The organism is Streptomyces sp. NPDC005017, assembly GCF_042873115.1.
GTDB lineage: Bacteria > Actinomycetota > Actinomycetes > Streptomycetales > Streptomycetaceae > Streptomyces.
In genome coordinates this window covers 1-44853 of record NZ_JBIALD010000030.1, presented here as the reverse complement: position 1 = coordinate 44853, position 44853 = coordinate 1, and the positions used below count along the sequence as shown (strand labels likewise).

Below are 44853 nucleotides of genomic sequence, written 5' to 3'. Positions count from 1 at the left end.
CGAGGGCGGTGCGCAACTCGGCGGTGCGAGGTGCCTCCCCGGAGGGGGGACCCCCGGCGCCCACCCGTGCCGCCCCTGGCGGCACGCATGCCCGCGGCTACGGCAGCCGGCACGCATGCCCGCGGTTGGGGCGATTCCGGGCCCCCTTGACAGGGGCCCCGGGCGCGTCAAATCTGGGCGCAGAGGTGGTGGGAACCCGGGAGGCGATGATGCCGTCGGCGCGGGAGTCTTTACTGGATGCTGCCTACACGGCGCTGGCGCGGCGGGCGTGGTCCGCGGTGCGGATGGTGGACGTGGCGGCTTCGGCCGGAGTGTCCCGGCAGACCCTCTACAACGAGTTCGGCAGCAAGGACGGCCTCGCCCGCGCGCTGGTGCGGCGCGAGGCGGACGGCTATCTGGCCGGGGTCGAGCGGGCCCTCGCCGCGTTCCCCGACGCCCGCGAGAAACTGACCGCCGCCGCCGAGTGGACCACCGCCACCGCCCGCGACAACGCGCTCGTGAGAGCCCTGCTGACGGGCTGCTGGAACGAGCGGCTGCCCGCGCTCGCGCTCACCGCGGTGCGGTCCTCCTCGGTCACGCCCGCGCAGCGCCGCGCCGACGGGCCGCTGCCCTCGCCCGCCGACTTCGTGACCCTCGTACGGGACCGGGCCGTCGCCGCCGTCGCCGGCCCCGGCGCGTACCGCACCCGGCAGGACACCGCCGATCTGGCCCGCTCCTGCGAGGTGGCCGTACGGCTCGCCCTGTCCTGCGTTCTGGCGCCGCCCGCCGAGGGCGGTGTCGCCGACCTCGTCCGCGGGGTCCTGCCCGGCGCCGGGGTCAGTGCGCCGAGCCCGACAACTGGAGCCCGATGACCCCGCAGATGACGAGCACGATGGACACGATCTTCAGCGTGGAGACCACGTCACCGAGGAAGGCCATGCCGTAGATCGCCGTGCCCGCCGCGCCGATGCCGGTCCACACCGCGTACGCCGGACCCACGTCGAGCTTGCGCAGCGACAGCGTGAGCAGACCGAAACTGCCCAGCGCGAAGATCGCGAAGGCGATGGTGGGCCAGAGCCTGGTGAACCCGTGCGACAGCTTCAGGCAGACGGCGAAGCCGGTTTCGAGCAGCCCCGCCACGATGACCAGCAGCCACGCCATGTGCTGTTCCTCCCGTAACTCCTGGCTCCGCGACGCTCTGTGACCGCTCGTCAGGCTTTACTCGCTCTTGGGGTCCGGCTTTTGCGATTATGCCCTTACAGGACTCGCGTCGAGTCGAACAACGCGGGAGTCAGTCACCTTCCCTGCGCTCACGGGTCGCCAGCAGCCGGCGCAGCGAGTACAGCCGTGCCGGGTCGGCGTGACCCTCGGCCACCCACGCGTCCAGCGCGCAGTCCGGCTCGTCGTGGCTGCACGCGCGCGGACAGCCCTCGGTGCCCGGCTCCAGGTCCGGGAAGGCGTGGATGACCCGCGACGGGTCGATGTGCGCCAGCCCGAAGGACCGTACGCCCGGTGTGTCGATCACCCAGCCGTCCGCCCCGTACAGCGGCAGCGCCAGCGCCGAGGTGGTGGTGTGCCGGCCGCGGCCCGTCACCGCGTTCACCCGGCCGGTCAGCCGGCGGCGGTCCTCCGGGACCAGCGCGTTGACCAGGGTCGTCTTGCCGACGCCCGAGTGGCCGACGAACGCCGTGGCCTTGCCGGCCAGATGCTCGCGCACCCGGTCCGCCGCGCCGCCGCTCTCCAGCTCCTCGCGGCTGGTGACGACGTACGGGATGTCGAGATCGCCGTACAGCTCCAGCAACTCGTCCGGCGGGGCGAGGTCCGACTTGGTCATCACCAGCAGCGGGGTCAGCCCGCCGTCGTACGCGGCGACCAGGCAGCGGTCGATCAGCCTGGGCCGCGGCTCGGGGTCGGCGAGGGCGGTGACGATGGCGAGCTGGTCGGCGTTGGCCACGACCACCCGCTCGTACGGGTCGTCGTCGTCGGCGGTGCGGCGCAGCACCGAGTCGCGCTGCTCGATGCGGACGATTCGCGCGAGTGTGTCCTTCTTGCCCGACAGATCGCCCACGAGCGCGACGCGGTCGCCGACCACGGCGGCCTTGCGGCCCAGTTCACGGGCCTTCATGGCAATCACGGGCTGTTCGTCGACGAGGCAGGTGAGCCTGCCCCGGTCGACGGTGAGGACCATGCCCTCGGCGGCGTCCTCGTGTTTGGGCCGGATGTTCGTCCGCGGCCGGTTCCCCTTGCGGTTGGGGCGCTGGCGGATGTCGTCCTCGTCGGTGTGCTTGCCGTAGCGGCGCATGGTGGTTCCCCGCGTCCCTACGCCCCGAGCATCCCGGTCCACAGGTCGGGGAAGTCCGGCAGTGTCTTCGCCGTCGTCGCCACGTTCTCGATCTGTACGCCCTCGACCGCCAGGCCGATGATCGCGCCGGCCGTCGCCATGCGGTGGTCCTCGTAGGTGTGGAAGACACCGCCGTGCAGCCGGCGGGGCCGGATGTGCAGTCCGTCGGCGGTCTCGGTGACGTCGCCGCCGAGCTCGTTGATCTCCTTGGTGAGCGCGGCCAGCCGGTCCGTCTCGTGCAGCCGCAGGTGCGCCACGCCGCGCAGGGTGGAGGGGGAGTCCGCGAGGGCCGCGACCGCCGCGATGCCCGGGGTCAGCTCGCCGACCTCGCCGAGGTCCACGTCGATGCCGTGCACGGCACCCGAACCGGTGAACACCAGGCCGTAGTCGGTCAGCTCGCAGGAGCCGCCCATCTCGGTGAAGATCTCCCGCAGCCGGTCACCTGGCTGGGTGGTGCGGACCGGCCAGTCCGGGATCAGCACCTTGCCGCCGGTCACCAGGGCGGCCGCCAGGAACGGCTGGGCGTTGGACAGGTCGGGCTCGATCACCAGGTCGCGGCCGAGCAGCGCGCCCGAGGTGACCCGCCAGACGTTGGGCTCGCCGCCGGACTCGGGGGTGTCCACCTGCGCGCCGACCGAGCGCAGCATGTCCACCGTCATCCGGATGTGCGGCATCGACGGCAGCGTTGACCCGGTGTGCCGGACCTCCACGCCCTGGTTGAAGCGCGGGGCGGACAGCAGCAGGGCGCTGACGAACTGCGAGGACGAGGAGGCGTCGATCTCCACCCGGCCGCCGTCCAGGGCGCCGCTGCCGTGCACGGTGAGGGGCAGCGCGCCGCGCCCGTCGTCGTCGATCCGCGCGCCGAGGACGCGCAGGGCGTCGATGACGCCGTTCAGGGGGCGCTCGTAGGAGCGGGGGTCGCCGTCGAAGCGGACGGGGCCGTCGGCGAGCGCGGCGACCGGCGGCAGGAAGCGCATCACCGTGCCGGCGTTGCCGACGTCGACCGTGGCCGGGCCGCGCAGCGCGGCGGGGATGACCCGCCAGAACTCGCCGGTGCCGTCCGGGCCCACGCCCTCCTCGATGCCCACGCCCATCGTGCGCAGCGCGCCGGCCATCAGCAGGGTGTCGCGGGAGCGCAGCGGGCGGCGCAGCCAGCCGGGTTCGCTCGCGAGCGCGGCGAGCACGAGGGCGCGGTTGGTGACCGACTTGGACCCCGGCACGTGGACCGTCGCGTCGACGGCTCCGCTCGCGTGCGGGGCGGGCCAGAGTGCGGTGTGGGCGGGGTTCACGGTCATGGGCCCCACTTTAGTGGCTGACGGCGAGGCGAGATCTTGATCGAGAACAGCTCCGCGGCCCGCGCGGGACCGCCACCGTCAACCTCCGTACCGCGTCCGTGCGGGACCGCTGCCGTCGCGGCCCGGCGGGCCCCGGCGGGCAGCCCGCCGCGTCACAGCTCCAGCAGCCACCGTCCGCCGCCCACGAGGGAGCACAGCGACACCGCGTGGAAGAAGAACAGCCACACCCCCGCCGGCGCGTGCGTCAGCCGGGCGAGCTGGTCGGCGTCCGAGTCGCCCGCGCCTCCCCGGCGCCGCTTGGACTGGAGCTCGAACGCCGGCCGTACACCGCCCAGCAGCAGGAACCACACCACCGCGTACGCGAACGCCGCCTGCACCTGGGGCCCGGCCAGCCAGGACACCAGCAGGAAGGTGCCGCCGGTCAGCACGACGGTGAGCGCCCCGTACGCGTTGCGGATCATCACCAGCACGGCCAGCAGCAGCGCCGTGGCCAGCCACAGCAGCAGCGTGACGCGGCCCGCGGCGAGCAGGGCCGCGCCGCCGAGGCCCAGCAGCGGGGGAGCGGTGTAGCCGGCCGCCGCGGTGAGGATCATGCCGATGCCGTGCGGCTTGCCGCGACTGACGGTGAGGCCGCTGGTGTCGGAGTGCAGACGTATGCCGGTCAGGGTGCGGCCGGTGAGCAGCGCGACCAGGCCGTGGCCGCCCTCGTGGGCGATGGTGATCGCGTTGCGGGCGATGCGCCAGGGGCGGGGCGGGAGGACCACCGCGGCGGCGGCGACCAGGGTCGCGATCACCACCCACAGATCCGGGTCGGCCTGGGTGCCGACGAGTTCGTCCCACAGAGAGGCCGCTGTACTGCTGTCCATGTTCCCGGGTCGCTCCCTGTCCTGGTGCGGAGTCTGGCAGTGTGGCACGTATGTGCGGACGGTATGCAGCCAGTCGTAGGCCCGAGGATCTCGCGGGAGTCTTCGAGATCGAGAAGTGGGAGCCCGAGGAGACCCTGGAGCCCGACTACAACGTGGCGCCCACCAAGGAGGTCTACGCCGTCCTGGACCGTCCCCTGAAGGACGCGGACGACCGGCGCCCGGTTCGCCAGCTGCGCAAGCTGAGGTGGGGGCTCGTGCCGTCCTGGGCCAAGACGCCCGAGGGCGCGGCCCGGATGATCAACGCACGCGCGGAGACCGTGCACGAGAAGCCCGCCTACCGCCGCGCCTTCGCCGCCCGCCGCTGCATCCTGCCCGCCGACGGCTACTACGAGTGGGTCACCGGCAAGCAGGAGCGCGATCTGGAGGTGGAGGGGAAGAAGAAGCGTCCCCGCAAGCAGCCCTACTTCGTGCTGCCCGCCGACGGGTCGGTCTTCGCCATGGCCGGGCTGTACGAGTTCTGGCGGGACGGCACGCTGCCCGACGACCACCCCCGGGCCTGGTGGACGACCTGCTCCGTGATCACCACCGAGGCCGAGACGACCCCGCTGGCCGTCTCGCCCGCCGAGGGCCCGCACGTGCTCGCCGAGATCCACCCGCGCATGCCGCTGATGCTCACCCCGGACCGCTGGGACGCCTGGCTGGACCCCGCCCGTACCGACCCCGAGGGCCTGCGCGAGCTGCTCGTGCCCCCGCCGGCCGGCCTGATGCGCGCCTACCCGGTGACCACGGCCGTCAGCAACGTCCGCAACAACGGGCCGGAGCTGCTGAGGGAGCTGGAGGGCCCCGAAGAGGGCACACTCTTCTGACGTGACCACCTCTTCTGACGTGACCACCTCTTCTGACGTGACCACCTCTTCCGGCGTGACCACCGAGACCATCGGCACCGAGGCGGGGGACGCCCGGATCACCTGGCATCCGGCGCCGCGGCCCCGCCTCGTCCTCGCCGTCAGCCACGGTGCGGGCGGCGGCATCGAGGCCCGCGACCTCCAGGCCCTCGCGCGCACGCTCCCCTGGCACGGGGTGAGCGTCGCCCTCGTCGAACAGCCCTGGCGGGTCGCGGGCAGGAAGGTCGCCACCGCGCCGAAGACCCTGGACATCGGCTGGCGCGGCATCTGGCCCGCGGTGAGCGCGCCCGGCCTGCCCGTCGTCTCCGGCGGCCGGTCGGCCGGGGCCCGCGTCGCCTGCCGCACGGCCACCGAACTCGGCGCGCTGGCCGTCCTCGCGCTCAGCTTCCCGCTGCACCCGCCGGGCAGGCCCGAGAGGTCCCGCGCCGCCGAACTGCTCGGCACCGGGGTGCCCACGCTCGTCGTCCAGGGCGGCAACGACCCGTTCGGCAGACCGGAGGAGTTCCCCGAGGGCACTCACGAACTGGTCGGGGTGCCCCAGGGCGATCACGGACTGACGGTGCCGAAGCGGGCCCCTCTCACCCAGGCCGAGGCGCTGGCGATCGTCACGGACGCCGTCGTGGAGTGGACCGGGTCACTCGGCTGAACGACCGGGAATGCGGAGCGGCACCGCTTGGTTGAGGCGGACAGAAGTGCCGACGTCCCGGCATTCGAGACGCGTCGTGGGAGAGGAAGTCCGCCGCATGGGTTCGACGTATTGCCCGAGCCGCAGTACCCGCTCTGACCTGGACTGGACGGTACTGCACGCGGCCAGGAGCGCGCCGATTCGGGCGGCGGCGGACACGGGTCGTGTTCTATCCTCCGAAACGAGTGGGACCGGACTCGGTTCCGCCCGAAATCTTGAGGAGGTGGGTCCGGTCACTGGGACCGACGCAGGGACCGACAACGGCCAGGCGGAGCTGCCCGAGGGCCAGGGCACGAGCGCGGACACCGGCACGGAGTCCGCCGACGAGCGCAGCGCGCGCTTCGAACGGGACGCGCTCGCATTCCTCGACCAGATGTACTCGGCCGCGCTGCGCATGACGCGCAATCCGGCCGACGCGGAGGACCTGGTCCAGGAGACGTACGCCAAGGCGTACGCGTCGTTCCACCAGTTCCGCGAGGGCACCAACCTCAAGGCCTGGCTGTACCGCATCCTCACCAACACCTTCATCAACTCGTACCGCAAGAAGCAGCGTGAACCGCAGCGCAGCGCGGCCGAGGAGATCGAGGACTGGCAGCTCGCCCGCGCCGAGTCGCACATGTCGACCGGTCTGCGCTCCGCGGAGTCGCAGGCGCTCGACCATCTGCCCGACTCGGACGTGAAGGAAGCCCTCCAGGCGATCCCCGAGGAGTTCCGCATCGCCGTCTATCTCGCGGACGTCGAGGGCTTTGCGTACAAGGAGATCGCGGACATCATGGGGACACCCATCGGTACGGTGATGTCCCGGCTGCACCGGGGCCGCCGTCAACTGCGCGGCATGCTGGAGGACTACGCCCGCGAACGCGGACTGGTCCCGGCGGGCGCCGGAGAGTCGAACGAAGCGAAAGGCTCGGGCTCATGAGCTGCGGAGAGCCGCACGAGACGGACTGCAGTGAGGTACTCGACCATCTCTACGAGTTCCTCGACAGCGAGATGCCGGACGTCGATCGCGACAAGTTCAAGCAGCACTTCAGCGAGTGCTCGCCGTGCCTGGAGAAGTACGGGCTCGAAGAGGCCGTGAAGAAGCTGGTCAAGCGCTGCTGCGGGCATGACGACGTGCCCACCGACCTGCGTTCCAAGGTCCTGGGGCGGCTCGACCTGATCCGCGCCGGGCAGGCGGTGCCCGAGCACGACGTCACGGTCACCCCGCAGGAGTCCTGACCTCCCGGGCCGCACAGGAGTCCCGGCCCGGCCGGGGTTCGCCGCCCCCCTCATCCGTACGTGCTAATCCGAGAGGCTTCGGCCCCGGACGCGTCCCTCTCCGCCCGAGGCCCTTCCGACGGATCTCCGGGGAGGGCGGCCACCCCGCTCGGCGGCGTACCGCACATCGCGCGCGGCCACGGCCCCACCGCCGACCAGCCGGACCGCCGGGTGCTCACCGTCGCGTTCGCCGCGGTCTGCTTCCAACCCCTCTGTAACCAGGGCGTGTTCACCGACTGGAGCGGCCCGGCGTGTGTGCTGCCGCCGGCCGGGCTGCTCGTCCTGAACCCGCTGTGCGACGCGGCGGTCGCCGTGGTCGTCGAGCGGCAGGCCGGTCCCTGCCGGGAGCGGCCGAGGGCCGCGAGGATCGTCCGGGCGGTGAACGCGTACGAGGAGAAGGCCCGGGGTACGGGTCCCGGCGGGCCCCTGAAGGCCCTGGAGGAGCCGCGGCCCGGGACGGCCGGGGACTGTGCGCCGGACGTGGTGGAAGCGCTGGCCAGAGTGCTCGCCGGAGACCGTCTGACGCTGCCCGCGGCTGGGTAACCCATGGGTAATGAGCGCCCTTCCGGCAGCACGTGGTTGGATGCGAAGGAGAGAGAGTGTCCGGGGGCACTGGCCAGCCCACCAAACGGAACTGGCAGGCGGGAATCGTGAGGATCTTCGGCAAGGGACGGCACCGGCCCTCCGCCTCCTGGCGGCAGGCCACGGACCGCGCGTTCACGCTGATCGGCGACGGCCGTTACGAGGACGCGGGAGCGCTGCTGACGCGCGCCGCCGACCTGGAACCCTGGCTGTCGGAGTCCTGGTTCAACCTCGCACTGCTGCACAAGTTCCGGCACGACTGGGAGCAGGCCCGCACGGCCGGTCTGCGCGCGGTCGCCCTGCTCGACCGGGAGACCGGCGCACCCGACTGGTGGAACGTGGGCATCGCGGCCACCGCGCTCCAGGACTGGCCGCTGGCCCGCCGCGCCTGGCAGGCCTACGGGCTCCCGGTGCCCGGCGGCGCGGCCGCCTCGGGCGAACCCGTCGGCATGGACCTGGGCAGCGCGGCGGTGCGGCTGTCGCCCGAGGGCGAGGCCGAGGTCGTCTGGGGGCGCAGGCTCGACCCGGCCCGGCTGGAGGTGCTGTCGATCCCGCTGCCGTCCTCCGGGCGCCGCTGGGGCGAGGTCGTCCTGCACGACGGCGTGCCGCACGGCGAGCGGACCACCTCCGCCGGGCACGCCTACCCGGTCTTCGACGAGATCGAGCTGTGGGCGCCGTCGCCCGTGCCGACCTGGGTGGTGCTGCTGGAGGCGGCGACCGAGGCGGACCGGGACGCGCTGGAGCAGCTCGCCGCCGACGCGGGGTTCGCGGCGGAGGACTGGTCCTCGTCGGTGCGGCTGCTGTGCCGGATGTGCTCGGAGTCGCGGATGCCGGCGGACGAGGGCGACGGTGAGCACCTGGATCCCCACGACCACAGCGAGCCCGGTCATCCCGGGCCCCTGGGGCACCGGACCGACGGGTCGCTCTGGGTGCCGGAGCGGGAGTGCGGGGTGGCCGCACCGGCTTCGCTGGTGAGGGGCTTGCTGGACGGGTGGGTGGCTGATTCACCCGATTCGCGGGACTGGCGGGATCTCGAAGAGGTGTGCTGAGGCCGTTCCCGGGCGCGGGTCCGTCGTGGCCGGTCGCGCCCGCGCGGCGGAGCCGCACATCGACACCGTCCCGCGCCTTCCAGGGGCGCCGCCCCTTACCCTGTTAGAGCACTACACCCCTGATTTTGTTGAGGAAGGCATCGTCGGTCATGGCGCAGCAGGACACCGATCAGCAGCACGCGGGCGTGCTCCCCGTGGACGACGAGGGCTTCGTCATCGACTCCGAGGACACCGAGGAGCGCGAGGCGGCGTGGCGGGAGGCCGGGACCTCCCGGCCGATCACGGTCGTCGGTAACCCGGTGCTGCACAAGGAGTGCCAGGACGTCACCGACTTCGGTGAGGACCTCCAGCAGCTGGTCGCCGACATGTTCGCCAGTCAGCGCACCGCCGAGGGCGTGGGCCTGGCCGCGAACCAGATCGGCGTGGGCCTGAAGGTCTTCGTCTACGACTGCCCGGACGACGAGGGCGCGCGCCACGTCGGCGTCGTCTGCAACCCCAGGCTGGTCGAACTGCCCGCCGAGGTGCGCCGGTTGGACGACAGCAACGAGGGCTGCCTGTCGGTGCCGACGGCGTACATGCCGCTCGCCCGTCCGGACTACGCCGAGGTGACCGGGCAGGACGAGAAGGGCAACCCGATCAAGGTGCGCGGCACCGGCTACTTCGCCCGCTGCCTCCAGCACGAGACGGATCACCTGTACGGATACCTCTACATCGACCGTCTCTCCAAGCGGGACCGCAAGGACGCGCTGCGGCAGATGGCCGAGAACGAGCCCCGCTACCCCGTGGTCGCGAACGACTGACCATGGTCCGCATCTTGAACCAGCGGCGCCCGCACGGGAGTTGATCCCGGGCGGGCGCCGCTCGCATCTGTCCGTTCGCCAGTCCGTCACATGTTCGACCCCATAGCATCCGCAGCCTCTCCACAAGGGTCACACAGGAGGCGCTTCTCGGCATCTCGGGGTAGTGAATGGAGCAAATCCGTTCCCAGAACGGTCAGTTGTAGTGCTGAATGGGAAGCGCGGGGATACGCAACGGCGCACGCCCGGCACGGCGGGAGGGGTGTGCGCACTCTGGTCGGCTGAGAGGGGTCTGTTCGTGTCTTCATTCCCACACGGCACCACATCGACGACGGCGATCGCGGTCCCAACAGCACTCTCCCTGCCGGTGATCGAAGCGGAGTTTCCCCGGCAACTGCACGCCTATTGGCCCAGGCTCCAGGAGAAGACCAGGACCTGGCTGCTGGAAAAACGGCTGATGCCCGCCGACAAGGTGGAGGAATATGCCGACGGTCTTTGCTACACCGACCTCATGGCCGGCTACTACATCGGCGCGCCCGACGACGTCATGCAGGCGATAGCCGACTACAGCGCCTGGTTCTTCGTCTGGGACGACCGGCACGACCGTGACATCGTGCACGGCCGGGCCGTCGCCTGGGAGGAGCTGCGGGCGCGCCTGCACCTGGCCCTGGACTCCCCGGCGGCCCATCTGCACCACCCGGATCCCCTGGTCGCGGGGTTCGCGGACAGCGTCCGGCGGCTGTACTCCTTCCTCCCGGCGAGCTGGAACGCCCGCTTCGCCCGGCACTTCCACGCCGTCATCGAGGCGTACGACCGGGAATTCCACAACCGTGTCGAGGGGATCGTCCCGACGGTGGAGGAGTATCTCGCCCTGCGCCGCCTCACCTTCGCGCACTGGATCTGGACCGACCTGCTGGAGGCGAGCGCGGAACTCGAACTCCCGGACGAGGTGCGGAAAAACCCCGCATTCCGGCGGGCCGCACTCCTGAGCCAGGAATTCGCCGCGTGGTACAACGACCTCTGCTCGCTGCCGAAGGAAATAGCGGGCGACGAGGTCCACAATCTCGGAATCAGTCTCATCACCCATGAGGGGCTGACACTCGAACAAGCCGTCACGGAAGTCAGACGCCGCGTTCTGCGCTGCATCGAGGAATTCCTCGTCGCCGAACGGGAGGCGCTGGACTTCGCGGACCGCCTCGCCGACGGCACCGTCCGGGGAAAGGAACTCGGCACTGCCGTACGCGCATGCCTGGGAAATATGCGGAACTGGTTCAGTTCCGTGTACTGGTTCCACCACGAGTCCGGCCGTTACCGGGTCGACAGCTGGGACGACCGTGCGACACCCCCGTACGTCAACAACGAAGCGGCAGGTGAGAAATGACCGTCGAGTCCGTCAGGCCCCTCGGGGCCGAAGCGCCGGAACTGCGTGAGCCGCCCCTCGCCGGAGGCGGGATACCGCTGCTCGGCCACGGCTGGAAACTGGCCCGCGACCCGCTCACCTTCATGTCCCGGCTGCGCGAGCACGGCGACGTCGTGCGGCTGCGGCTCGGCCCCAAGACGGTCTACGCCGTCACCACGCCCGACCTCACCGGGGCCCTCGCCCTCAGCCCCGACTTCAAGATCGACGGCCCGCTCTGGGAGTCCCTGGAGGGACTGCTCGGCAAGGAGGGCGTGGCCACCGCCAACGGGCCCCGGCACCGCCGCCAGCGGCGCACCATCCAACCCGCCTTCCGGCTGGACGCCATCCCCGCCTACGGCCCGATCATGGAGGAGGAGGCGCACGCGCTGGCCGAGCGCTGGCAGCCGGGGCAGACCGTCGAGTGCACCTCGGAGTCCTTCCGGGTGGCCGTGCGCATCGCCGCGCGCTGTCTGCTGCGCGGCGACTACATGGACGAGCGCGCCGAACGGCTGTGCGCCGCCCTCGCCGTCGTCTTCCGGGGCATGTACCGGCGCATGGTTGTGCCGCTCGGGCCGCTGTACCGGCTGCCGTTGCCGGCCAACCGCGAATTCAACCGCGCACTGGCCGATCTGCATCTCCTCGTCGACGAGATCGTCGCCGAGCGCAGGGCGTCCGGTCAAAGGCCGGACGATTTGCTGACGGCACTGCTCGAAGCGAAGGACGAGAATGGCGACCCCATCGGGGAACAGGAGATCCACGACCAGGTCGTCGCGATACTCACCCCCGGCAGCGAAACCGTGGCGTCCACGATCATGTGGCTCCTTCATGTACTCGCCGAGCATCCCGAGCACGCGGACCGGGTGTGTGCGGAAGTTGAATCCGTGACCGGTGGGGGCCGGCCCGTCGCATTCGAGGACGTCCGCAAGCTCACCCACACCAACAATGTCGTCGTCGAGGCGATGCGTTTGCGACCCGCCGTGTGGATATTGACCCGGCGGGCGGTCACCGACACCGAACTCGGCGGCTATCGCATTCCGGCCGGGGCCGACATCGTCTACAGCCCGTACGCGATCCAGCGCGACGCGCGTTCGTACGCGCAGAACCTGGAGTTCGACCCCGACCGCTGGCTTCCCGAACGCGCCAAGGACGTACCGAAATACGCCATGAGCCCGTTCAGCGTGGGCAATCGGAAGTGCCCCAGCGACCACTTCTCGATGGCCCAGCTGACGCTGATCACGGCGGCGCTGGCCGGCAGGTACCGCTTCGAGCAGGTCGAGGGCTCCGACGACGCCACCCGCATCGGCATCACCCTGCGCCCCGGCCGGCTGCTGCTGCGGCCGGTGGCGCGCTGACGGCACCGCTCAGGCGGCCGCCTCGGGACCCCGGAACGTGCGCCGGTAGGCGTTCGGCGTGGTCCCCAGCGCCCGGACGAACTGATGGCGCAGGGCGGCCGCCGTGCCGAAGCCGGTGCGGCCGGCGATGGTGTCCACCGTCTCGTCCGTCACCTCCAGCAGCCGCTGCGCCAGCAGCACCCGCTGGCGCAGGATCCAGCGGTAGGGCGTCGTCCCGGTCTCCTGCTGGAAGCGGCGGGCGAAGGTGCGCGGGGACATCAGCGCGCGGGCGGCGAGCTGCTCGACGGTGACCTCCTCGTCGAGGTTGCGCTCCATCCAGGCGAGCACCTCGCCGACGGTGTCGCACGGCGCCGCGGGCAGCGGCCGGTCGACGTACTGCGCCTGGCCGCCGTCGCGGTGCGGGGGGACGACCATCCGGCGCGCGATGGCGTTGGCGACCTCGGTGCCCTCCTCCTTGCGCACGATGTGCAGACAGGCGTCGATGCCGGCCGCCGTGCCCGCCGAGGTGATCACCGGGTCCTCGTCCACGTACAGCACATCCGGCTCCACGACCGCGCTCGGATAGCGCCGGGCCAGCTCGTCGACATGCTTCCAGTGCGCGGCGCAGCGCCGCCCGTCGAGCAGTCCGGCCGCGCCCAGCACGAACACCCCGGAGCACACGCTCAGCACCCGGGCGCCCCGGTCCACCGCCCTGACCAGGGAGTCGAGCAGCGCGCTAGGCCACTGGCGGGCCATGAAGTCGTTGCCGGCGGGCACGGCGATCAGATCGGCCTCGTCGAGCCGGTCCAGGCCGTACGGCGTGGCGAGGGTGAAGCCCGGGACATGGGTGGTCAGGGTGGGCCCCTCGGCGGAGACGACCGCGAAGTCGTACACCGGCAGTCCCTGGTCGCTGCGGTCGAGGCCGAACACCTCGCACACGACGCCCAGTTCGAAGGGATGTACACCGTCGAGCAGGACGACGGCCACGTTCTTCAGCACGACTCACCTCGCAGACATGGCGGCATGCTGCCAGTGTGCCTCAGGTGTGGCAGTAATTCGAGGGAGTGCGGCAGTCCTGCCACTGTCAGGAGCGTCGCCCGAGTTCGACACTGGACGCATGAACGCACTCACGGAATACCTCGCAGTCGCGCTTCTCCTCCTCGTCCTCGCAGCTCCGGCGCTCGTGGGAGCGATCCACGAGCGCCGGATCGACCGCCAGCTGAAGGCGGCCGAGGCCCACAGGTCCTCCGAGGATCAGAAGTCCTCGTCCAGGTCGACGGTGCCCTCCACCGCCACCTGGTACGCCGAGGGACGCCTCTCGAAGAAGTTGGTCAGCTCCTGAACCCCCTGGAGCTCCATGAAGGAGAACGGGTTCTCCGAGCCGTACACCGGCGCGAAGCCCAGGCGGGTCAGCCGCTGGTCGGCCACGCACTCCAGGTACTGCCGCATCGACTCGGTGTTCATCCCCGGCAGACCGTCGCCGCACAGGTCGCGGGCGAACTGCAGCTCGGCCTCGACCGCCTCCGCGAGCATGTCGGTGACCTCCTGGCGGAGCCGGTCGTCGAACAGCTCCGGCTCCTCCTTGCGCACGGTGTCGACCACCTCGAACGCGAAGGACATGTGCATCGTCTCGTCACGGAACACCCAGTTGGTGCCCGTGGCGAGACCGTGCAGCAGACCCCGGCTGCGGAACCAGTAGACGTACGCGAACGCGCCGTAGAAGAACAGCCCCTCGATGCACGCGGCGAAGCAGATCAGGTTGAGCAGGAAGCGACGGCGGTCGGCCTGCGTCTCCAGCCGGTCCAGCTTCTCGACCTCGTTGATCCACCGGAAGCAGAACTCGGCCTTCTCGCGGATGGAGGGGATGTTCTCCACCGCCGCGAACGCGGCCGCGCGGTCCTCCGGGTCGGGCAGATAGGTGTCCAGCAGCGTCAGATAGAACTGGACGTGCACGGCCTCCTCGAACAGCTGCCGTGACAGATACAGGCGCGCCTCGGGCGAGTTGATGTGCTTGTACAGCGTCAGCACCAGGTTGTTCGCGACGATCGAGTCGCCCGTGGCGAAGAACGCCACCAGCCGGCCGATCAGATGCTGCTCCTCCTGCGTCAGCTTCGCGAGGTCGGCGACGTCCGAGTGGAGGTCGACCTCCTCCACGGTCCAGGTGTTCTTGATGGCGTCCCGGTAGCGCTCGTAGAAGTCCGGGTAGCGCATCGGGCGCAGGGTCAGCTCGAAACCCGGGTCGAGGAGACGGGTGTCGCGGTCGGAGCTCACTGGCAGGCCTCGCAGGACTCGGGGTTCTCAAGGGAGCAGGCCACGGCCTCGGCGGAGGCCTGCTGCGGGACGGGGACGGAGGCCTGCGCGGCACGGGCGATCCGCGTCGCCGGACGCGAGCGCAGGTAGTACGTCGTCTTCAGCCCGGACTTCCAGGCGTAGGCGTACATCGAGGAGAGCTTGCCGATCGTCGGCGTCTCCAGGAACAGGTTCAGCGACTGCGCCTGGTCCAGGTACGGGGTCCGCGCCGCCGCCATGTCGATCAGACCGCGCTGCGGGATCTCCCAGGCGGTGCGGTACAGCGCCCGGACCTCCTCGGGGATCCACGCGAAGCCCTGCACCGACCCGCTGGAGTCGCGCAGCGCCTCCCGGGTGCGGGCGTCCCACACGCCGAGGTCCTTGAGGTCCTGCACCAGGTAGGAGTTGACCTGGAGGAACTCGCCGGACAGGGTCTCGCGCTTGAACAGGTTGGAGACCTGCGGCTCGATGCACTCGTAGACGCCCGCGATCGAGGCGATGGTCGCGGTGGGCGCGATGGCGAGCAGCAGCGAGTTGCGCAGACCCGTCGAGGCGATCCGCTCGCGCAGCGCCGCCCAGCGCTCGGGCCAGGTGAACTCCACGCCGTAGTGGTCGGGGTGCAGCACGCCCCTGGCCGTGCGGGTCTTCTCCCAGGCCGGCAGCGGGCCGTTGCGCTCGGCGAGGTCCGCGGAGGCCTCGTAGGCCGCGAGCATGACGCGCTCGGCGATCCGCGTGGACAGCTGCCGCGCCTCGGCCGAGTCGAAGGGCAGGCGCAGCTTGAAGAAGACGTCCTGGAGGCCCATCGCGCCCAGGCCCACCGGACGCCACTTGGCGTTGGAGCGCCCCGCCTGCTCGGTCGGGTAGAAGTTGATGTCGACGACCCGGTCGAGGAAGGTGACGGCGGTGCGGACGGTGGCGTCCAGCCGCTCCCAGTCGATGTCCCCGTCGACGACGAACGCGCCGAGGTTGACCGAACCCAGGTTGCAGACCGCCGTCTCGCCGTCGTCCGTGACCTCCAGGATCTCCGTGCAGAGGTTGGAGGAGTGGACGACGTGTCCCGGCTCGGCCGTCTGGTTGGCGGTGCGGTTGGCGGCGTCCTTGAAGGTCATCCAGCCGTTGCCGGTCTGCGCGAGGGTGCGCATCATGCGGCCGTAGAGGTCGCGGGCCGGGATCGTCCTGCGCGCGAGCCCCTTCGCCTCCGCCTCGCGGTACGCGGCGTCGAACTCCTCGCCCCACAGGTCGACCAGCTCGGGCACGTCGGCGGGCGAGAACAGCGACCAGTCCTGGTCGGCGTTCACCCGGCGCATGAACTCGTCCGGCACCCAGTGCGCGAGGTTCAGGTTGTGCGTACGGCGGGCGTCCTCACCGGTGTTGTCGCGCAGCTCCAGGAACTCCTCGATGTCGGAGTGCCAGGTCTCCAGGTACACCGCCGCGGCGCCCTTACGACGGCCGCCCTGGTTCACGGCGGCGACCGAGGCGTCGAGCGTCTTCAGGAACGGCACGATGCCGTTGGAGTGGCCGTTGGTGCCCCGGATCAGCGAACCGCGGCTGCGGATACGGGAGTACGACAGCCCGATGCCGCCGGCGTGCTTGGAGAGCCGGGCCACCTGGTGGTAGCGGTCGTAGATGGAGTCCAGCTCGTCCAGGGGGGAGTCGAGCAGGTAGCACGACGACATCTGGGGGTGCCGGGTACCGGAGTTGAACAGGGTGGGGGAGGACGGCAGGTAGTCGAGGCGGCTCATCAGCCGGTAGAGGGCGGCGACCTCGTCGACGGACCGGTGCGTGTCGTCCTCGGCGAGTCCGGAGGCGACGCGCAGCAGGAAGTGCTGGGGCGTCTCGACGACCTTGCGGGTCAGGGGGTGCCGGAGCAGATAGCGGGAGTGCAGGGTGCGCAGGCCGAAGTAGCCGAAGCGGTCGTCTCCCGCCGGGTCGACGAGGGCGTCGAGCCGCTCGGCGTGGACGCGCACGAACTCCGCGGTGCGGTCGGCGATCAGGCCCTCGCGGTGCCCGGCCGCGACGGAGCCGGTGAACGACGTGACGCCCTGGGACGCGGCCTCGGCGCGGATGGAGAGGGTGAGCAGCCGGGCGGCCAGCCTGCTGTACGCCGGGTCCTCGGAGATGAGACCGGCGGCGGCCTCGGTGGCCAGTTCGCGCAACTCGGCCTCGTCCGCCCGCGCGGACCGGCCGCGCAGCGCCGCAGCGGCCACCCGGCCGGGGTCGGCGTCGGGGAGGTCGGCGGTCAGCTCGGTGAGGGTGCGGAGCAGCGCCGCACCGGGACCGTCCTCGTCCACGGGGACGGCTGCTGAAGCCGGGTCTGCTGGCGCGATGGTCACGGGGGGCTCTCCCTCGCTCGGCACGGAGGGGCCTGGTACGGAGCGGGGCGGCACACGAACGCGCACGGCGTCGCGTCCACCGGCCCACTCCACGAGGCCCGGACGTCAGGGCGTCCCGGCCGGACGGCCGGGCGCGCTGTCGGCAGGTCCTCGGACTAGCTCCCGTGCGCGGATGCGCACAAGTACACCGTTGCGGGACAGTTCCGGATTCGCACCGGATTCCCCTGCGGCGACAGCGAGCATGAGCATACATCTAGTGCCGGGTGCGAATGGCACCCCCATATGTTGTGGCGCCGAGTGACTGCGCCGGGTGACTTCATAGCGTCAACTCGTAGGTGAGCAGAGTGAAGTCGTGCCCGGGCAGCGGCTGCCAGTCGCGCCCCGGGGCGCGGACGAAGCCGAGGCGTTCGTAGATGCGGTGGGCCGCGCGCATGGCGTCCTGGGTGGACAGCACGACGCCGGTGCAGCCCTCCAGGGCGCGCGCCCGGTCGACACAGGCCCGCACGAGGGCCTCCCCGGCCCCGCGGCCCCGGGCGTCGTGGGCGACGGCGAGCATGCGGATCTCGGCCTCGCCGGGGCCCGCCAGGTCGGCCATGGGGCCCGCCGACGGCACGAAGGTGACACCGCCGAGCAGACGGCCGTCGTCCGTGGCCACGAGGACCTCCGCGGCGGCCGCCCGTCCGGCGACGTTCCTGAGCTCGCCGAGGTACCAGTCGTTCTCGCCGAAGGTGAGGAGGTCGTCCTGGAGATAGGCCTGGGCGGTGAGTTCACCGAGTTCGTCGTACTCGCCGGGCAGTGCGGGGCGGATCCGGATGTCCATGCCGAGAGTGTGCGGCACGGGGCCGCCGTCGTGTGCTCCGACGGCGGCCCCCCCGCGGCTCGGCTTCGGCCGGTGACCCGGGGCGTCGCCTTGGTGGGTGACCGGCCGGGCGGTCCTCGTCAGACTCCCGTCGCCGCCCGGAGGGCGGCCCCGCGGCGTCAGGTGCGTGCTCTGGGGATCCCCCCTCCGGGGGAGTGCCGGGTGCAAGCCCTCCTACCGGACGTACTCGGGCCTGTGCCCGGTGCGGCGAGTGGGGCACCTCCCACGAAGTGGGGGAGCGTGCGTGGCGTCGCGGGGCAGGCGGGAGTTGACGACAGTCCCTAGTGCACGACCGGCAGCTCCGTCTTCACGCCCGGGTCGCCCGCGTCCGCCGTGTAGTCCTCCGGGCGGGTCTCGTCGACGCCCTCCGGGGCCTTGGCGGCCCGCAGGGCGAAGGTGAGGACCACCGTCACCGCCACGTTGATCACGAAGGCCGTCAGGCCGATGTAGCCGATCTCGCCGATGCCGGGGATCTCCTTGGCGGAGCCGCCGAAGTGCTTCTGGGTCGGCGAGGCCACCCCGTACGCGGCGATCGTGCCGTAGAGCATGCCGACGGCCCAGCCGCCCAGCAGCGCCCAGCGGTGGAACCAGCGGGTGAACAGGCCGCCGACGAGGGCCGGGAAGGTCTGCAGGATCCAGATGCCGCCGAGCAGCTGGAAGTTGATGGCGACCGTCTTGTCCATCGTCAGGACGAAGACCAGCGCGCCGACCTTCACCATCAGCGACACCAGCTTGGAGACCCGTGTCTCCTCGGCGGGCGTGGCGTCCGGCTTGAGGAAGTCCTTGTAGATGTTGCGGGTGAACAGGTTCGCCGCCGCGATGGACATGATCGCGGCCGGCACCAGCGCGCCGATGCCGATCGCCGCGAAGGCCACGCCCGCGAACCAGTCCGGGAACATGTCCTCGAACAGCTGCGGGATGGCCAGCTGGCCGTTCTGCACCTTCACCCCGGCCGCGATGGCCATGAAGCCCAGCAGGGCCAGCAGGCCCAGCATCAGGGAGTACAGCGGCAGGATCGTGGTGTTGCGGCGGATCACGTCACGGCTGCGCGAGGACAGCGTCGCCGTGATCGAGTGCGGGTACATGAACAGCGCCAGCGCGGAGCCCAGCGCCAGCGTGGCGTACGTCCACTGGCCCGCCTCGGCGGGGATCAGCGCGCCGCGTGGCTTGTCCGTGGCGGGGTTGGTCTGGGCGTAGGCCTCGGATGCCTTGGTGAAGATCTCGTCAAAGCCGCCCAGCTTGATCGGGATGTAGATGATCGCGACCGCGATGACCAGGTAGATCAGCGTGTCCTTGACGAACGCGATCAGGGCGGGCGCCCGCAGGCCGGAGGAGTAGGTGTACGCCGCCAGCACGCCGAAGGCGATCAGCAGGGGCAGGTCCTTGACGAACCAGTTGGTGTCCTCGCCGCCGCCCACGCCCATCACGTCCAGCACGGCCTGGATGCCGACGAGCTGGAGCGCGATGTACGGCATGGTCGCGAGGATGCCGGTGACGGCGACCGCCAGCGACAGGCCCTTGGAGCCGAAGCGGCCGCGCACGAAGTCCGAGGTCGTCACATAGCCGTGGCGGTGCGAGACCGACCACAGACGGGGCAGGAACGTGAAGATCAGCGGGTACACCAGGATCGTGTACGGCACGGCGAAGAAGCCGGCCGCGCCCGCCGCGTAGATGGCCGCCGGCACCGCGACGAAGGTGTACGCGGTGTACAGGTCGCCGCCGAGCAGGAACCAGGTGACCCAGGTGCCGAACGACCTGCCGCCCAGGCCCCATTCGTCGAGGCTGTGCTCGTTCTCGGCCTTGCGCCAGCGCGCGGCCATGAAGCCCATGACCGTGACGGCCAGGAAGAAGAGGACGAAGACCGCGAGCGCGACGACGTTGACATCGTTCTCCATCAGCGCTCACCCCCCTTGCGGGCGGCACGCTCGCGCTGGTCGCGCTGCCACAGCCTGTACGCGACCATGGTCAGCGCCGTGGAGATGACGACCCAGGCCATCTGGTACCAGTAGAAGAACGGGACGCCGCCGAGCGACGGGTCCGTCCTGGCGTACGAACCGACCCACAGCATGGCCACGAACGGGGCGACGAGGCAGAGAGCGATGACGACGCGCATGGGCGTCACCACCGGCTCCCCGCCCGCTTCTGGGGCTTGCGACATCTGGCGACTCCGTCCCCTCAAAGATCACCTGTGTAGTGGGCAGGCAATCTAGGTCACGGTGTCACCGGCACGGAACCCCTCGTCGGCACATCGGCGGAGCGTTTGTCGCCTTTGCCGACGGGTGGGCGGCTTGGACCGCGGAATTACTCGCTCCGCGAGCCGCCCCACCGCGGAAACCGGTTACTCGACGGGCCGCTTCAGACGGGCGACGAACTTGTAGCGGTCGCCGCGGTACACCGAGCGCACCCACTCCACCGGGTTGCCCTCGCGGTCCAGGGAGTGCCGGGAGAGCATCAGCATCGGCAGGCCGACGTCGGTGCCGAGCAGGCCGGCCTCGCGCGGAGTGGCCAGCGAGGTCTCGATGGTCTCCTCGGCCTCGGCGAGATGGACGTCGTAGACCTCGGCCAGCGCGGTGTACAGGGACGTGTACTTCACCAGCGAGCGGCGCAGGGCCGGGAAGCGCTTGGCCGAAAGGTGCGTGGTCTCGATCGCCATGGGCTCGCCGTTGGCCATGCGCAGCCGCTCGATGCGCAGCACCCTGCCGCCCGCGGTGATGTCCAGCAGCTCGGCGAGGCGGTCGTCGGCGGTGATGTAGCCGATGTCCAGCAGCTGGGACGTCGGTTCCAGGCCCTGGGCGCGCATGTCCTCCGTGTAGGAGGTCAGCTGCAGCGCCTGGGAGACCTTCGGCTTGGCCACGAACGTGCCCTTGCCCTGGATCCGCTCCAGCCGGCCCTCGACCACCAGTTCCTGGAGGGCCTGGCGCACGGTGGTGCGGGAGGTGTCGAACTCGGCGGCCAGCGTGCGCTCGGGCGGGACGGGCGTGCCGGGCGGCAGCGTCTCCGTCATGTCCAGCAGGTGCTTCTTCAGGCGGTAGTACTTGGGCACGCGCGCGGTACGGACACTCGCTCCACCCTCGTTCTCCGCACTGCTGACGTCGGTGCTCATGCTCCGCCTTCCCGGCTCCGGGTGCCGATGCGACCGAATCCCATCGGCCGCGGCTCACATCGTGGCACGGCTTCGCGGGCGGGTGTCCTGTGTGGGTGTACTCCGCACGCTCCGTGATCTCCTCTGTATACCCCCGAGGCCTCCGTTGGTCTAGTCCAACGCGTTGTCAAGACGCAGTGGTTCAGTCGCAGTGGTCCGTCCGTTCTGTCGCTTGCGGAATGAAAGGTCCCTGCATATCTCGGTCCCATCACGGACGCCCACGGGCCGCTTGAACACCCTTGACAGCCCTATTGGTCTGGGCCAAGCTCCGGGTACTGGTCTACACCATTGGTCCAGGTCCCGGCCCCACGGACGGTTCGCACGGCGTTGACGCCATTCACCGCGGGGACGAGGGGGGTTTGTGGCATCCCTGAGGAGGGTGGCGTGAAGCGCAAGCTGGTAGCCGCGATCGGTATCGCGGGCATGATGTTCTCCATCGCGGCGTGCGGGGACAGTGACGACAAGGGCAGCGGCGGCGACAAGGGCGGCGACGTCAAGGAGCTGACCGTCTGGCTGACCGTCGACGCGCAGAACAACTGGCCCGAGCTGGTGAAGGCCGCCGACGACGCGGTCGCCAAGAAGCACCCCGGCATCAAGATCAAGCACGAGTACTACGGCTGGCCGGACAAGAACGCCAAGCTCGACGCCGTTCTCGCCACGGACAAGACCCCGGACGTTGTCGAGATGGGCAACACCGAGATGCTCGCCTACATGGTCAAGGGTGCCTTCGCCCCGGTCGACCCGGCGAAGTTCGAGCAGTCCGACGCCTGGCTCGACGGCCTGAAGGCCTCGGTGACCTACGAGGGCAAGACGTACGGCGTGCCGTACTACGCCGGTACCCGCGTGGGCAACTTCCGCAAGGACGTCTTCGGCCAGGTCGGTGTCAAGGCCGCCCCGAAGACCTACGCCGAGCTCACCGCCGCCCTGAACAAGGTCCAGAAGAAGCAGGGCGACAAGTTCAGCGCCTGGTACCAGCCCTCCCGTGACTGGTACGCGGCCATGTCCTTCGTCTACGACGCCGGCGGCGCCATCGCCAAGGAGGAGGGCGGCCAGTGGAAGGCCAGCCTCTCCTCGCCCGAGTCGATCAAGGGCCTGAACGAGTTCAAGAAGGTCCTGGACACCTACATGCACGGTGACAAGACCAAGGACGAGTCCGACCGCTACATCGTGTACGGCCAGGGCAAGTCCGGCATGATCTTCGCCCCGGCCTGGGAGGGTGGCAGCGCCGCCGCTCCCGAGAACGACAAGACCGGCAAGCTCAAGGACAACGTCGAGAACTTCGTGATGCCCGGCCCGTCCGGCAAGAACCTCCCGGTGTTCCTGGGCGGCTCCGACCTGGCCGTCCCGGTGAAGTCGGACGCGCAGGACGTCGCCGCCGAGTGGATCAACGCCCTCACCGGCGCCGCCGGGCAGAAGGGCCTGATGGGCAAGGGCAACCTGCCCAACAACAAGACCGACCTCGCCACCCTGAAGAACGACCCGGCGACGGTCGTCCCGGCCACCGCCGCCGAGTCCAACTGGTTCGTCCCGATGGCACCCGGCTGGGGTCAGGTCGAGAAGGCCCAGGTCCTTCAGACCATGCTCCAGAGCATCGGCACCGGCAAGAAGTCGGTCGAGGACGCCGCGAAGGAAGCGGACGCCGCGATCGACAAGGTCATCAACACCAAGTGACCTGAGGCGGGGCTCCGTTGCAGGCGGAGCCCCGCTTTTCTTTCCGTGAGACCTGAGGGACCCGCCAAGGAGCGCGCGATGAGTGCCGACACGACCACCCCTGCCAAGGTGCCGCCGCCGCGGCAGGCACCCCCGCCGGTCACCGCGGACCGGCCCCGCGCCAGACGGACGAACGGCCCGGCCGCCACCCCCTGGCTGCTGCTCGCGCCCTGTCTGCTGATCCTCGCCCTGGTCATGGGCTATCCGCTGGTCCGCCTGGTCACCCTGTCGTTCCAGGAGTTCGGCCAGCCGCAGCTGTGGGGCTTCCAGCCGGCCGAGTCGGTGGGCTTCGAGAACTTCAGCAAGGTGCTCGGCGACAGCGAGTTCTGGACCGTCGTGGTGCGCACGGTGCTCTTCGCCGTCGGCGCGGTGGTCTTCACGATGGTGATCGGCATGCTGATCGCCCTGCTGCTCCAGCGGGTCTCCGGCTGGGTGAAGACCCTGATCAACATCGCGCTGGTGGCCAGCTGGGGCATGCCCGTGATCGTCGCGACCACCGTCTTCAAGTGGCTGTTCGACGCCGACTACGGCATCCTCAACGCGCTCCTGAGCAAGCTGCCGGGGGTCGACCTGATCGGCCACAACTGGTTCGCCAGCGGACCCCAGGGCCTCGCCGTGATCACGCTGCTGGTGGTCTGGGGAGCCGTCCCCTTCGTGGTGATCACCCTCAGCGCCGGTCTCACCCAGGTCCCCAAGGAGCTGGAGGAGGCCGCCCGCCTCGACGGCGCCGGCGCCTGGGGCGTCTTCCGGTTCGTCACCCTGCCCATCCTCAAGCCGATCATCGTGATGCTCACGACCCTGTCGGTCATCTGGGACATGGGCGTCTTCCCGCAGGTCTTCGTGATGCGCAACGGCCACCCCGAGCCGGAGTTCCAGATCCTCAACACCTACTCGTACGACCGCGCCTTCGTGGTCAACGACTACGCCCAGGGCTCGGCGATCGCCGTGATCACCGTTCTGCTGCTGCTCGGTGTGGTCGCCGTCTACATGCGTCAGATGCTGAAGATCGGAGAGGTCGAATGAGCGCGACCGCTGTGAAGAGCCGCCCTTCGAAGTCCGAAGGCGGCCGCCCGGGGCGCTCCAAGACCGGCTGGAACATCCTCGGCCTGTTCGTCTTCGCCGCCGCCGGATTCCCCGTCTACTGGATGCTGAACACCGCGTTCAAGCCCGCCAAGGACGCCATCGACCCGGACCCGAGCCTGCTGCCCACGGGCCTGACCCTGTCGAACTTCGACCGGGCGCTCAACATCGCCGACTTCTGGGGTCCGGTCGGCCGCAGCCTCCTCGTGTCGGTGGTCGTGGTCGCGATCGGCATCGTCATCGGACTGCTCGCCGCCCTCGCCATCTCCCGGTTCGCCTTCCGCGGCCGCAGGATCGTGATCGTCGGCATCCTCGCCGTCCAGATGGTCCCGCTGGTCGCCATGATCATCCCGGTGTTCCTGCTGCTCAACGACCTCGGCCAGTACGACCGGCTCACCGGCCTGATGATCACCTACCTGACCTTCGTCCTCCCCTTCACGGTGTGGACGCTGCGCGGCTTCATCGTCAACATCCCGAAGGAGCTGGAGGAGGCCGCGATGGTCGACGGCTGCTCCCGCACCGGCGCCTTCATGCGCGTGGTCTTCCCGCTGCTGGCCCCCGGCCTGGTCGCCACCTCGGTCTACGGCTTCATCCAGGCCTGGAACGAGTACCTCTACGCCCTGATGCTGCTCAGCCAGCAGAACCAGACGGCGACCGTCTGGCTCGGCAACTTCACCACCAAGCACGGCACCGAGTACGCCCCGATGATGGCCGGCGCCACCATGATGGCCGTGCCGATCGTCGTGCTGTTCCTCCTCGTCCAGCGCAAGATGGCCGCGGGTCTGACCGCCGGCGCCGTGAAGGGATGACGCCTTCGATGACGACTTTCGCCAGCGGCACAGACACCCTGACCCGTGACGCGCTGACGGTCCTCCAGCCCGGCTTCCCCGGCACCACCGCCCCCGACTGGCTGCTGCGCCGGCTCGGCGAGGGCCTCGCCTCGGTCGGCCTGTTCGGGCGCAACATCGCCTCGCCCGAGCAACTCGCGGCCCTCACCGCCCAGTTGCGCACCGAGCGTGACGACGTCCTGGTCGCCATCGACGAGGAGGGCGGTGACGTCACCCGCCTGGAGGTCCGCACCGGCTCCTCCTTCCCGGGCAACAACGCCCTCGGCGCGGTGGACGACGCGGAGCTGACCCGCGAGGTCGCCCACGAGCTGGGCCGCCGCCTCGCCGCCTGCGGCGTCAACTTCAACTGGGCGCCGTCCGCCGACGTCAACTCCAACGCCGACAACCCGGTCATCGGCGTCCGCTCCTTCGGCGCCGACCCGGGCCTGGTCGCCCGGCACACCGCCGCCTACGTCCGGGGCCTGCAGTCGGCCGGCGTCGCCGCCTGCACCAAGCACTTCCCCGGGCACGGCGACACCAACGTCGACTCCCACCACGCCCTGCCCCGCATCGACGCGGACCCGGCCGTGCTCGCCGAGCGCGAACTCGCCCCGTTCCGCGCGGCGATGGCGGCCGGCAGCCGGGCCGTGATGAGCGCCCACATCCTGGTCCCCGCGCTGGACGCGGAGCACCCGGCAACGTTGTCCCGCCGCATCCTCACCGACCTGCTGCGCGGCGAACTCGGCTACGACGGCCTCATCGTCACCGACGGCATGGAGATGCAGGCCATCTCCTCCACCTACGGCATCGAGCGCGGCAGCGTCCTCGCCCTCGCGGCCGGCGCCGACGCCATCTGCGTGGGCGGAGGCCTCGCCGACGACGAGACCGTACGCCGGCTGCGCGACGCCCTGGTCGGCGCGGTCCGCGCCGGCGAGCTTCCCGAGGAGCGCCTCGCCGACGCCGCCGAGCGGGTGCGCAGGCTGGCCCGCTGGACGGCCGCCGCCGCGGAGGGCGCCACCGCGTCCGCCGACCCCGGGGTCGGGCTGCGCGCCGCCCGCCGCGCCCTGCGCGTGACCGGCGCGGGCACCTTCACGCCCCTGACCGAGGCGCCCTACGTGGCGACCCTCTCGCCCGTCGCCAACATCGCGGTCGGCGACGAGACGCCGTGGGGCGTGGCGGCCGAGCTGGCGGCCCTGCTGCCCGGCACCGCGACGGACACGTACACCGGCGACGAGGCGGCCCATGCGGCCCTGAAGGCGGCGGGGGAGCGCAGGATCGTGGCGGTCGTCCGCGACGAGCACCGCCACCCGTGGATGGCGGCCGCCCTGGACACCCTCCTGACGGCCCGCCCCGACACGGTCGTCGTCGAGATGGGCCTCCCCCAGGCCCCGCCCCGAGGCGCCCTCCACATAGCCACCCACGGCGCCTCCCGAGTCTCGGGCCGAGCAGCAGCAGAGGTCATAGCGGGCGCGTAACCCCCACCAGAAAGCAGAAAGGCGCCGGTCCCTAGGGGAGACCGGCGCCTTTCACGTACACACCCCCTGACCCCCCAGAAGAGGCGCGAGAAACACCGCGCCGTTTGAGGGGCGCAGGGAACTGCGCAAAGCTTTGAGGGGCGCGGGGAACTGCGCAAAGCTTGAGGAAGGTGACCAGCCCCCCACCCCTAGGGGCGCGGGGAACTGCGCGGCCAGCCACCCACCACCCGCACCCCGAAGACGTCAGAGGACCGCAGACAACCCCGTCAAATCCCCTGCCAGGCCGGCTTGTTCGCATACGTGTGCCGAAAGTACTCCGCAAGCTTCAGCTTGGAAGCCGCCCCCTCGTCCACCACGACAGTCGCATGCGGATGCATCTGCAACGCCGAGGCGGGACACACCGCGGCAACAGCCCCCTCCACGGTCGCGGCAACCGCGTCCGCCTTCCCCTCACCCGTGGCCAGCAGCACCAGATGCCGCGCCTCCAGGATCGTCCCGATCCCCTGGGTGATCACATGGTGCGGCACCTGCGCGATGTCCCCGCCGAAGAACCGCGCGTTGTCGACCCGGGTCTGCTCGGTCAGCGTCTTGATCCGGGTACGGGAGGCCAGCGAGGAGCACGGCTCGTTGAACCCGATGTGACCGTCCGTGCCGATGCCGAGCAACTGCAGGTCCACCCCGCCCGCCTCGGCGAGAGCCCTGTCGTACGCCTCGCACGCCGCCTGCACGTCCTGCGCGGTGCCGTCGGGACCCATGAACGCGTCCATGGAGACACCGAGCGGCTCCAGGACCTCGCGACGCAGCACGGAACGGTAGGACTCGGGGTGCTCGGCGGGCAGTCCCACGTATTCGTCGAGCTGGGCGATCCTCGCCCGGGAGGCGTCCACGGCGCCGGACCGCACCTTGGCCGTCAGGGCCCGGTAGATGGGCAGCGGGGTCGAGCCGGTCGCCACGCCCAGCAGGGCGTCAGGCTTGCGGCGCAGCAACTGGGCCATGGCCTCGGCTATCAGTTCGCCGCCGGCCTCGGCATCCGGAACGATGACAACTTCCACGCTGGGCCTGCCGTTCTGGAGAGGGGACTCGAAGGCACCCGGAAGGGAGATGTGGTTTAGACCAATCTAACAGAGCGGGCCTCTCCGGGCAGCCCGCCCAGGCCCCTCCGCGCGCTCCTGACTCCATGGAAAACCCTGCCGCCCCGCCGCACACCCCGGCGCATCGGCCCGGCACGCCGGCGCGTCGGTCCGGGCCCGTCTCTTGACGGGCGCGCGACGGCGCGAACCGGAGGGCGGTGGCGGCCCTCGCCGAAATTGGCGCGGATATCTGGTCCCGTACCTGACGCGGGCGGGTTAGGCTGCGGCCGACAACAAAACACGTTCCGACGCATGGACACCCCGAATGGTCTAGTCCAGAATGCTGGAGGAACCGCGCAACAGTGCGACAAGCCTCCGTCTTCCCCGCACAGGAGGACGGAACGAGGAACCGGGCTCTCTGCCCTGACTGCCCCGGCTCCTCACCTTCGGCCGACGGGACCGCACACCCCCCGGCCGTTCTGCTCCGGGCTGCGGTGCCGGGAGGGTTGAGGGTCCCTCTCAGGCGCCGCGGCCCGCGGGTGTTTCCGGGGGCCGTACGAGGCCCGAGGACCCCGCCCGCCGAAGCCCCGCACCGCACTGCGTTTCGATGCCGTACAAACCCCCGGGTACGCTCCAAGCGTGCCCTCCATGAACGAACTGGTCCGCCAGCACACCGCCCTCGACGACTCCGACCTCGAGTGGCTCCATCTGCTGGTCTCGGAGTGGCAGCTGCTCTCCGACCTTTCCTTCGCCGACCTGGTCCTGTGGGTCCCCACCCGCGACGGCACCCGCTATGTCTCCGTGGCCCAGATGCGGCCGAACACCGGCCCCACCTCCTACCAGGACGACATGGTCGGCCACCTCGTCCCGCGCGGCCGCCGCCCGCTGCTGGACGCTGCCCTCGACGAGGGCCGGATCGTGCGCGAGGGCGACCCCGAGTGGCGTGAGGAGGTCCCCGTACGGGTGGAGTCCATCCCCGTACGACGCGACGGGCGTGTACTCGGAGTGATCGCCCGCAACACCAACCTGCTCACCGTGCGCACGCCCAGCCGGCTGGAGCTCACCTACCTCCAGTCCGCCTCCGACCTCGCGCAGATGATCGCGGCCGGTTCGTTCCCGTTCCCCGACCAGCAGGTCGACATGGACGCCTCGCCCCGCGTGGGCGACGGCCTGATCCGGCTGGACGCCGACGGTGTGGTCCAGTACGCCTCCCCGAACGCGCTGTCCGCCTACCACCGGCTCGGCCTCGCCTCCGACCTGGTCGGCCAGGACCTCGGGCAGACCACCGCCGAACTCGCCCCGTCCCGGGGGCCGGTGGACGAGGCGCTCGCCAAGGTGGCCAGCGGCTGGGCACCGCGCGAGTTCGAGATCGAGGCCAACGACGGCGTCATCCAGCTCCGGGCCATCCCGCTCAAGCCCAAGGGCACCCGCATCGGCTCCCTCGTCCTGCTCCGCGACGTCACCGAACTGCGCCGCCGCGAACGCGAGTTGATCACCAAGGACGCCACCATCCGGGAGATCCACCACCGGGTGAAGAACAACCTCCAGACGGTCGCGGCCCTGCTGCGCCTCCAGGCCCGGCGCATCGAGTCCGAGCGCGGCCGCGCCGCCCTGGAGGAGGCGGTCCGCCGGGTCGGCTCGATCGCCATCGTGCACGAGACGCTCTCCCAGAACCTGGACGAGCGCGTGGAGTTCGACGAGATCGCCGACCGGGTCCTGGCGATGGTCGCCGAGATCTCGCCCGGCAAGGTCACCGGCCGGCGCACCGGCCGCTTCGGCATCCTCGACGCCGAGGTGGCCACTCCGCTGTCGATGGTCCTGACCGAGGTCCTCCAGAACGCCCTCGAACACGGCTTCCGCGAGGGCGACACCGGCACCGTCGAGGTGTCGGCCGTGCGCGGTGGCACGAGCAAGGACGCCCGGCTGCTGGTCACCGTCCAGGACGACGGGGTCGGCCTGCCGCCCGGCTTCGACGCGCGCACCGCGGGCAACCTGGGCCTCCAGATCGTACGGACCCTGGTGGAGGGCGAGTTGGGCGGCAGCTTCGACATGGTCCCGGCACCGGAGCGCGGCTGCCAGGTGCTCCTCGACATCCCGGTCCGGGCGCAGAAGTAGTCCGACGCGAAGGCGAAGACGAAGGCAAAGGCGAAAGCGAATGCGGGACCGGAACGGAAGCGGACCGGCGCGGACGTAACCGAGCGCACGCGCCTCGGGTCGCGCACATCACCCGGCGGTGGACCTCGCCGGGACGCGCGTCGCCCGGCCTCGGACGTCACCCACGGTCACGGCGGCGGCCGGCCGGGCACAGCAAAGAGCCCCGGACCATTCGATGGTCCGGGGCTCGTGCTCGTTGCTGATGCGCATCGGGGGTACTGCGCGCTGCGTGCTCGGGGGCGGGAGTTGCGTACTCGCTGTACGCGCCGCCAAGCTCAGGCTGTCAGCGGGGTGGGTATGTCAGGCAGAAGCCTGACGCGCCCGGTTGCGGGCGGCGCGGCGCTTCATCGCGCGGCGCTCGTCCTCGCTGAGACCACCCCAGACGCCGGAGTCCTGACCGGACTCGAGCGCCCACTGCAGACACTGATCCATAACGGGGCAGCGACGGCAGACGGCCTTGGCTTCCTCGATCTGCAGCAGCGCAGGACCGGTGTTGCCGATGGGGAAGAAGAGCTCGGGGTCTTCCTCGCGGCAAACGGCGTTGTGACGCCAGTCCATGGCTGCTACCTCTCCTTGGTATTACGTGCGGGTTGCTTGTGAATGTGAACGCTTTCACGAATCCCTCAACAAGGGAAGGGCCGACTGCCAGGTTCTCTGGCGTGGTCCTTGGTTTTGAGAGGGGTTCCGGTGATCTGTGCTAGCCGGTGTTGCGGGCTGTCCCGATCGCCACGTAGAGACTCGCAAACCTCAGCGGCGGATACAACCCCTTCCGGAAAGTTTTTTTTGATTCCTCGGTGTCGACTAGGTCACAGCCGTACTTCCATGGGGTGGACCCTGGCCTAAACGTTCGAGTGAAAGGACTTTGGGGTTTTCTGCTCACACAATCACACGCAGTGCACGGCGTACGCCTGTGAACGTCACGCTCGTACGCAGCCCCAGGTGGTCACCGTCCATCTGGAGGGGGAGAGGGACCTTCGAATGCAAGGTGAACTCGCTCAGATCGTGCAGCGAGGCCGCGTGCTTCCCATGGGGGCCGCGCTCGGGGGACGAAGTGAGCAACTGCGTGGCATACCGGGCGACCGCGGCCGTCGACAGGCGGCTGAGACCGAGCACATCGAGTCCCGTGTCGAACGACGCCCGAGGAGACGCGTACACCGGTCGACTACCCAGATACGTCCACGGGGCGGTATTGCAGACTATGGAGAGCACCAGGTCGCTCACCGGCTCCAGACCCGGAGCCTCCAGCGTGATCGTGCCGTGCCTGCGGTGCGGCTCACCCAGGAACTGACGCAGCGCCTGGCGGACGTAGAGCGCGTGCGTCGACCTCTTGCCCCGCTCACGGTGCTGTTCGACCCGGCCGACCACACCCGCGTCGAAGCCGAGGCCCGCGTTGAAGGTGAACCAGCGCGACGGCACCGCCTCGTCGTCCGTGCCCGGCGTGCCCGAGGTCAGGCCCAGCCCGACCGTGCGCTCACTGCCCTCGCGCAGGGCGTCGAGCAGTGCGCCGGTGGCCTCGACGGCGTCGTTGGGCAGGCCCAGCGCGCGGGCGAAGACATTGGTGGAACCGCCGGGCACCACGGCGAGACCGGGCAGCCGCTCCGGGTCGGGCCCGGCGTGCAGCAGACCGTTGACGACCTCGTTCACCGTGCCGTCGCCGCCGAGCGCCACCACCAAGTCGATCTCGCCGCTCTCCGCGGCCTGCCGGCCCAGGTCGCGCGCGTGCCCGCGGTACTCCGTGGTGACCGCTTCCAGCTTCATCTCGCTGGCGAGGGCGTGAATCAGTACATCGCGCGTCCGTGCGCTCGTAGTGGTTGCCGCCGGATTGACCACGAGAAGTGCACGCATGCGTTGCACACTACCTACTGGGTGGTACCGATCCCAGACGGAAGCGTGGATCAGATAAGACAAACGGGCGTGAACCTCGACACGGACGGCGTGGAACCGGCGGCTACCCTTCAGGGGTGACCAGTGAAGAGACCCCCGACACCACCGCCGACGTCACCGGCCCGCGCCCGCGGCGACTGACGTACGCCGCCCTCCTCGCCGCGCTGGAGGGGGTCGCGCTGGTGGCCGGCGGAGGCCTGATGCTCGTGCTCGGGCTGACCGGTGACCCCGACAGCCGGGGGCAGGCCGTCACCGGCGGCGTCACACTGCTGCTGATCGCGCTGCTGCCTCTGCTCGCCGCGCGCGGTCTGCTCGCCCGGCGCCCCTGGAGCCGCGGGCCCGCCATCTTCACCCAGATCATGGCCCTGCCGGTGGCCTACACCCTGCTCCGGGCCGACAGCATGGCCATCCCCGCCGGCATCGTCCTCGCGGTCGTCGCCGTGACGTCCCTGGTCCTGCTGCTGTCGCCCGAGACGCGTGACGCGCTCGGCATCCGCGGGCCGGGTCGCGCCGAGCGCTGATGCCACGGGGACCGCGCGGCATCCGCGGGCCGGGTCGCGCCGAGCGCTGATGCCACGGGGACCGCGCGGCATCCGCGGGCCGGGCGGCGCCGAGCGCTGATGCCACGGGGACCGCGCCGCGGCCCCCGCCGCCCCTCCTACTCCTCCACCAGCAGCTTCTCCCGCAGCTGGGCCAGCGTGCGGGCCAGCAGGCGCGAGACGTGCATCTGCGAGATGCCGACCTCCTGCGCGATCTGCGACTGGGTCATGTTGCCGAAGAAGCGCAACAGCAGGATCCGCTTCTCGCGCGGCGGCAGATCCTCCAGCAGCGGCTTGAGCGACTCGCGGTACTCGACGCCCTCCAGTGCCTCGTCCTCCGCGCCGAGCGTGTCGGCGACCGCCGGGGACTCGTCGTCGGTGTCGGGGACGTCCAGCGACAGCGTGGAGTACGCGTTCGCGGACTCCAGCCCCTCCAGGACCTCCTCCTCCGAGATCGCCAGCTTCTCGGCCAGCTCGTGCACCGTCGGGGAGCGGCCGTGCTGCTGGGACAGCTCGGCCGTGGCCGTGGTCAGCGCCAGCCGCAGCTCCTGGAGCCTGCGCGGCACACGGACCGCCCAGCCCTTGTCCCGGAAGTGCCGCTTGATCTCGCCGACCACCGTCGGGGTGGCGTACGTGGAGAACTCCACGCCCCGGTCCGGGTCGAAGCGGTCGACCGACTTGATCAGGCCGATGGTGGCGACCTGGGTGAGGTCGTCGAGGGGCTCACCGCGGTTGCGGAAGCGGCGCGCGAGGTGCTCGACGAGCGGCAGATGCATGCGCACCAGCTGATTGCGCAGCTCCGCGTACTCGGGGCTGCCGTCCTTCAGCTCGCGCAGCTCCAGGAACAGCGCGCGCGCCCCGCTGCGGTCCTGCGGGTCGTGGTGCGTGCCCTGGCCGCCCACCGCGCCGTCCTCGGAGTTTCGCTCGTGCTCGCTCATCGTCCCGCCCGTCGCCCTTCGCCGAGCCCTCGCCTCCCGGGCCGGGCGGACATGTCCTGCCCCGGGCGCACCCTGGCCTGTCCCCGCGTCCTGGCCGTCCTGCCGCCCGTCACCGGGGCCGCCGGCGGCCGGGGGGAGATCCTCCGGATGCGGCCGGGCCTGCTCGGGGATGACGTCGATGCCCTCAGCCATGCGCCGCGAGCCGTCCGGACCGGCCTGTGCCGGGCCCTCGGCCCCGGTCGGGCAGGGGGTGGCGGCCCCGTCCTCGGCCCGCAGCTCCCGTGTGCCGCGCTCTTCGTCCCGCACCGGCCCGTCCCCGTCCCTCACGCCGGCCCGGGTCCCGCGCCGCGCTGTTTGTAGAGGCTGATCGAAACGGTTCTGTCCTCGTCGACCGCGGAGGAGACCTTGCCCGCGAGGGCCGAAAGGACGGTCCAGGCGAAGGTGTCGCGCGACGGGGCGTGGCCGTCCGTGGTCGGGGCGGAGACCGTGACCTCCAGCGAGTCGTCGACGAGACGGAACACGCAACTGAGGACCGAGCCCGGCACGGCCTGCTGGAGCAGGATCGCGCAGGCCTCGTCCACCGCGATGCGCAGGTCCTCGATCTCGTCCAGGGTGAAGTCCAAACGGGCCGCGAGGCCGGCCGTGGCCGTCCGCAGCACCGACAGGTAGGCACCCGCGGCCGGCAGCCGGACTTCCACGAAGTCCTGGGTAGCGGGCTCGCCTGCGATCTGGGACACCCTCACCTCCAAGGTGGTACAAGCTGTTCGGAGCCGAGGGTCGCCCCCCGGGGTAACGCGAAGTGTGGTACAGCCGTGACGCTATCGCGCTCTCGGCCGTGCTGTCCCCGGGACCCCAACCCCCTGGCGTCACTCACAGTAAACCTGCGGATACGCTCCGTGTCTAGAGGTTCTGCGGGCCCAAATGGGAAGAGCGCGCGCCGGGTTGACGTACCCAGACGTCAGAGAGTCGAACCGTCCTGGTCCAGGGTCACACAACAGCCGTTCCTGGTCACACGAGTACGTGATCCACGAAGCACCACCGCCAGTCCTCGCCCGGCTCGAACGTGCGCATCACGGGGTGCCCGGACTCCCTGTGGTGCCCCGACGCGTGCCGGCCCTGGGACGAGTCGCAGCAGCCGACATGGCCGCAGGTGAGACACAGCCGCAACTGCACCGGGTGGGTTCCGGCCGCCAGGCACTCCGGACAGGTGTCCGTCACGGGGCCCGGCTCCGGGTGCGGCAGCGCGTCGGCATGCGTGCACTGTTTCATGATTGCCAGGTTACGACGGGCCCGCGCCTGACCGCGCGGAAAAACGAGGGCGGGAACCATGGACGTGATGCCGCTGCTGTTGCTGGTGGCGGGGAGCGCGGCGGTGGCCGGCGCCGGGCGTCGCAGCCCCGTGCCCGCGCCGCTGCTGCTGGTGGCGGCCGGACTGGCCCTGTCCTACGTGCCCGGCGTCCCCGACTACCACCTGGAACCGGAGATCGTCCTGCCGCTGGTCCTGCCGCCGCTGCTCTACACCGCGGCCGTCGACAGCTCCTACCTCGACCTGCGGGCGCAGGTACGGCCCGTGGCACTGCTGTCGGTCGGCTACGTGCTCTTCGCGACCTTCGTGGTCGGCTGGGCGGCCTACCTGCTCATCCCCGGTCTGCCGCTGACCGCGGCCCTGGTGCTGGGCGCGGTCGTCGCGCCGCCGGACGCCGTGGCCGCCACCGCCGTCGCCCGCCGGGTCGGACTGCCCTCGCGGATCACCACCATCCTCCAGGGCGAGTCCCTGGTGAACGACGCCACCGCGATCACCGCCTACCGCGTGGCCGTCGCCGCCGCCGTCGGCGAGGGCGCGAGCTGGGCCGGCGGCATCGTGGAGTTCCTGGTCGCCGCGATCGGCGGCGTCGGGATCGGTCTCGTCCTCATGGCGCCCCTGCACTGGCTGCGCACCCATCTGCACGAGGCACTGCTCCAGAACACCCTGTCGCTGCTCATCCCGTTCGTCGCCTACGCCGTCGCCGAGCAGTTCGAGGCCTCCGGAGTCCTCGCCGTGGTGGTCGTCGCGCTCTACCTGGGACACCGCGCCTGGGAGGTCGACTTCGCCACCCGCCTCCAGGAGGAGGCCGTGTGGAAGATGGTCGCCTTCGTCCTGGAGTCCTCGGTGTTCGCCCTCATCGGACTCCAGCTGCCGGTGGTCGTGCGGGAGCTCGGCGAGTACGAGGGGATCGACGCCGCCTGGTACGCGGTGGCAGTCTTCCTCGTCGTGGTCGTGGCCCGGTTCGTGTGGGTGTACCCGGCTACGTTCCTGCCCCGGATACTGTCGGCGCGCATCCGCGAACGGGAGGACAACCCCACCTGGAAGGGCGCGTTCGTCATCTCCTGGGCCGGCATGCGCGGGGTGGTGTCGCTGGCCATCGCCTTCTCCATCCCGGTGACCCTGCACGACAGCGACGAGCCGTTCCCCGGCCGTGCCCTGATCCTCTTCCTCACCTTCACCACCGTCATCGGCACCCTCGTCCTCCAGGGCCTCACCCTGCCCCCGCTGATCCGCCTGCTGAAGCTGCCCGGCCGCGACCAGCAGGCCGCGACGCTCGCCGAGGCCAACGCCCAGGCACAGGCATCCCGGGCCGCCGAGCAACGCCTGGACGAACTGCTCTCCGACGAGCGCAACGCCCTGCCGGGTCCGCTGGCCGAACGGCTGCGCACGGTCCTGGAGCGCCGCCGCAACTCCGTCTGGGAGCGCCTCGGCCAGGCCAACCCGGTCACCGGCGAGAGCGTCGACGACACCTACCGGCGGCTGTCCCGCGAGATGATCGGCGCTGAGCGCGAGGTCTTCGTCAGACTGCGCGACCTGCGCTACATCGACGACGAGATGCTCCGCACGCTGCTGCGCCGGCTGGACCTGGAGGAGGCTGCGGCGTACCGGGAGACCACCTGAGCGCCACGGGCCTCCCGGGGCCGCGCGTCCCGCGGAACCCGTGCCCTCAGACGAACGGGCGGCCCGTGATCACCGCGGCGAGGACCGTCCCGCGCGGGAAGGCGCCCTCCTCGGTGAGGGTCAGCAGCCCGTGCAGCAACTTGGCGACATACAGACGTTCCACGGCCAGCCCGTGGCGGTCCTCGAAGTCCTCGGCGAAGGCGCCCAGCTCCGGCGTCGTCCGGGCGTACCCGCCGAAGTGGAACCGGTCGGCGAGCGACCAGTCGCCGCGCGGCCCGCCGAAGGCCCGCCGCTGGAGCGTGCGTACGGCGTCCCCGAGGAAGCCGCCCTTGAGCACCGGCACCCCGAGGGCCCGCTGGCCGGGGGCGAGTCCCGCGGCCAGACCCGCCAGGGTGCCGCCCGTGCCGCAGGCGACCGCGACCACGTCGGCACGGCCGCGCAGTTCCTCCCCGAGGGCCGTACAGCCGCGCACCGCGGCCGCGTTGCTGCCGCCCTCCGGCACCACGTACGCCTCCTCGGCACCCGCCGCGCGCAGCAGTGCGGCGAGCGTCGCGGGCTCGTCCTTGCGGCGATAGGCCGCCCTGTCGGCGAAGTGCAGTCGCATGCCGTCGGCCGCGCACCGGGCCAGGGAAGGGTTCAGCGGCCGGCCGGCCAGCTCGTCGCCGCGCACGACACCGACCGTGTCCAGCCCGAGCAGCCGTCCCGCCGCGGCGGTGGCCCGCAGATGGTTGGAGTACGCCCCGCCGAACGTGACCACCGGGCGGCCCGCCGCCGCGTCGAGATTCGGCGCGAGCTTGCGCCACTTGTTGCCGATCAGCTCCGGATGGATCAGGTCGTCCCGCTTGAGCAGCAGCCGCACACCGTGCGCCGCGAAGCGCTCGTCGGCCGCCTCGCTCAGCGGCGAGGGCAGCCGGGGGCGCAGCGCGGCGAAGGCGTCGGAGCTGGTCACCGCCCCATTGTCGAACAGAGGGCGGAGGGGTGGAGGTCTGGGGCGTGGCTGACGGACTCCCGCCCGCCGTGCGGCGGGCGGCACGTCCTAGCCGAGGCGCTCGCGGATGCGCTGCCGCATCCGGTCCATCGTGAAGCCGCGGGGGTCGATCTTGCCGGGCTGCCACTCCAGATGCCCGATCACCGACCGCTCGGTCCAGCCGTGGTGCCGGCAGACCGCGGCGGCGGCCCGCTCCACCGCCAGCAGCTGGGCCTCGGGCCAGGGGTCCTCGCCGTCGCCGAGGTTCTCGCACTCGAAGCCGTAGAAGTGCCGGTTGCCGTCCGTGTTGGCCTCGTTGTCGGGTGGCAGCGCCCGCTCGGCGATCACCGCGCGCAGGACGTCGTCGTCCCCGGCCCCGGCGTGGTTGGCGCGGCCGTACCCGACCAGGTGGATCCGGCCGTCCTTGGTGATGACGCCGTGGCAGAGCGGGCCGGGCAGGCCCGGGTAGCCGTTCCGGCACAGTTCGACGGTCTGTTCGGCGCCGCGGGTCACCGTGTGGTGGATCATCACGCCGTGGACCGGCCCCCAGGGGCCCTTGTGGTTGCGGTTGTGGTGGCGCCAGTCGCCGACCTCGACGACCCGGAGGCCTTCGTCGCGCAGCGCGTCCAGCAGTCTGTCCGCGGACATGGGTGGGGCCATGGCCGCTCCTCTCACGCCGTTGCCGTGATGCGGCCGTGCGCGGCCGCCGTCCACTCCGGCGTATTGCCGTCCGCGTGGCGCCCGAACCGGGGAAAGCTCCAGCGACCGCAAGGATTCGGACAGTCGGGCTCCGCTTGAGCGGGACGCGCGCGGGCGCGGGCGACCGCCAAGTCTGCCCAGAAGCGGGGCGGTTGATTCCCCCTCTTTCGTGTAATAGCACGGACACGCTGAGTGATGGAACGCTTCTCGCGGAGATCGGTGCCCCGTGCGCAACGCCGTCGGGGTATTACCTGAAGGGCAGTTCCTTATGTCGGTAGGCGAAGAGGTCCGCACGGAGCAGGACAAGCCGCAGCAGAGTCTCGGCACCGCGGCCGCGCGGAACCTGGCCACCACCACCAAGTCCGTCCCGCAGATGCAGGAGATCAGCTCCCGCTGGCTGCTGCGCAGTCTGCCGTGGGTGGACGTCCAGGGCGGCACGTACCGGGTCAACCGGCGGCTCACCTACGCCGTCGGGGACGGACGGGTCACCTTTGTGAAGACCGGCGACCGGGTCGAGGTCATCCCGGCCGAGCTGGGCGAGCTGCCGGCCCTGCGCGCCTACGACGACCTGGAGGTGCTCGGGGAGCTGGCCTCGCGGTGCCGTCAGCGGGAGTTCGCGGCCGGTGAGGTGATCGCCTCCTTCGGCAGCCCCACGGACGAGGTCTACCTGCTCGCGCACGGCCGCGCCGAGAAGATCGGCGAGGGCCCCTACGGCGACGACGCGGTGCTCGGTGTCCTCGCCGACGGCTCCTACTTCGGCGAGGCCGCCGTCCTGCACGGCGACGCCATCTGGGAGCACACCGTCCGCGCGGTCACCTCGTGCACCGTGCTGATCCTGGCCCGCCAGGACGTAGAGCAGGTCGCCGAGCGTGCCGAGACCCTGCGCGAGCACCTCCAGGAGCAGCAGGCGATCCCGGAGCAGTCGACCAACAAGTACGGCGAGAAGGCCGTCGACCTCGCCGCAGGACACTCCGGCGAGCCGGACATCCCGCACACCTTCGTCGACTACGAGGCCCGGCCGCGAGAGTACGAGCTGAGCATCGCCCAGACCGTGCTGCGCATCCACTCGCGCGTGGCCGACCTGTACAACCAGCCGATGAACCAGACCGAGCAGCAGCTGCGGCTCACGGTCGAGGCGCTCAAGGAGCGCCAGGAGCACGAGCTCGTCAACAACACCCAGTTCGGTCTGCTGACCAACTGCGAGTACGACCAGCGGATCCAGCCGCACGACGGCGTGCCCGGCCCGGACGACATGGACGAGCTGCTCAGCAGGCGGCGCGGGACCAAGCTGTTCCTCGCCCACCCGCGCGCGATCGCCGCGTTCGGCCGTGAGCTCAACAAGCGCGGTCTGGTCCCGGAGACCGTCGACATGGGCGGCAACCGCATCCCGACCTGGCGCGGTGTGCCGATCTACCCGTGCAACAAGATCCCGGTCACCGAGGCCCGCACCACCTCGATCATCGCCATGCGTACCGGCGAGCAGGACCAGGGCGTGATCGGCCTGCGCCAGGCCGGCATCCCGGACGAGATCGAGCCGAGCCTGTCCGTGCGGTTCATGGGCATCAACGAACAGGCGATCATCAAGTACCTCGTGACGGCCTACTACTCCGCCGCCGTACTCGTCCCGGACGCCCTCGGCGTGCTGGAGAACGTCGAGATCGGCCGCTGGCGGTGACCCCACCCGTGCCGTGGGCCCGCCCCTCGGGGCGGGCCCACCCCGGGCCCGGCAGGGGGCGCGCGTGGCCGAGTTCATGACGGAGCCGAGGCAGCGACTCGGCGCGCCACGGCGCGGCGGGGAGCAGCGTGGCCCTGCCACGAGCCCGACGCAGGGCCACGCGGGCGTTCCGCTGTACGCGCCCGGGCGGCCGGTGGCCGCGTCCGACACCCAGGAGGCCGTGGCGATCCTGGAGCGCGCGCGGGAGGCCGTCGACCCGGCCCTGCGGGCCGCGCTGCAATCGCTGCCCAGGGGCATGCGCCGGGTCGCGCTCCACCACTTCGGCTGGGAGCACGCCGACGGCAGTCCGGCCGCCGGGAACTCCGGCAAGGCGATCCGCCCCGCGCTGGTCCTCACCGCGGCCACCGCGCTCGGCGGGCCCGCGGCACGGACGGCCGCCGTGCGGGCGGCGGCGGCCGTGGAACTGGTCCACAACTTCACGCTCCTGCACGACGACGTGATGGACCGCGACACCACGCGCCGGCACCGGCCCACCGCGTGGACCGTGTTCGGCGACGCCGACGCGATCCTCGCCGGTGACGCCATGCAGGCCCTCGCCCTGCGGCTGCTCGCGGAGGACCCGCACCCGGCGTCCGGGCCGGCCACCGCCCGGCTCGCGGCCTGTGTCGTCGAACTGTGCGAGGGCCAGCAGGTCGACACGGCCATGGAGCGGTGCGCGCCCGCCGACGTCGGCCTGGCCGAGGTGCTCGCCATGGCCGAGGCCAAGACGGGAGCCCTGCTGGGCTGCGCGTGCGCGGTCGGCGCGCTGTACGCGGGCGCCGCGCGGGAGGAGGTCGAGGCGCTCGACGCGTTCGGCCGACAGGCCGGGCTCGCCTTCCAGCTCATCGACGACGTGATCGGCATCTGGGGCGACCCCGGGCACACCGGCAAGCCGGCCGGGGCGGATCTCGCCGCGCGCAAGAAGTCGCTGCCCGTCGTCGCCGCGCTGACCTCCGGCACGGCCGCCGCGGCGGAACTGGCCGCGCTGTACGAAGTCCCGTACGACCAGGGGGACCTGGAGCGCACGGCCCTGGCCGTGGAGCGGGCGGGGGGCCGCGACTGGGCCCAGGCGCAGGCCGCCGACCGGATGTCCCAGGCGCTGTCCGAACTGGCCCGCGCGATTCCCGACCCTGAGACGGCCGAAGGGCTGCTCGCCCTAGCCGAGTTCGTCACACGTCGCACGAGCTGAGGGCGGGCGGGGGGAGCGCCTCGTAGGCCCGCACGAGCTGAGGGCGGCCCGGGGAGTGCTTCGTACGCCCGGATGAGTTGAGGGCGGTCGGGGGTGTCTCGTACGCCCGTACGGGCCGAGTGAGGCCGGGGGAGCGTCTCGTACGCCCGGATGAGTCGAGGGCCGCCGACGGCGCGCCTCGTACGGCACGAGGGAGTGCGGCCGGGGGCTCGCGCCGAGCCGGGGCCTCAACCGGCCATGTTCTGGACGGCCACGGGTGGACGAGTCCCGGGTGCCCGACGACGTTTCCGCAGTTCGTCGCGTCCGCCGACCGGCGGTGTCCCGCCCGGCCGAGCCGGTCCGGTCCCGCCGGTCACCGCCAGATCACCCCGATAGGCTCAACCTCCTTACGGTCAAGGTCGGTTGAGAGGTGCGGGTCATGGGCGTGGCGATACGGACGGCGACGGGGAACGACCGGGACGCGGTGGTGCGGCTGCTGGACGCGGCGTTCCAGGACGACCCGGTCAGCGGCTGGGTGTTCCCGGGCGAGGAGTACCGCCGCGCGACGCACCACCGGCTGATGGCCGCCTTCACCGACCTCGTGCTGGCCGACGGACGCGTCGACGTCACGGAGGACGGCTCGGCCTGCGCGCTGTGGCTGTCCGTGCCCGCCGGGGCCCACGACGAGGAGGAGGACGGTGAGGGCGGCTTCGCGCGGCTGCGGCAGGACGTCGACCCGGCCAACGAGCGGGTCGAGCTCATCGGGCGGCTCACCGCGGGCATCCACCCCTCCGACCGCCCCCACGAATACCTCTGGATGATCGGCGTCGACCCCGCCCATCAGGGCCGGGGCCTCGGCAGCGCGCTCATCGGGCACGTCCTGGACCGCTGCGACCGCGAGGGGCGGCACGCGTATCTGGAGGCCAGCAGCGCCCGCAGCCGCGTCCTGTACGAGCGGCTCGGCTTCGAGGCCGCGGGCGGCCCGCTGCGGCTGCCGGACGGGCCGCTGATGTGGCCGATGTGGCGCGAGCCCGAGGTCTGACCCGAGACCCCCGTCCCCACGCCCCACCGGGTCCGACCGCGAGCCGGGCCCGGCACCCCAAGCGGGGATTCGGGCCCGGCACCCCAAGCGGAACCACCTCACCCACTTTTCCTCGAAGTCGCTAAACCCCTTGAACCACTTCAAGTGAAGTACTACAACTGTAGGAGTCAGCACGACGGACAACGGAAAGAGACCGGTTTGCGTAAGCTCACGTACCTCGTCGCCTGCTCCATCGACGGGTTCATCGGGGACCCGTCAGGGGACGCGACGGCGATGTTCGCCTACCTCGACGAGGAGTTCCTCGGTTACCTCGCCGCAGAGCGCCCCGACACCCTGCCCACCCCCGCCCGCAAGGCCTTCGGCATCGAGGACCGGCCGCTGCAGCGGTTCGACACCGTCATCCAGGGCCGCGGCAGCTACGAGGAGGGCCTGAAGGAGGGCGTCACCAGCCCCTACGCCCATCTGCGCGAGTACGTCGCCTCGCACAGCCTGACGGAGTCGCCCGACCCCCATGTCGAGATCATCTCCGGAGACCTCGTCGCCAAGGTGCGCGAACTGAAGGCCGAGGACAGCCGGTTCGACATCTACCTGTGCGGTGGAGCGACGGTCGCCGGTGAACTGTTCGACGAGATCGACGAACTGATCGTCAAGACGTACCCGATGACCTACGGCACCGGCATGCCGATGTTCGCCACGGGGGTCTCCCTCACGCAGTTCACCCTCGACTCGGTGCGCACCTTCGGCAACGGCATCCTGGTGCGGACGTACAGCAGGAAGCGCTGACGCCCCGCCCGGCCTACCCTGAAGGCATGGACAGCGCAGAGCACGTCTGTCCCGACTGTGGACAGTCCGTAGAAACGGTCGTCCGGCGGTACAAGACGCTGGGCGCCTGGGTGCCGAAGTGGGAGGCCGGCCCGTGCCGGAACCCGGAGTGCCCTTCCTTCCCCGCCGAGGACGCCGAGCGGCTCCGCCCGCACGACCGGCAGGCGCAGCCCGAGCCGCCGGACGCCGCCGCCTCGGAACAGGCGTGAGTCGGGGAAGAACTCCGGACCGTTCTGTCGAGAATCCCGGCCCGGCTCCGACGTACCCGTGAAAGCCGCCCGTCCAGGGCGGCCCGGCCGAAGGAGCGGACGATGAAGTACCTGGTGATGGTGCTCGGCACGCAGGCGGACTACCAGGCGATGGCGGGCGACGGGAACGAGCACTCGCCGGCCTGGACCGAGGCCGACATCAAGGCCATGGTCGAGTACATGGGAGCGATCAACGACCACCTCGCCGAGTCCGGTGAACTGGTCGACGCCCAGGGCCTCACCGAACCCGCCCGCGCCCGGCACGTCACGCTGGGCGAGGACGGCAAGGCAGTCATCACCGACGGGCCGTACGGCGAGACCAAGGAACTGCTGGCCGGCTACTGGGTGCTGGACTGCGAGAGCCTGGAGCGGGTCACCGAGATCGCCGACCGCGTCACGCGCTGCCCCCAGCCCGCCGGCGCCCCCGTCTACCCGGTGGTGATCCGGCCCATTCAGGACGGCGCCGGAGACATCTGCTGACCCGCCCATGCGCCTTCCGTACGACATCGAGGACCTGCTGCGCGCCAACGCGCCGCAGGTCCTCGGCGCGCTGGTCCGCCGCTACGGCCACTTCGACGCCGCCGAGGACGCCGTCCAGGAGGCGCTGCTCGCGGCGGCCCGGCAGTGGCCGGAGCACGGGGTGCCCGACAACCCGCGCGGCTGGCTGATCAGGGTCGCCTCCCGGCGGCTCACCGACACCCTGCGCAGCGAGGAGGCCCGGCGCGCACGGGAGCGGCGGGTCGCCGAGCTCACCCCGCGCGACGAACTGCCCGCCGAGGACGCGGCCGCCCGGGAGGACCGCGCGCCACGGGAGGACGACACGCTCTCCCTGCTCTTCCTGTGCTGCCACCCCGATCTGCCGCCCCCGGCCCGGATCGCGCTCACCCTGCGCGCGGTCGGCGGCCTGACCACGGCCGAGATCGCCCGCGCCTACCTCGTCCCCGAGGCGACGATGGCTCAGCGGGTCAGCCGGGCCAAGAAGAAGGTGCGCGGGGTCCGCTTCGGCCGCCCCGACCACTGGGAGGGCAGGCTTCCGGCCGTTCTGCACACCCTCTACCTGATCTTCAACGAGGGCTACACCGCCACCTCCGGCAGCAGTCTCCAGCGCCGTGACCTCGCCGGCGAGGCGATCCGGCTGGCCCGCGCCCTGCACCGGCTGCTGCCCGAGGACGGGGAGGCGGCCGGGCTGCTGGCGCTGATGCTGCTCACCGACGCCCGCCGCGAGGCCCGCAGCGGGCCCTACGGGGAGCTGATCCCGCTCGACGAGCAGGACCGCGACCGCTGGGACCGGGCCGCGATCGAGGAGGGTGTAGCCCTGGTCACCCGCGCCCTCACCGGCGGCCCCGCCGGTCCCTACGCGCTGCGCGCGGCCATCGCCGCCGTGCACGACGAGGCCCCGGCCCCCGAGGCCACCGACTGGCGCGAGATCCTCGGCCTCTACGACGTCCTGGTCGGCCTCGTCCCCGGCCCCGTCGAACGCCTCAACCGGGCGGTGGCCGTCGCCATGGTCCACGGACCGCGCGCGGGACTCACCGAACTGGACACCGTGGAAGGCGAGTTGGGTCACCGCCCGGACGCCGTGCGCGCCCACCTCCTGGAACGCGCGGGCGAGCACGCCGCCGCCCGGGACGCCTACACCAGCGCGGCAGGGAAGACCCTGAGCCTGCCCGAACAGCGCTATCTGCGGCAGCGGGCGGCGCGGCTGAGCGAGTAGCTTGGGGCCATGTCCGAACAGCCGTTCATCCTGCACCTCACCGAGCGCTCCCTGTGGGACGCGGCCCGCGAGCGCGGCGCCTACGAGATGTCCACCCGAGGCCGCACCCTTCAAGAAGAGGGCTTCATCCACTGCTCCAGCCGCGAGCAGCTCCCGAAGGTCGGCGCCTTCCTCTACGGCTCCTACGACGGCCCCGACGAACTGGTCGTGCTGGTGATCGACCCGGCCCTGCTCGGGGTGCCGCTGAAGTACGAGGCACCGGAGCCCGGCGGCGAGGAGTTCCCCCACGTGTACGGGCCGGTCCCGGTGGCCGCCGTGGTGGACGTGGAGCCGTGGTCGTGAACCGCCGCCGGTTATGGCGCTGGACCGTGATCGCCTGGGCGGTCGCCGTGACGGCCGGCGGAGGGCTCACCCTGGCGCTCCAGGACTCGGCCGCACCCCCGCGGCACCGCTGGGAGGAGAACGACGAGCCCGCGCCGGTCCTCCAACTGGAACAGCGCGAGTACGCCGACTGCCCGACCCGGGAGCCTCCGACGGACGTCGCGTGCGCCTACGTCGGGGCGCCTTGAGTCCTGTCCGACGTGCCGTAGGGCGTGCTTCGAGAGTCCCGCCCGCCCCGGGCGTCGAGCGTGGGTGCCGGGCGTCGCGACGCCGCGGAGATCCATCAGAAGGGCCCTAGGGACTGTGTGATGTTGTGATCAACCAGTCGTCTTCAGCAGGTCGTTGATCCAGATCATCGAGGCGCGGAGGTGGAGGCCGGCGAGGTA

44 protein-coding genes, 1 pseudogene and 1 riboswitch are annotated in these 44853 nt (G+C 71.2%); of the genes and pseudogenes, 26 read left to right on the top strand and 19 right to left on the bottom strand.

The features are described 5' to 3' along the window. The first annotated feature begins 206 nt into the window (after nucleotides 1-206). The gene (locus tag ACFYR0_RS32510; RefSeq protein WP_389336298.1) at nucleotides 207-851 is read left to right on the top strand and encodes a TetR/AcrR family transcriptional regulator; all 645 of its coding nucleotides are present in this window, start codon (nucleotides 207-209) and stop codon (nucleotides 849-851) included. On the opposite strand, the gene ACFYR0_RS32505 is transcribed toward ACFYR0_RS32510, so the two are convergent. The 4 genes from ACFYR0_RS32505 to ACFYR0_RS32490 form a co-directional block, all read right to left on the bottom strand. After that, entirely contained in the window at nucleotides 817-1140 is a 324-nt protein-coding gene (locus ACFYR0_RS32505; protein ID WP_386378858.1) for a DMT family transporter, read from the bottom strand. The genes ACFYR0_RS32510 and ACFYR0_RS32505 overlap by 35 nt on opposite strands. Before the next feature lie 130 nt (nucleotides 1141-1270). Beyond that, nucleotides 1271-2281 carry a ribosome small subunit-dependent GTPase A gene (rsgA, locus tag ACFYR0_RS32500; protein WP_389336192.1) on the bottom strand — a complete coding sequence of 337 codons (1011 nt, stop codon included), beginning with the start codon at nucleotides 2279-2281 and terminating at the stop codon, nucleotides 1271-1273. Between the two features lie 17 nt (nucleotides 2282-2298). After that, nucleotides 2299-3615: a 3-phosphoshikimate 1-carboxyvinyltransferase gene (gene aroA / locus ACFYR0_RS32495; RefSeq protein ID WP_386378855.1), complete on the bottom strand. Its 1317-nt coding sequence runs from the start codon at nucleotides 3613-3615 to the stop codon at nucleotides 2299-2301. A gap of 152 nt (nucleotides 3616-3767) precedes the next feature. Beyond that, a complete protein-coding gene (locus tag ACFYR0_RS32490) occupies nucleotides 3768-4481 on the bottom strand; it encodes a M50 family metallopeptidase (protein ID WP_389336188.1) in 714 nt (237 codons plus the stop codon). A gap of 50 nt (nucleotides 4482-4531) precedes the next feature. Here ACFYR0_RS32490 and ACFYR0_RS32485 point away from each other — a divergent pair, with 50 nt between their 5' ends. The 9 genes and pseudogenes from ACFYR0_RS32485 (at nucleotide 4532) to ACFYR0_RS32445 (ending at nucleotide 12507) form a co-directional block, all read left to right on the top strand. Beyond that, nucleotides 4532-5347 (top strand): SOS response-associated peptidase, encoded by an 816-nt coding sequence (locus ACFYR0_RS32485; RefSeq protein WP_389336185.1) that lies wholly within the window; start codon nucleotides 4532-4534, stop codon nucleotides 5345-5347. A 55-nt stretch (nucleotides 5348-5402) separates the two neighbouring features. Continuing rightward, nucleotides 5403-6032, top strand: coding sequence for an alpha/beta family hydrolase (locus ACFYR0_RS32480; RefSeq protein ID WP_389336295.1), 630 nt, complete (start codon nucleotides 5403-5405; stop codon nucleotides 6030-6032). 262 nt (nucleotides 6033-6294) lie between these two features. Beyond that, a complete protein-coding gene (locus ACFYR0_RS32475) occupies nucleotides 6295-6990 on the top strand; it encodes a sigma-70 family RNA polymerase sigma factor (protein WP_389336182.1) in 696 nt (231 codons plus the stop codon). Then, nucleotides 6987-7289 (top strand): mycothiol system anti-sigma-R factor, encoded by a 303-nt coding sequence (gene rsrA, locus ACFYR0_RS32470; protein WP_389336179.1) that lies wholly within the window; start codon nucleotides 6987-6989, stop codon nucleotides 7287-7289. Before ACFYR0_RS32475 ends, rsrA begins: the two co-directional genes overlap by 4 nt. 135 nt (nucleotides 7290-7424) lie before the next feature. Next, nucleotides 7425-7871: pseudogene (locus ACFYR0_RS32465) on the top strand (hypothetical protein); the annotation flags it as partial. Between the two features lie 107 nt (nucleotides 7872-7978). After that, complete coding sequence (locus tag ACFYR0_RS32460) at nucleotides 7979-8959, top strand: tetratricopeptide repeat protein (RefSeq protein WP_386378991.1); 981 nt, start codon at nucleotides 7979-7981, stop codon at nucleotides 8957-8959. A 149-nt stretch (nucleotides 8960-9108) separates the two neighbouring features. Continuing rightward, nucleotides 9109-9759 (top strand): peptide deformylase, encoded by a 651-nt coding sequence (def, locus tag ACFYR0_RS32455; protein ID WP_389336176.1) that lies wholly within the window; start codon nucleotides 9109-9111, stop codon nucleotides 9757-9759. 295 nt (nucleotides 9760-10054) lie between these two features. Further along, on the top strand, nucleotides 10055-11137 hold the full coding sequence (cyc1, locus tag ACFYR0_RS32450; protein WP_389336172.1) for an epi-isozizaene synthase: 1083 nt from the start codon (nucleotides 10055-10057) through the stop codon (nucleotides 11135-11137). Continuing rightward, the gene (locus ACFYR0_RS32445; RefSeq protein ID WP_389336169.1) at nucleotides 11134-12507 is read left to right on the top strand and encodes a cytochrome P450; all 1374 of its coding nucleotides are present in this window, start codon (nucleotides 11134-11136) and stop codon (nucleotides 12505-12507) included. The genes cyc1 and ACFYR0_RS32445 overlap by 4 nt, the downstream gene beginning before the upstream one ends. Nucleotides 12508-12516: 9 nt before the next feature. Here the strand turns inward: ACFYR0_RS32445 and ACFYR0_RS32440 are convergent, their stop codons facing one another. The 7 genes from ACFYR0_RS32440 to ACFYR0_RS32410 all read right to left on the bottom strand — a co-directional run bounded on the left by ACFYR0_RS32440 (nucleotide 12517) and on the right by ACFYR0_RS32410 (nucleotide 21070). Beyond that, a complete protein-coding gene (locus ACFYR0_RS32440) occupies nucleotides 12517-13485 on the bottom strand; it encodes a helix-turn-helix domain-containing protein (RefSeq protein WP_386378843.1) in 969 nt (322 codons plus the stop codon). A 255-nt stretch (nucleotides 13486-13740) separates the two neighbouring features. Continuing rightward, entirely contained in the window at nucleotides 13741-14697 is a 957-nt protein-coding gene (locus ACFYR0_RS32435; RefSeq protein ID WP_389336291.1) for a ribonucleotide-diphosphate reductase subunit beta, read from the bottom strand. A 56-nt stretch (nucleotides 14698-14753) separates the two neighbouring features. Then, entirely contained in the window at nucleotides 14754-17108 is a 2355-nt protein-coding gene (locus ACFYR0_RS32430; RefSeq protein ID WP_389336165.1) for a ribonucleoside-diphosphate reductase subunit alpha, read from the bottom strand. 145 nt (nucleotides 17109-17253) lie between these two features. After that, nucleotides 17254-17332, bottom strand: a riboswitch (cobalamin riboswitch). A 92-nt stretch (nucleotides 17333-17424) separates the two neighbouring features. Next, nucleotides 17425-17928: a GNAT family N-acetyltransferase gene (locus tag ACFYR0_RS32425; RefSeq protein ID WP_389336162.1), complete on the bottom strand. Its 504-nt coding sequence runs from the start codon at nucleotides 17926-17928 to the stop codon at nucleotides 17425-17427. A gap of 320 nt (nucleotides 17929-18248) precedes the next feature. Further along, complete coding sequence (mctP, locus tag ACFYR0_RS32420; RefSeq protein ID WP_389336159.1) at nucleotides 18249-19862, bottom strand: monocarboxylate uptake permease MctP; 1614 nt, start codon at nucleotides 19860-19862, stop codon at nucleotides 18249-18251. Further along, nucleotides 19862-20125, bottom strand: coding sequence for a DUF3311 domain-containing protein (locus ACFYR0_RS32415; protein WP_389336156.1), 264 nt, complete (start codon nucleotides 20123-20125; stop codon nucleotides 19862-19864). Before ACFYR0_RS32415 ends, mctP begins: the two co-directional genes overlap by 1 nt. 180 nt (nucleotides 20126-20305) lie before the next feature. Then, nucleotides 20306-21070 carry a GntR family transcriptional regulator gene (locus ACFYR0_RS32410; RefSeq protein ID WP_386378838.1) on the bottom strand — a complete coding sequence of 255 codons (765 nt, stop codon included), beginning with the start codon at nucleotides 21068-21070 and terminating at the stop codon, nucleotides 20306-20308. Nucleotides 21071-21493: 423 nt separating this feature from the next. Between ACFYR0_RS32410 and ACFYR0_RS32405 the strand changes: the two genes are divergently transcribed. The 4 genes from ACFYR0_RS32405 to ACFYR0_RS32390 all read left to right on the top strand — a co-directional run bounded on the left by ACFYR0_RS32405 (nucleotide 21494) and on the right by ACFYR0_RS32390 (nucleotide 26201). Further along, the gene (locus ACFYR0_RS32405) at nucleotides 21494-22780 is read left to right on the top strand and encodes an extracellular solute-binding protein (RefSeq protein ID WP_386378836.1); all 1287 of its coding nucleotides are present in this window, start codon (nucleotides 21494-21496) and stop codon (nucleotides 22778-22780) included. 78 nt (nucleotides 22781-22858) lie between these two features. Further along, nucleotides 22859-23842, top strand: a complete 984-nt coding sequence (locus ACFYR0_RS32400; RefSeq protein ID WP_389336152.1) for a carbohydrate ABC transporter permease — start codon at nucleotides 22859-22861, stop codon at nucleotides 23840-23842. After that, the gene (locus ACFYR0_RS32395) at nucleotides 23839-24708 is read left to right on the top strand and encodes a carbohydrate ABC transporter permease (protein WP_389336149.1); all 870 of its coding nucleotides are present in this window, start codon (nucleotides 23839-23841) and stop codon (nucleotides 24706-24708) included. Before ACFYR0_RS32400 ends, ACFYR0_RS32395 begins: the two co-directional genes overlap by 4 nt. Nucleotides 24709-24716: 8 nt before the next feature. After that, nucleotides 24717-26201, top strand: a complete 1485-nt coding sequence (locus ACFYR0_RS32390; RefSeq protein ID WP_389336145.1) for a glycoside hydrolase family 3 protein — start codon at nucleotides 24717-24719, stop codon at nucleotides 26199-26201. Between the two features lie 266 nt (nucleotides 26202-26467). Here ACFYR0_RS32390 and nagB read toward each other — a convergent pair whose 3' ends face one another. Continuing rightward, nucleotides 26468-27253 (bottom strand): glucosamine-6-phosphate deaminase, encoded by a 786-nt coding sequence (gene nagB / locus ACFYR0_RS32385; RefSeq protein WP_389336142.1) that lies wholly within the window; start codon nucleotides 27251-27253, stop codon nucleotides 26468-26470. Nucleotides 27254-27910: 657 nt separating this feature from the next. On the opposite strand from nagB, the gene ACFYR0_RS32380 reads away from it, so the two are divergent. Further along, the gene (locus tag ACFYR0_RS32380) at nucleotides 27911-29386 is read left to right on the top strand and encodes a PAS domain-containing sensor histidine kinase (protein WP_389336139.1); all 1476 of its coding nucleotides are present in this window, start codon (nucleotides 27911-27913) and stop codon (nucleotides 29384-29386) included. 339 nt (nucleotides 29387-29725) lie between these two features. Here ACFYR0_RS32380 and ACFYR0_RS32375 read toward each other — a convergent pair whose 3' ends face one another. Both ACFYR0_RS32375 and ACFYR0_RS32370 read right to left on the bottom strand, forming a co-directional pair. Continuing rightward, the gene (locus ACFYR0_RS32375) at nucleotides 29726-29983 is read right to left on the bottom strand and encodes a WhiB family transcriptional regulator (protein WP_006142322.1); all 258 of its coding nucleotides are present in this window, start codon (nucleotides 29981-29983) and stop codon (nucleotides 29726-29728) included. A gap of 318 nt (nucleotides 29984-30301) precedes the next feature. Then, complete coding sequence (locus tag ACFYR0_RS32370) at nucleotides 30302-31270, bottom strand: diacylglycerol/lipid kinase family protein (protein ID WP_389336136.1); 969 nt, start codon at nucleotides 31268-31270, stop codon at nucleotides 30302-30304. Nucleotides 31271-31386: 116 nt separating this feature from the next. On the opposite strand from ACFYR0_RS32370, the gene ACFYR0_RS32365 reads away from it, so the two are divergent. Further along, the gene (locus ACFYR0_RS32365; protein WP_389336133.1) at nucleotides 31387-31830 is read left to right on the top strand and encodes a hypothetical protein; all 444 of its coding nucleotides are present in this window, start codon (nucleotides 31387-31389) and stop codon (nucleotides 31828-31830) included. A gap of 137 nt (nucleotides 31831-31967) precedes the next feature. Here the strand turns inward: ACFYR0_RS32365 and ACFYR0_RS32360 are convergent, their stop codons facing one another. The 3 genes from ACFYR0_RS32360 to ACFYR0_RS32350 all read right to left on the bottom strand — a co-directional run bounded on the left by ACFYR0_RS32360 (nucleotide 31968) and on the right by ACFYR0_RS32350 (nucleotide 34055). Further along, on the bottom strand, nucleotides 31968-33092 hold the full coding sequence (locus ACFYR0_RS32360; protein ID WP_389336130.1) for an RNA polymerase sigma factor SigF: 1125 nt from the start codon (nucleotides 33090-33092) through the stop codon (nucleotides 31968-31970). Between the two features lie 17 nt (nucleotides 33093-33109). Then, nucleotides 33110-33523 carry an anti-sigma factor gene (locus ACFYR0_RS32355; RefSeq protein WP_006136266.1) on the bottom strand — a complete coding sequence of 138 codons (414 nt, stop codon included), beginning with the start codon at nucleotides 33521-33523 and terminating at the stop codon, nucleotides 33110-33112. A gap of 271 nt (nucleotides 33524-33794) precedes the next feature. Continuing rightward, the gene (locus tag ACFYR0_RS32350) at nucleotides 33795-34055 is read right to left on the bottom strand and encodes a UBP-type zinc finger domain-containing protein (RefSeq protein ID WP_389336126.1); all 261 of its coding nucleotides are present in this window, start codon (nucleotides 34053-34055) and stop codon (nucleotides 33795-33797) included. A gap of 58 nt (nucleotides 34056-34113) precedes the next feature. Between ACFYR0_RS32350 and ACFYR0_RS32345 the strand changes: the two genes are divergently transcribed. Beyond that, entirely contained in the window at nucleotides 34114-35712 is a 1599-nt protein-coding gene (locus tag ACFYR0_RS32345) for a Na+/H+ antiporter (RefSeq protein ID WP_389336123.1), read from the top strand. Nucleotides 35713-35758: 46 nt separating this feature from the next. Here ACFYR0_RS32345 and ACFYR0_RS32340 read toward each other — a convergent pair whose 3' ends face one another. Together ACFYR0_RS32340 and ACFYR0_RS32335 are read right to left on the bottom strand one after the other, a co-directional pair. Further along, a complete protein-coding gene (locus tag ACFYR0_RS32340; RefSeq protein WP_389336120.1) occupies nucleotides 35759-36661 on the bottom strand; it encodes a 1-aminocyclopropane-1-carboxylate deaminase/D-cysteine desulfhydrase in 903 nt (300 codons plus the stop codon). 87 nt (nucleotides 36662-36748) lie between these two features. After that, nucleotides 36749-37339, bottom strand: coding sequence for an N-acetylmuramoyl-L-alanine amidase (locus ACFYR0_RS32335; protein WP_389336117.1), 591 nt, complete (start codon nucleotides 37337-37339; stop codon nucleotides 36749-36751). Between the two features lie 307 nt (nucleotides 37340-37646). On the opposite strand from ACFYR0_RS32335, the gene ACFYR0_RS32330 reads away from it, so the two are divergent. The 9 genes from ACFYR0_RS32330 (at nucleotide 37647) to ACFYR0_RS32290 (ending at nucleotide 44655) form a co-directional block, all read left to right on the top strand. Next, nucleotides 37647-39053 (top strand): family 2B encapsulin nanocompartment shell protein, encoded by a 1407-nt coding sequence (locus tag ACFYR0_RS32330; RefSeq protein WP_389336114.1) that lies wholly within the window; start codon nucleotides 37647-37649, stop codon nucleotides 39051-39053. 76 nt (nucleotides 39054-39129) lie between these two features. Then, nucleotides 39130-40281, top strand: coding sequence for a family 2 encapsulin nanocompartment cargo protein polyprenyl transferase (locus ACFYR0_RS32325; protein ID WP_389336288.1), 1152 nt, complete (start codon nucleotides 39130-39132; stop codon nucleotides 40279-40281). A gap of 418 nt (nucleotides 40282-40699) precedes the next feature. Continuing rightward, entirely contained in the window at nucleotides 40700-41302 is a 603-nt protein-coding gene (locus ACFYR0_RS32320) for a GNAT family N-acetyltransferase (protein ID WP_389336112.1), read from the top strand. 198 nt (nucleotides 41303-41500) lie between these two features. Beyond that, entirely contained in the window at nucleotides 41501-42085 is a 585-nt protein-coding gene (locus ACFYR0_RS32315; protein ID WP_389336109.1) for a dihydrofolate reductase family protein, read from the top strand. A gap of 26 nt (nucleotides 42086-42111) precedes the next feature. Then, nucleotides 42112-42333: a hypothetical protein gene (locus ACFYR0_RS32310; protein WP_389336106.1), complete on the top strand. Its 222-nt coding sequence runs from the start codon at nucleotides 42112-42114 to the stop codon at nucleotides 42331-42333. 102 nt (nucleotides 42334-42435) lie between these two features. Beyond that, nucleotides 42436-42852 (top strand): YciI family protein, encoded by a 417-nt coding sequence (locus tag ACFYR0_RS32305; protein WP_389336103.1) that lies wholly within the window; start codon nucleotides 42436-42438, stop codon nucleotides 42850-42852. Nucleotides 42853-42859: 7 nt separating this feature from the next. After that, nucleotides 42860-44086, top strand: a complete 1227-nt coding sequence (locus ACFYR0_RS32300) for an RNA polymerase sigma factor (RefSeq protein ID WP_389336100.1) — start codon at nucleotides 42860-42862, stop codon at nucleotides 44084-44086. Nucleotides 44087-44095: 9 nt separating this feature from the next. Then, nucleotides 44096-44428, top strand: a complete 333-nt coding sequence (locus ACFYR0_RS32295) for a DUF952 domain-containing protein (protein ID WP_389336097.1) — start codon at nucleotides 44096-44098, stop codon at nucleotides 44426-44428. After that, nucleotides 44425-44655: a hypothetical protein gene (locus tag ACFYR0_RS32290; RefSeq protein ID WP_389336094.1), complete on the top strand. Its 231-nt coding sequence runs from the start codon at nucleotides 44425-44427 to the stop codon at nucleotides 44653-44655. The genes ACFYR0_RS32295 and ACFYR0_RS32290 overlap by 4 nt, the downstream gene beginning before the upstream one ends. Nucleotides 44656-44853 lie beyond the last annotated feature (198 nt).

Bases quoted from the DNA above. Each gene is read 5' to 3' on its own strand.
- ACFYR0_RS32510 (WP_389336298.1), top strand. From the start codon at position 207: ATGATGCCGTCGGCGCGGGAGTCTTTACTGGATGCTGCCTACACGGCG.
- ACFYR0_RS32505 (WP_386378858.1), bottom strand. From the start codon at position 1,140: ATGGCGTGGCTGCTGGTCATCGTGGCGGGGCTGCTCGAAACCGGCTTC.
- rsgA (WP_389336192.1), bottom strand. From the start codon at position 2,281: ATGCGCCGCTACGGCAAGCACACCGACGAGGACGACATCCGCCAGCGC.
- aroA (WP_386378855.1), bottom strand. From the start codon at position 3,615: ATGACCGTGAACCCCGCCCACACCGCACTCTGGCCCGCCCCGCACGCG.
- ACFYR0_RS32490 (WP_389336188.1), bottom strand. From the start codon at position 4,481: ATGGACAGCAGTACAGCGGCCTCTCTGTGGGACGAACTCGTCGGCACC.
- ACFYR0_RS32485 (WP_389336185.1), top strand. From the start codon at position 4,532: ATGTGCGGACGGTATGCAGCCAGTCGTAGGCCCGAGGATCTCGCGGGA.
- rsrA (WP_389336179.1), top strand. From the start codon at position 6,987: ATGAGCTGCGGAGAGCCGCACGAGACGGACTGCAGTGAGGTACTCGAC.
- def (WP_389336176.1), top strand. From the start codon at position 9,109: ATGGCGCAGCAGGACACCGATCAGCAGCACGCGGGCGTGCTCCCCGTG.
- ACFYR0_RS32445 (WP_389336169.1), top strand. From the start codon at position 11,134: ATGACCGTCGAGTCCGTCAGGCCCCTCGGGGCCGAAGCGCCGGAACTG.
- ACFYR0_RS32435 (WP_389336291.1), bottom strand. From the start codon at position 14,697: ATGCGCTACCCGGACTTCTACGAGCGCTACCGGGACGCCATCAAGAAC.
- ACFYR0_RS32425 (WP_389336162.1), bottom strand. From the start codon at position 17,928: ATGGACATCCGGATCCGCCCCGCACTGCCCGGCGAGTACGACGAACTC.
- mctP (WP_389336159.1), bottom strand. From the start codon at position 19,862: ATGGAGAACGATGTCAACGTCGTCGCGCTCGCGGTCTTCGTCCTCTTC.
- ACFYR0_RS32415 (WP_389336156.1), bottom strand. From the start codon at position 20,125: ATGTCGCAAGCCCCAGAAGCGGGCGGGGAGCCGGTGGTGACGCCCATG.
- ACFYR0_RS32410 (WP_386378838.1), bottom strand. From the start codon at position 21,070: ATGAGCACCGACGTCAGCAGTGCGGAGAACGAGGGTGGAGCGAGTGTC.
- ACFYR0_RS32400 (WP_389336152.1), top strand. From the start codon at position 22,859: ATGAGTGCCGACACGACCACCCCTGCCAAGGTGCCGCCGCCGCGGCAG.
- ACFYR0_RS32395 (WP_389336149.1), top strand. From the start codon at position 23,839: ATGAGCGCGACCGCTGTGAAGAGCCGCCCTTCGAAGTCCGAAGGCGGC.
- ACFYR0_RS32390 (WP_389336145.1), top strand. From the start codon at position 24,717: ATGACGACTTTCGCCAGCGGCACAGACACCCTGACCCGTGACGCGCTG.
- ACFYR0_RS32375 (WP_006142322.1), bottom strand. From the start codon at position 29,983: ATGGACTGGCGTCACAACGCCGTTTGCCGCGAGGAAGACCCCGAGCTC.
- ACFYR0_RS32370 (WP_389336136.1), bottom strand. From the start codon at position 31,270: ATGCGTGCACTTCTCGTGGTCAATCCGGCGGCAACCACTACGAGCGCA.
- ACFYR0_RS32350 (WP_389336126.1), bottom strand. From the start codon at position 34,055: ATGAAACAGTGCACGCATGCCGACGCGCTGCCGCACCCGGAGCCGGGC.
- ACFYR0_RS32345 (WP_389336123.1), top strand. From the start codon at position 34,114: ATGGACGTGATGCCGCTGCTGTTGCTGGTGGCGGGGAGCGCGGCGGTG.
- ACFYR0_RS32335 (WP_389336117.1), bottom strand. From the start codon at position 37,339: ATGGCCCCACCCATGTCCGCGGACAGACTGCTGGACGCGCTGCGCGAC.
- ACFYR0_RS32330 (WP_389336114.1), top strand. From the start codon at position 37,647: ATGTCGGTAGGCGAAGAGGTCCGCACGGAGCAGGACAAGCCGCAGCAG.
- ACFYR0_RS32325 (WP_389336288.1), top strand. From the start codon at position 39,130: ATGACGGAGCCGAGGCAGCGACTCGGCGCGCCACGGCGCGGCGGGGAG.
- ACFYR0_RS32320 (WP_389336112.1), top strand. From the start codon at position 40,700: ATGGGCGTGGCGATACGGACGGCGACGGGGAACGACCGGGACGCGGTG.
- ACFYR0_RS32310 (WP_389336106.1), top strand. From the start codon at position 42,112: ATGGACAGCGCAGAGCACGTCTGTCCCGACTGTGGACAGTCCGTAGAA.
- ACFYR0_RS32305 (WP_389336103.1), top strand. From the start codon at position 42,436: ATGAAGTACCTGGTGATGGTGCTCGGCACGCAGGCGGACTACCAGGCG.
- ACFYR0_RS32300 (WP_389336100.1), top strand. From the start codon at position 42,860: ATGCGCCTTCCGTACGACATCGAGGACCTGCTGCGCGCCAACGCGCCG.
- ACFYR0_RS32295 (WP_389336097.1), top strand. From the start codon at position 44,096: ATGTCCGAACAGCCGTTCATCCTGCACCTCACCGAGCGCTCCCTGTGG.